We start from the raw sequence: 41,586 nt of genomic DNA, 5'->3' as shown, positions 1-41,586 counted from the left end.
GTGTGGTTACTTCATAAATAACCTAAATTTAAGGGGGTGGCAAGTTTTTTTGTATAAAAACGCATTATATAGGCAATAATAATAGGTTTTACTTAAAAACTTTTGACAATACGTAGTGTAAAGGAGAGGTGGAAATATGAAAGTTTCCTATCATGGCCATTCTGTCGTAAAGATTGAAACGAAAACCCATACGATTCTCATTGATCCATTTATCTCAGGGAATGAATTATGTGATTTGGATGCTTCATCGGTAAAAGCCGACGCTATTTTATTAACCCACGCCCATAATGACCATGTCGGGGATACGGTCGATATTGCCAAACGAAACAATGCCCTTGTCGTGGCACCGAATGAGCTGGCAGAATATTTAGGGAAAAAGGGATTAAATGTACATCCGATGCATATTGGCGGTTCCCGTCAATTTGACTTCGGCCGGGTAAAATTTACCCAAGCCTTTCACGGCTCCTCCTATGAAGAAGAGGACGGTACATTAATTTACGGCGGGATGCCGGGAGGAATTCTTTTCACTGCGGAAGGAAAAACAATTTACCATTTAGGTGATACCGCATTATTTACCGATTTAAAAATGTACGGTGAGATGAACGATATCGATGTAGCTTTTATTCCGATTGGCGACAACTTTACGATGGGTCCGGAAGACGCCCTCGTTGCTGCAGATTGGTTAAAAGCAAACATCGTCGTGCCAATTCATTACAATACATTCCCTGTCATTGCCCAAGATCCGCACGCCTTTGCGGAAAAGGTGAAAACCGGCAGAGGAAAAGTAATGGAAGTGGGAGAAGCCCTCGAATTATAGCAAGAGAGGAACTCCTTGAGCATGCTGCATATGGCGTGCTCAAGGAGTTTGTTTTTTCTATTCCAATTGTGAATAAATTGGGAATTCTACACTGTGAAGGTGGGGGAGATAGACTTATTGCCGTTGACACGAAATTTTTCCATTGTTACTATTAAGAAAGAGTTGCAGAATCGGAATAATTTGTTTGAATTGTACATCGATTGTTGTTACATAGTAGGAGGTAAAGAATTGAATCTGTTAAAATCCTCAAAACAACGGGCAATTTTCATTTTAGTTATTCTAGCAATTGTAGCTGTCAGTGCCGTTATTATTGTCGTTACAGCGATGGAAAATACGAAAAAAGAAGCCCATATCGCCAATGCGCTGCAAATTATTTCCGCTGCCAAGTCAGCTGAAAATTTAGGATGGGAAATTACCGAAGAGGGAATCGATGCCTATGAAAAATTGAATATCGGAGATATGACTGACCCGTGGGAGAATGAGAAATACGTCGTTGCGAGAGTGTATAAAAATGCCGGCGGATACGGAGTTGAACTAAAATCCAAAGGCGGCCAATGTGATTTAGACGATATGGAAAATTTAATTTTAACGTATGATACTAGGATGTGTGACGAAAAACGGAGATAGGAAAATCCCGACACATATTGTGTCGGGATTTTTCGTGCACGAAAATATTCCGAGTCCGAAAAAAATTGATACAATAGATAGAGTATAAACAGAAGGAGCAGTGCATATGGAAGTATTGTTCATTGTCTTTCTTTTTATCTTTGGTTTGATATTTGGTTCTTTTTTTAATGTGGTCGGTTTACGGGTTCCGAAGGAGGAGCCTTTCGCCAATGACAGGTCCCGTTGTCCTGCCTGCAGCAAAGAATTGGCCTGGTATGAACTGATTCCTGTCATCTCGTTTATGCTGCAAGGAGGAAAATGCCGTTCATGCAAAAGTAAAATTTCTTTGCTTTATCCAACGGTAGAACTGTTTACCGGTATTCTATTTGTTCTGTGTTATATGCAGCTTGGCTTTCAGCTGGAACTGCTGACCGCGCTTTTATTTATTTCCATGCTTATGATTATTTTTGTTTCGGATATCCGTTATATGCTTATTCCGAATAAAATATTATTGTTTTTCCTTCCTGCATTTATTATATTGCGAATCATCATCCCTCTTGAACCATGGTGGTCATCTGTTGCCGGTGCACTAGCAGGATCCGGAATTATTTTCGTTATCATTTTGCTGAGCCGGGGCGGAATGGGTGCAGGGGACATGAAACTATTTTTCCTATTAGGAATCGTCCTGGGAACAAAAAAGGTTCTCCTTGCCTTTTTCTTTGCCTGCCTCTTTGGCGCAGTAATCGGAATCATTTTAATGCTATTGAAAATAATTAGGCGGAAACAGCCGGTACCCTTTGGCCCGTACATTGTTGCCGCAGCAGTTATAACTTATTTTTACGGTGAACAAATTATACATTGGTACTTTTTGAAATTTTAATAAAATTTTGTATTCATTTCTCCCATTTCCTATAGTATAATATCGTTAATAAAAAAGATGAATAATATTTCCTAGATAATAAGTCTTGGAAGATATGATTTTGTAAAAAGTTTGTAAAAAAGGTATTGCGGAATTGTGAAAAATTTATCGTATTGTTGTGACTTTTTTAACAGACTGATAGGATAGAATTAGAAATAACTTCATAGAGCAAACGATGAATTGCGATTCGTATTTGGGCATCTGAGTCGTAAGGAGTTACTGATGCAACCGGCCTTTTCGTATTGTCATAGATTTTGTAGATGCAATATTGAAACGGCCCTTTATTTTATTTGATTCTTTTTGTAATCATATAGTTATATATACCTAATTATTTTTATAACACTCGCTTTTGGAACTAAATATTCTTTTAGTTGTAATTAAGGATAAGAAAAAAGGTGGATTCTTTCGATGAAAGGAATTAGTAAAAATATCCTATTCTTGCTTTTGCTGCTTGCAGATGATGTTTGTAGGCAATCTGGATTTCCAAAAGCCTGCAGAACAAGAATTGATTATTAATGAAGAACCGACAGAAATTATTGTTGCAAATGTGAATATCGTCACATTCTTTTATGACCAAGAATTGTGATTCTCCTGTCTTCTGACAATCTCCAGAAGAAAATGAATAAAAAGAGTGATTAAGATGAAAAAAAATCAAGGTTTTACTTTAGTAGAAGTCTTGGCTTCCGTCACGATTTTATTTATTATCGGAACGAGTTTTTTTCAGTTTTTTATTCATGCCCAAAGAGAAACGACAGAAAGTGAAATGAAACTGGAAGCGTTGAACATTGCCCAGACAGTGTTTGAGAGAATAGAGCATGGAGAGTATCCGGAAGTAACAGGAGCTGGAACTTTTAATAAAGGAAATTGTGCAGACGATGAGTGTATAGGGAGATATGATTTCAAATTAAACAAAAAGCGTTACGAGGTGGAGATTAGAGTAACCCCATCGGATCTCGATTTATCGTTCGTTGAAGTATATGTAACGGATAATGACGGGACGGACAAGAGCAGCGTGAAAGGGCTGATGGACCTGTGAAAAAACTGCTTACATCATCAAAGGGCCTTACTCTCGTTGAACTGCTCTCTTCTTTTACCATATTAAGTATTATTACAATCATTATAATGAACTACTTGCTCGGCGGAATGAACAGTTACGAAAAGACGAGCAAAGATGTTTCCTTGCACAACGATGCTAATTATGTAATGTCAGCGTTCGTACGGCACATTTATGAAGGAACAGAAGTAGAAATTGAAGAATCAACGAGCGATTCGATATTAATTAAAGTTACTAATTTATCTGGCGAAGAAACAATTTTAGGATTTAAAAATCATCAAGCGTACATAAAAAGCGGTCCTAATGAATCCAAATCTTTATCCCATTATCAATTCCCCTGTTGCGGCAATGACGCTTCGAATATAACAGTAAAGAATGATACGGTAATTATTAAAATGATGATAGAAGACCAAAAATCAGAAACAAGCCTGGAACTGAAAAATGAAGTTTCTTTCCGTAAGCCTGCGGAAGAAATGGATTGAGGGTGAAACAATGAAAGATGAACGAGGCTCCACGTTAATCTTAGTTTTGGTCGTAATTACGCTATTTTCTGTTCTTGGAATGAGTGTGATGGCACAAGTCACAACGGAGAAAAAGCTAACGGTTAATACGGAAAACAGAATGCAAGCACGGTACTTAGCCCAAAGCGCCCTTACCCATTTTGAAAAGGATTTTGAAAAAGAATTTCAAAAAGAAGACATGAGCATAGAACAGTTTTTGGAAAAGTATGAGATGGAGGATGCCCCGATTTATGTAATCGGCAGTGAAGGGGAACGGGAACAGTCTATCATTGTTAATGTTGAAAAGGAAGGTTCAATCATTTCCGTGGAAAGCAAAGGCGTGGCGAATGGTACGGAAACGACATTGGAAGGAATTTATGAATTGCATTTTGATGTGAATTTTGAAGAAAAAGAGTTTGAACTTGCTGATTTCAATAAAGATGACACAGTTGCCGTGAATTTTGCCAGGAATTCGGTCTTAAGTCTTGGGTTAGGAAAATTATTAAGTGCATCGTTAATCAGTTCAAGCGGAATAGATGATAAATTTTATATCGTTCCAAATGATTCGATTATCGGCTTAAAATTATTAGGAGGGTTATTAGAACTTAATTTAGGTGACGGCGACCGATTCAAATTAATGGAAAACAAACGGGTTATTGCTACGCGGAAGGGTGTTTTGCTCAATCTGAATGTACTCAATGAATCGGCAAGATTAAATGTTCTGGAACTAAATAATCCGAAAGATACCAATGTTTTAATCAATGGCTATTACAGAACATTAAACTTGCTTGGGCTTATAACAGTTGATGGCTATCGCGATATCGATTTTAAAAAGCTGGCCGTACTAGGTAATGCAATGATCAAGAAAGAAAAAGAGGATAAAGCAGCTCGAAGATATTTTTCCTTTAGTGAAGGACTGTTTGTGAACCGGACCATGATTATAGGTGATGAAAAAAACAGAAGAAGAAGCAGTTTAGGTTTAATAGGCGAAGTTGTAGCGGTAGAAGACTTGCTAATTACAGACACAGATATCATAGTTAGCGAAAGAAACAACAGTATTTACTCAGGGGAAAACAATTTGGATATATATGTACATGGAAATGTAAAAATCAGAAATAGTTGTGTTCAATTAAAAAATGAGAATTATAGTTTTCGCATTTTTACAAAGGGGAAAATTACGTTTGAAAACATCACCGGCTGCAAGAACGGCTTTCCAGGCTTTTTCTATGCGGAAGGCGGTGCAGAGTTCATTGAGAATGGAACGCTGATGAACGCGCAGGAAGGCAAAGTGCATGGAGAAGTAAATCTGGATGAGTATAAAATTATAGATGATGCGGTTTCTATCAGCAATTATCGATTAGTTCCTAAAGGCAGATCAATAAAATAATGTTTATTTAATTTGGAATCACAAATAATAAAGTATTACATCTGATCGTTTCACGGAAATTTCTTGATGTAATACTTTTTATTTTATCATTGTATAATACGAACGTATTAATTATACTAAAGGTAATAATAGTTATATATACTATTTTACTAGGTACATTATACTAATAATTTTATTTATTATCAATAGTTTAAAATAGGATTTTTTTTAGTGTATTTTCAGAATTGTTTGCATATATGGTTAAATCTATTAAAGCAATATAGCATTTGCGAAAAAGCCCCAGCGGAACGGAGAGATTTTGGACGTGTTTGAATTCAAAAAAGAAAAGGGTTTAACGCTTATTGAAGTTCTTGTCTCCATCGTTCTTTTATCTCTTATATTAATCATGTTTTTTTCTATGTTTATTCAGACTGCGAAAGTAAACAATAGTTCCGAAACTATTATCGACGCTACTTATATTGCGCAGACAGAAATGGAGAGAATTTATTCTTATAGCAAAAACACGTCTTATAGTAAAAGAGAGGATGCTTTAGCTGATTTAAACTTTAACAAAGTAGCTAATATTGACGACTGGATTATTTTCGAAAAAAATGACAGCAATTCAGACTTTAAAATTGTAGTAAAACTTCAAAAACAACAATTGGAGGAAAATATGAACCGTCTTATTTTAGAAGTTTATAACGGTGACGATAACATTCAGGCTAAAATGGAAAATGCTATATTGTGGAGAACTGATTGAAAGTGAATTGGTTAAGAGAGGAAAAAGGATTAACATTAATTGAATTATTAGCAGGTATGACGTTAACAGCAATCATCATGTTAATGATTTTTAATGTTTTTATCTCGATACAAGATCAATACAGCAATCAATCAGCTGAGGCAAAACAGTTATTTGACGTAACATATGCTGCAAAAATTATTACGAAAAAAATGCGAACGACAGAAGTCGAAGAAGTTTCTGAGAGCCGTTCGGCCATAAAATTTTCAGATGGAAAAGAGTTTGTCTACAATTCGAGCAATCGTTCCATTGTCAATGAGAAAAACACTACAATAGCAACAAATATAGATCGGTTTTACGTTGAGATGAAAAATGATGAAAACGGAAATCGATCGGTGGTTCTTATCATTGAGAGTCCACAGAAGACGGTTGAGACGGAAATAGTGATTAGAGGGGGGGAATAAAGTGAATAAGCGGGGGAGCAGAAAATCATTGTATACAAATAGTTCCGGGTTCACCCTTTTAGGAACTGTATTGGTAATGGTCATCACATCTATAATCGGAATGACACTTCTAAATGTTACATCCAATTCCTTAAACATCTCGTCCATTGAACGGGACAGCCAGTCAGCCTTTTATATTGCTGAAGCAGCGTTAACCGTTGAAATGGCTAACGTCAAAGAAACCATTCACGATGTCTACAGCCGAACCGATAATGAATATAGTTTTTTCTCTACCCTTACCTCTGAACTTACCGGTGAAAGAGCCCCTTATACGAATTTTGAACAAGTTTTTGGAAAAAACCCTAAAGCAATTATCAATGTAGAAGAATTAAATGAAGGGAATCCAAGAGAATATAAAATTATTTCGACAGGAATTATTGAGGAAGAGAGAACAATAGAACAGAAGTTTTATGTGGAATGGGCGTCAAAAAGCGGCGTTCCTGACATGGCTCTATTTGTCAGCAATAATATAAATTTAGCGGGAGGAGGCTATATAAAAGGAGATATAGCCACATTAAGTTCTCAGCCAAATAGCATTACAGCAGGCGGCGGAGCCAGAGTTGACGGAAAAATTTATGTACCGGTTGGTTATGAGAAACTGGCTGTCGATAAACCAAGTTGGATGACAATGGTTCCGGATGCAGAGGGGAAAGATTTTGGAGAAATGCCAAAACTGCCGCCATTTCCGGAAATCCCTTCCTATAGGATACCAGATGATGTAATTATCCAAAAAGACGACTGGAATAAATCAGCGGTAATTAAGAATGGCGATCTTTTAGTAAATGATTGGATTACAAATAATTATACTTTAAATATGAGTGACAATATGCAATTCAATAACATTGAAATAAAACGAAACAATACGTTAAATATAAATATTGGAACTTCAGATAAGGAAATCGTTGTAAAAGATTTAAACATCCAAAATGGCCACATCAATATTATCGGAGGAGGCGGGCTAACCATTTATGTAACCGGTGAAATGAATTTTGGAAGTGCCAGCTCGGTAAACAAAAATGGCAAAGTAAATAAATTAAATATTTTCTTAAAAGGTTCGAATAATCCTAAAAAACACAAAGAAGTTAAGTTAAGCGGCGGCCAAGTCATTAATGGCTCTTTATTTGCGGAAGATGCGGATATTAAATTTACAGGAGGATCGGGATTTATAGGTAATTTATTTACCGGCGGCAAGGAAATAAGTGTGAGCGGGGGGAATTGGACTGAGGCGCCTTTAATATTAGCTCCGAATGCTGATTTCACTCTTTCAGGCGGGGGGAATATCAAAGGATCTGTCATTGCCAGATCATTTGCTATAAGCGGCGGTGGCAGTTTGGAATATGTTGATCCTCAAATAAAGGAAGGGCCGATATCGGGTGAACAACTTGGCAGCGGAGAAGTAATTATTACAAAGGAGCCATTGTTAGAAACAAACTAGTGTTTAGTAAAACTAGTATTTTTGGATCCATAGAATATTCAGTTATCATTCCCTTCTTTCATTCATAAGTTCTTAATGAAAGGAGGATTTTCTTATGCGCCAATACGCCATTCTCCGGCTGTTGCTAGCAGGTTTTTTCCTGTATATCGCTTGGCCGGTTATCCCGATGGCGGCTACGACGATGGAGCGTCTCTTTTGGGCACTTTGGCTTGGCTTTTTCGTCCTTGTTGTAGGGGCGAATTTATCGACGCTTTTACAAATGACTTTGCCGCCAGTTATGGAACAGAAGGAATTAAGGAGAAGCCGTGAAGCAGACAATGTTTGAGTTTTCTCTCCTTCATCTGTATAATAAAAATTAATAAATGATATAGTACAGATGAAGGCGGGGAAAAACAATGACAAAACATGAACGGATTTTACAGCACATTATGTCTTTAGAAGTAGGTCAAAAAATCTCTGTCCGCCAAATCGCTAAAGATTTACGTGTCAGTGACGGCACTGCTTACCGGGCAATTAAAGAAGCGGAAAACCAGGGGTTAGTAAGCACGATTGAGCGGGTTGGAACGATTCGAATTGAAAAAAAGAAGAAGGAAAATTTTGAACGTCTCACCTTTGCGGAGATTGTAAACATCGTGGATGGACAAGTGTTGGGAGGACGGGACGGACTCCATAAGACATTGAGTAAATTTGTCATCGGCGCCATGCAGCTGGATGCGATGATGCGCTACACGGAAGCAGGTTCCTTGCTTATTGTCGGAAACCGGGTGAAAGCCCATGAGCTGGCGATAAAAGCAGGGGCCGCCGTATTGATTACCGGAGGATTTGATACAGAGGAACATATTAAACAATTAGCTGATGAAAAGGAATTGCCGATTATTTCTTCCAGCTATGATACGTTTACCGTCGCCTCCATGATCAACCGGGCTATTTACGACCAACTAATTAAAAAGGAAATCGTCTTCGTCGGAGATATTGCGACCGCCTTTGAAGAAACGTATTATTTGCAAACGAAAGAGACGGTTGCCCGATGGTATGAGCTGAACAAAATTTCTTCCCATACCCGTTTTCCGGTCGTCGATAGTTCGATGCGGGTTGTCGGGATGGTCTCCTCGAAAGACATTGTCGGGAAGGATCCGGACACTCCGATTGACCGGGTAATGAGCAAAAAGCCGCAAGTCGCCCAGTCGAAAACTTCTTTAGCCTCCGTTTCCCACACGATGGTATGGGAAGGAATAGAAGTCATTCCGGTCGTGGATCAAAACTATAAATTACAAGGGGTCGTCTCCCGGCAAGACGTATTAAAAGCAATGCAGCAAATTCAGCGGCAGCCGCAAGTCGGAGAAACGATTGATGACATTGTCAGCCGCAATGTGGAACAGAGTCAGGAAGATGAAGATGTCTTTGAAACAGAAGTTACGCCGCAAATGACGAATCAGTTGGGAACTCTTTCCAACAGTGTCTTTACTGCCTTAATGGCGGAAGCCAGCTCCCGCCTGCTGCAGCGGGTGCGGAAGGCGAATATTTCCATTGAAAATATTACCGTCTATTTTAATAAACCGGTGCAAATTGATAGCAAATTAATTATTAAACCGAAAATCATCGATGCGGGAAGGCTCTTCGCCAAACTGGATGTGGAAGTATTCCATGAGAAAGATTTAGTCGGAAAAGGGATGATTATGGCACAGCTGATTAACCGATAAGCAAAGGGAACCCTCCTTTTCCAGTGAGAAAAGGGGGGTTCCCTTCCATTTGCTTACTTGCTGCTTGGATTTAAACGCCGAAATTCATTCCGGTAGTGTTTCGATTCTTTATAACCCCGGACGATATGGAGTGTACCAAGGGCGATAAAGATAATCCCGATAAATAAGGAAAGCTGGGTTTTGTAAAATACATACTGATTGATGGCAAAAAATAGCAGAAAAGCACCAAGACATAATCTTGCTTTCCCGTTAAAGTATTTTTGTTCGAGGATATCTTTACTCTTTAAAATGGCAACTTTATAATAAACATAGAATACGACAGAAAATATAATAAGTATTGTAAAAATAATCATCTAATCTCTCCTAATTTTTTCTATGTAGCCATACCAATTGTAACTTTTTTTCGTGATATTTGCTAGAATTAAATCAATTTGATGAACAGGAGAATATCGATGCCAATTTCTGAGATCATTCAAGCAATTAAAGAATATGAAAAGATTATTATTCACCGCCACGTACGGCCGGACCCGGATGCCTTAGGTTCCCAAGGGGGACTGAAAGAGATTATTCAAGCTTCTTTCCCCGATAAAAAAGTATATGCGGTCGGAGAGGATGACCCGGACTTATCTTTTCTTATTACGATGGATCATATTGAGGATAATGTCTACAAAGATGCGCTAGTTATCGTATGTGACACGGCGAATCAGCCGCGGATTGATGACGACCGTTATCAACTAGGAAGCAGGCTGATAAAAATTGACCATCATCCGATTGTCGATGCATATGGCGATATCCGCTGGGAAAATCCAAATGCCAGTTCCGTCAGTGAAATGATTTATGAATTGTATTTGGCGGGACGATCGGAAGGGCTCGTCATGAACGAGAGAGCGGCCCGTTTATTGTATGCAGGGATTGTCGGGGATACGGGAAGATTTTTATTTCCGAGCACTACACAAAGAACTTTTCAAATCGCCGCGGAACTGGTGACATACCCTTTTGACCGAACAGGACTTTATCAGTCTTTATATTTGGAAAAGGACCGGATTGCCCGGCTGAAAGGATATATTTTGCAGACGTTTCAGCTAAAACCTTCTGGGGTATGCACCGTCCGGCTAACTAAGGATATTTTGGAGAAATATGAAGTTAGTGCCAATGAAACAGGTCAATTGGTCAATGTATTAGGAGAAATCGAAGGAATGAAAGCATGGGCTTTCTTTATTGAAGAAGACGATTTAATCCGTATTCGGCTTCGCTCAAAAGGTCCTGCCATCCATAAGGTGGCGGAAAAATATAATGGGGGGGGCCATCCGTTAGCTTCTGGTGCGCAAATTAATTCCTGGGTTGAAGCGGAGGAGTTTACGAAAGATTTGGAAGCGGTATGCTTATCCTATTCCGAGGCAAAAAAAAGTGATGATTCTTGACCAATCATCACTTTTTTTCAGCTTGTTTTCCGTTCATCTAACGGTATGAACCAGCATCCGTTATTCGTTTCTTCACAAAGGACGTTTAAATGTTCTTTTTCAATATCCCGTTTAATTAACCGGATGAGCTCCTTTGATTCGGCGTATGCATTTTTCCCTTGTTTCAGCTGTGCTATTTTTCGGTCCCGTAAACTCCGCTGATGGATAATCATCTTCTCTTCCTCCTTTTTGTTATTTTCCTTCTACTTTCAGTATAATAGAAATTAATCCGTTTACTACAGAATCCTCAGATATTTCAATAAATGTTCACATTATGGCCCGTCCAGCTCTGCAAAAACCGATAATTTTACTTTCCTGGCAATCGTCAGCTTTTCCACTTGAAAATAATATGTAAAATCATCGACGGTAAATGCTTTATTTTCTATCGTGGAAATAAGCAGCTCATCCATCTCGCTGATCAGTTCTACGTCCCGGCCGACAATATAGTTTATTTCTTCTTTAATCAGCTCTTCCAGCTGGTGGATAATGAGCCGGTCAAGGCGCAAACTGTCCCAATTTGTAATTTGGACGACTATCGATTCGACTACCCGGGGTTCGTTTGCTTTCTCGTTTAAATCTTCCTTATCTTTTAGCAGCGCCTCATTTTGCCGCTCTAAATCATTTATTTCTGCTTGCTGTTTTACATTTTCTTCAATTAACCCTTCGTACATTTTCCCGTACATCGATAATAGAACGATATAAGCAATAATTCCGCCAATGGCACAGCCTGCCATAAATAGCTGCCAGGACGGCTTTTTATGATATGGTGGAATGTGCATTAAGTGACATCCTCCTGAATGAGCCAGTCGATGATGAGGGTGGCAGTCTTGACGCCGCCCATCGCCGATAATATCAATAATGCCTGTTTTACGAGGTCGATGGTAGAACCGTCAAATAATCCTTTTTGCAAGTTTTCGATGGCATCAAAGGTCCCGCCGATGGCAGCAACAATCGCCCAAATACGAAGGCTGTTAGCTAAGCGGGAGATTGCAGTTAACGGCGCTTCTCCAGTGGCAAAGGAGCCGATGCTTCCGATAATCGATCCTCCGATAATAACTCCAAAAGCAATAAAAAAGCAATGGATAAATGTAGCGAAAAAACGTTCTTCCATCTGTCCGACTCTCCCTTACCATTAAGTTAACTACATTGTATGAGAAAGGAAGACAAGTTATGAAAAGTATCTCCGCCGTATGCATGTTCGCTTTTCCTTGGTATAATGGAATTAATGGGATTTTTCAAAGCGAACGTGAAGATGCTTCGTTACATGGTGAAAGGAGGAAGGTCATTTGGCCTTTACTCATTTATATGTCAAAAGCAGCTACAGTTTAATGAACAGTACGATTTCCATCGAAAAATTAGTAACACGGGCAAAGGAACTCCAATTTGATGCGCTCGCTCTTACCGATGAAAACGTCATGTATGGGGTAATCCCCTTTTATCAAGCATGCAAAAATGCCGGAATCAAACCGATTATCGGATTAGCTGTAAAGGTAATGCTGGATGGGGAAGAAAATGAATGTGTGCTTCTGGCAAAAAATAATCAAGGGTATCGAGCATTGTTAAAAATTAGCACGATGATGATGCTGAAGGACGAAAACTACTTAATGCCAGAAGATTTGAAGAGTTATACCGAGAATCTTTTTGGGATCCTGCCGGTTGCCAATCCGAATGTACAGTTGCGGGTCTTGACGAATACGTTAGAGCAGCTGCATCAATACATCCATCCTATCGAAATTATATTTCCAGATGGGCATTTTTATCTCGGTCTAGACCGGAACCGGGAGCGATTCGTTCAAGTGTTGAAGGCAATGAAAGAAACTTACGGTACGAAGGCAGCCGCCGTCACTGAAGTGAAATATTTAGAAGAAAAAGATGTTTATGCTCTTGACGTGCTGCTGGCGATGAAAAGGGGAACTCCATGGGATATGAAACTGTCAAGCCAGGAACTGACGGGAAAACATCTCCGGAATCCGCTGGAAATGGAACAACTGTTTCAGCAAGTATGGCCGGAAATTCTTGCGGAAACGGAATGGATTAAAGAACAATGCCACGTAGACATACCCTTTCATCAGCAGCTGCTGCCGTCCTTTCCCGTACCAGACGGGACGGATGCCCATTCTTATTTGGAGAAAGTTTGCTGGGAGCACGTTGGGAAACGGTATGACCGAATAACAGATGAAGTAAAAGAGCGGCTTACATACGAACTGAATGTGATTAAATCGATGAAGTTTAGTGATTACTTTTTGATTGTCGCCGATTTCATCCGATTTGCGAAGGAGCAAAACATCCTTGTCGGCCCAGGCCGGGGGTCTTCCGCCAGCTCCATCGTTGCCTACGTGTTGGGCATTACCGATGTGGACCCATTGGACAACGAATTGCTGTTTGAACGGTTTCTGAATCTGGAACGGAAGACAATGCCGGATATAGACGTCGATTTTTCCGATGAACGGAGGGACGAGGTCATTGAATACGTCCGTAATAAATACGGAAAAGACCATGTGGCGCAAATAATTACATTCGGAACATTTGCAGCCCGCTCCCTTATTAGAGAATTAATGAAGACAATGGACGTGGATGGGAATGACCGCACCCTTATTCTAAAGGAAATTCCGCAGCAGACGAAACAATCCATCGGAGAAATTTTGAAGGAATCTAAAACTCTCCAGGAATTGGTGAAAAGTTCTCCGAAGCTAAAGGCGCTGTTTTCCATTGCGGCAAAGCTGGAAGGGATTCCGAGACATGTATCCACCCATGCTGCCGGGGTAGTAATTAGCGAAGCTCCGCTTACCGATTATGTTCCGCTCACAGCTGGCGGCACCGGGGAAACGTATTTAACCCAATTTGCCATGAATGAATTAGAGGCAATTGGCCTTTTAAAGATGGATTTTCTCGGTCTGCGCAATTTAACTTTGCTGGAAAAAATAATGAAGTCGATCCAATATAGGTCGGATGCCGATTTTACGTTTCAACAGATTCCGGAAAATGACGAAAAAACTTTCGCCCTATTGCGTAAGGGACTGACGAACGGAGTATTCCAGCTGGAGTCGGAAGGGATGAAACAAGTTCTAAAGGAGCTGAGACCGACAAATTTTGAGGATATCGTCGCCGTCAATGCCCTATACCGGCCGGGACCGATGAATTTTATTCCTGTCTATATAGACCGGAAGCATAAACGGGCAAAAACGACGTACCCTCATCCCGACTTAGAACCGATTTTAAAATCCACCTATGGTGTTCTCGTTTATCAGGAGCAAATTATGCAAATCGCCCACCGGATGGCCGGTTTTTCCCTTGGGGAGGCGGATATTCTTCGCCGGGCGGTGAGCAAAAAGAACGCAAATCTGATGAAGCAATTGAAGGCATCATTTGTTCAAGGATGTATTCAGAATGGATACGATGTCAGCATTGCCGAAGAACTGTTCAGCTGGATTGTAAAGTTTTCCAATTACGGTTTTCCGAGGAGCCATGCTGTTGCCTATAGTAAAATTTCCTACCAGCTTAGCTATTTGAAAGCCCACTATCCGGAGCATTTTTTTGCTGAATTATTAAGTTCATTACGGAATCAGCAGGAAAAATTGCCAGCATATATAAAGGAAATGAAGGAAATGGGCATCAATTTGCTGCCGCCTTCCATTAATCATAGCTATGGCAAATTTTCCGTCGAAGGGAACAATATCCGCATCGGGCTTTCGAGCATTAAAGGGCTCGGGCACAACGTGGTGAAGGAAATTTTAGAAAAACGGAAAGACGGTCCATTCCGCAATTTATTTGACTTTTGCATACGGGTCAATACCGATATCGTCAACCGGCAGTCAATTGAAAACTTAATCCTTACAGGCTGTTTTGATCAGGTTTATGCCAATCGAGCAAGTCTGCTTGCAACGTTAGACAAAGCGATGGACACAGGCGAGTTGTTTCGGGAATTTCAGGACCAGCCAAGTCTGTTTCAGGATAAAATTGATATCGAAGCGGACTATGTTCCAATGGATGATTTTAGTTTAATCAAAAAATTAGCTGATGAAAAAGAGCTGCTCGGAATATATGTCTCTAGCCATCCGTTGAAGGAAATCCGTCCGCTCCTTCGAAAAAATGGCTACATTACTTTGCAGCAAATGGGAGACCTCGTTGGTAAACGAAAGGTGAAAAGTGTCGGTTCCATTCAAGCGATAAGAACGATTCGGACAAAACGCGGCGACTCGATGGCATTTATCACCCTGAGTGATGAAACGGATGATGCGGATGGAGTTATTTTCCCTGAATTGTACCGCCGTGTCAGTCCGTGGCTGGGAGAAGAAATGATTGTTGCGATAGTGGGAAAAATAGAGGAGCGCAACAATAAGCTGCAATGGGTGCTGGATGATATTTCTTTGTTTAAAGAAGAACATTTATATGAATCGGAAAAAACAAGGTTATTTATCCGGGTTTCTTCGGATGAATATGAAAAAACGTTAACAATTTTAAAAAGAATTGCCTCTAACCATCCGGGCAGCACAGACATCTATATTTATCAGCAGGACAAAAAACAAACATACAAATTATCCTATGAATTTGCAGTCCAGCCAAATTATGAATGCATCCAGGATCTAAAACAATACTTCGGCGAGGACAATGTCGTGCTGCAGAAAGCTAAACAGAACGAGAGCTGACAAGCGCCCGCTAAACATTTATGCTTGTGAGATTCCAAAAGGATAATTTTTCCTTTTCAAAGATACAATACTTTACAGAAGGCCTCCATCTGTTATAATGTGTCATTATAGTGGTCTGACCACTGTAATGACACTTTTTCATATGGGAACACGGGATTGACCTGCATTTTTCATTGCATTTATATCCATGATATTTCTTTATTCGAACATAGTTTGCGTCGCTCCCGTAAATGTTGAATGGTAAAGGAGAGGAATATAGTTCATGTCCAGTTTGAGAGATGAAGCGCTGCACATACATAAAATTCATCAGGGGAAATTGACGGTTCAATCGAAAGTACCGGTACGAAACGCGAAAGATTTAAGCTTGGCTTATTCGCCGGGCGTTGCCGAGCCTTGCAAAGAAATTCATGAAAATGTGCAAACCGTATATGATTATACGATGAAAGGAAATTCGGTCGCTGTCGTCAGTGATGGATCTGCAGTTCTCGGATTAGGGAATATTGGTGCAGAAGCGTCACTTCCGGTGATGGAAGGGAAAGCGGTATTATTCAAAACCTTTGCCGGAGTGGATGCTTTTCCGATTTGCTTAAATACGAATGAGGTTGACAAAATTGTAGAGACCGTAAAATTAATGGAGCCTTCCTTTGGCGGAGTGAACTTGGAAGATATTGCTGCTCCAAACTGTTTTATAATCGAAGAACGGCTACGCAAGGAAACGAATATTCCGATTTTCCACGATGATCAGCATGGGACAGCTATCGTTACCGCAGCAGGACTCATCAATGCATTAAAACTGACAGGAAAGTCTTTTTCTTCCATTAAAGTAGTAGCAAACGGCGCGGGTGCAGCCGGAATAGCCATCATTAAACTGCTAAAGAGCTTAGGAGTTCATAATATGATTATGTGTGACTCCCGTGGTGCAATTTTTGCCGGGAGAAAATATGGGATGAATCCAGTGAAAGACGAAGTCGCAGCTTTTACAAATCTGAACAAAATTGAAGGCAGCCTGGATGAAGTGATTGAAGGTGCCGACGTGTTTATTGGTGTTTCGGTAGGTGGAGCACTAACAAAAGAAATGGTTGCAAAAATGAACGATAATCCGATCATTTTTGCTATGGCCAATCCTACACCTGAAATTATGCCGGAAGACGCCAAAGCTGCCGGGGCAAAGGTAATCGGTACCGGCCGGTCGGATTACCCTAACCAAGTAAATAATGTTCTTGCATTTCCTGGAATTTTCCGCGGTGCATTAGACGTTCGGGCGACAAGAATTAATGAAGCGATGAAAATTGCTGCTGCCGAGGCCATTGCAGGATTAATTCCAGAAGAAGAACTGAATGAAGATTATGTCATTCCAGCACCTTTTGATCCGCGGGTAGCACCTGCAGTTGCGAAAAGTGTTGCGGAAGCAGCGTTGCAAACCGGGGTTGCCCGGCGGGAAATCGATCCGGAAGAAATTGCAATGCGTACGAGAAAATTAGCGTTGTTAAAAGAAGGCAATCAGCTGGAGGAGTGACCCTTGACGTTGATCGTAACGACAAAACCGAAAGTGTACCAAGGGGTTTTGCAGCAAATTCGTTTATATATCGAAAAAAACAGGTTAGGACCTGGAGATAAATTGCCTTCTGAAAGGGAACTTTCCGAAAAATTACAAGCGGGAAGATCTTCTGTCCGGGAAGCGCTGCGGGCGTTAGAGCTTTTAGGAATAATCGAAACAAGGACAGGAGAAGGCACTTTCATTGCCAATTACGAATCTTTTCAAACTTTAGATATATTGGCTTCTTTTGTATTAAGCGATCCTCGTATCCGCCGTAATTTGCTGGAAACGAAACGGATATTAGAAAAGGAAGCAGCGAAACAGGCCTGTTCCCATCTGTCTGAAAAGGATATTTCTGTATTGAAAGATAAAATGGACCGATGGGAAGAGAGGCCGTATGAATGTCATTTATCCTTTTTTTCCTTCCTTTTTGCAAAGACGGAAAATTTACTGATGTTAAGGATATGGCAATTGATGGAGGAATACTCCTCTCCTTTTGAAAAGCAAAATTATACGAAAGAGTTTTATGGAAAACTTCTGCAATATTATAGAGAAAAGACCGTTAATTCCATTGAATCACTGTTTACACGGTACGAAATGACAAAGTAGTGAATCGGAAAACTTTTGTCAGGCACAGAAAAGGAGGAATAATCCCATGCAGTTGAAAGATATTTTTTCTAAAAGAAAAAAATATGCAACGATACCAAGCGAGAACGGGAAACAGGATGTGCCGGAAGGGTTAATGCAAAAATGTCCAGGCTGCCGGAAAATCTTTTACCGGAAAGAAATGAAAAAATCTCTTTATGTATGTCCGAATTGCGGATATCACCTGCCGATGACCGCATGGGAACGAATCAACAGTCTTTTTGACGAAGACAGCTTTCACGAGTGGGATCATAATCTGACTTCAGGAAATCCGTTAAATTTCCCAGGATATGAGGAAAAAATCGCTAAAGATCGGGATAAAACCGGACTGAATGAAGGCGTTGTTACCGGATACGGAACAATAAAAGGGCATAAAACCGCCTTTAGTGTCATGGATTCCACCTTCCGGATGGGAAGCATGGGGTCGGTTGTAGGAGAAAAAATTGCTCGGGCAGTTGAAAATGCGAGGGAGCAGTCCCTTCCTTTTATTATTTTTACTGCCTCTGGCGGGGCACGGATGCAGGAAGGTGTGCTAAGCTTAATGCAGATGGCAAAGACATCTGCAGCAATAAAGCGTTTTAGTGAAGAGGGCGGTCTGATGATTTCCGTTATGACCCACCCGACAACAGGCGGTGTTTCTGCCAGCTTTGCCTCCATCGGAGATTATAATTTTGCCGAGCCAGGTGCGTTAATCGGTTTTGCTGGGAGGAGAATTATCGAACAAACAATTCGTGAGAAACTCCCGGACGATTTCCAGACCGCTGAATTTTTGCTGGAGCACGGACAGCTCGATAAAATTATTCACCGTTCTGAAATGAAAGAAACGCTCTCCAAACTCTTGGAAATGCACGAGAAGGGAGGAGGAACATGGTAAGGCAAGCACTAGAGTTCGAAAAACCGATTGTCCATTTAAAGGAAAAAATTAATGAATTAAAATCCCTTTCCAAAGATAGCGAAATAGATCTAAGCGAGGAAATTCAAACGTTGGAGAATCGACTGCAGCAACTGGAGAATGACATATATTCCAATTTAAAACCGTGGGACCGGGTTCAGATGGCTCGGCATGCAGAACGGCCGACCACCTTAGACTATATCGAATATTTATTTACGGATTTTATCGAATTTCACGGGGACCGGTACTTTGGTGACGATGCGGCTATCGTTGCCGGCATTGCCTATTATAAAGGAAAGCCGGTTACAGTTATAGGACATCAGCGGGGACGGGATACGAAAGAAAATATCCGCAGAAATTTTGGCATGCCTCATCCCGAAGGATACCGGAAAGCGCTCAGACATATGAAACAGGCGGAGAAATTTAACCGCCCGATTATTTGCTTTATTGATACAAAGGGAGCATATCCGGGGAAAGCAGCAGAAGAACGGGGTCAAAGCGAAGCCATTGCAAAAAATCTGATGGAAATGGCAGGACTAAAGGTGCCGATTGTCTGTATCGTCATTGGCGAAGGAGGAAGTGGCGGTGCATTGGCCATTGGTGTCGGCGACCATATTCATATGCTCGAAAACTCTACCTACTCGGTTATTTCTCCGGAAGGCGCTGCTTCTATTTTGTGGAGAGATGCCAATCTTGCGCAAAAAGCCGCCGAATCGCTGAAAATTACCGCTTATGATTTGAAAAAATTGAAGGTAATTGACCAGGTAATTCCGGAGCCAAAAGGGGGCGCCCATCGGGATCCGGAGCAGCAGGCTGCTTACATCGATGCTGTGTTAGAACAGTCCTTTACGCAATTAAGCAAATATAGTACCGAAGAATTATTAGAAAAAAGATGGGAAAAATATAAAAAGATTGGGCAATACGAAATTGTTTAAAAAGGGGGAAGGGGCTGTCCAGAAAGTCGTATTTCGACTTCTGGAAGCCCTCTTTTCATGTTTCAAAATCTTGATATATCAATATTCTTGTTTATCGCCTCTTTGGAAATTTTTACTTTTCGGACACCCTCTTTTCCTTATGTTTATAACAGTAAATCGTTTTCATAAATATTTTTTGTGAAAATGTGCTCAAAAATTGCCATTTCAACGTTTTTCCTATATCTTTTTAATGAAGCAATAAATAGTGTAGAATCGTTAGTACAGAATAAGGATAAGGTCTACTACAGAGAGGTGAAACGGATTTGAAAAGAATTGGAGTACTGACAAGCGGCGGTGATGCCCCAGGAATGAATGCAGCCATTCGGGCCGTCGTTCGGAAAGCGATTTTTCATGATATAGAAGTTGTAGGTATTAAGTATGGCTACGAAGGTTTAATGGAAGGAAATATGGAACTGCTAACCATTGGTTCCGTAGGTGATATTATCCACCGTGGCGGTACTATGTTATTTTCTGCCAGAAGTGAAGAATTTAAAACGGACGAGGGGCAGCAAAAGGCCATTGAGCAAATGAAAAAACATCAAATAGAAGGATTAGTCGTAATCGGAGGGGACGGCAGTTTTCGGGGAGCCCAAAAACTGACGGAAAAAGGATTTCCTTGTATTGGCGTTCCCGGAACAATTGATAACGACATTGCTGGGACGGATTTCACCATCGGATTTGATACAGCATTAAATACGGTCATCGAAGCGATCGACCGGGTGAGGGATACGGCCACCTCTCATGAGCGTACATATATTTTGGAAGTAATGGGCAGGGATGCCGGTGACTTGGCTCTCTGGGCAGGATTGGCAGGCGGTGCGGAAACTATTATTATTCCGGAAAAAGAAGAAGATTTTGACGATATAATTGAACGGCTAAAACGCGGCCGGGACCGGGGCAAAAAGCATAGTATTATTGTGCTTGCCGAAGGGGTTGGCAGCGGTTTTGATTTTGCCGAACGGATTACGGAAACATCCGGGCTGGAAACGAGGGTGACCGTTCTCGGATACATTCAGCGAGGCGGTTCACCGACAGCCCAAGATCGGGTGTTAGCAAGCAGACTAGGTGCCAGAGCGGTTGAACTGTTAATAGAAGGCCACGGCGGAAGAATGGTTGGCATCGAAAATAATCAACTGGTTGATTACGATATCCATGAAGTTTTAGAAAAGCAGCATGAGATAGATTTAGGGATGTACGATTTATCGAAAGAATTGTCCATCTAGCAGGATAAAGGAGGAGCATGAATGCGAAACACAAAAATTGTATGTACGATAGGGCCTGCTTCCGAATCGATTGAAAAACTGGAGCAGCTGATTGATGCCGGGATGAACGTGGCACGGCTTAATTTTTCCCATGGGGATTATGAAGAACACGGGCAGCGGATTAAAAATATTCGGCAGGCAGCAAAAAATAAAGGGAAAACAGTAGCAATATTGCTGGATACGAAGGGTCCAGAAATCCGTACGGGTAATTTTAAAAATGGACAAGACGAGATTGTCGAAGGAAGTACCGTTTATATTTCCATGAAGGAAGTGGAAGGGACGGCGGAACGCTTTTCTGTTACATATGACGGATTAATTCACGATGTGCAGAAAGGATCTAAAATTCTGCTTGATGACGGTTTGATTGAATTAGAAGTGCAGGACATTGATAAGGAAAACATGGAAATTAAAACAATTGCTTTAAACAGCGGCACGATTAAAAATAAAAAAGGCGTAAATGTGCCGAATGTCTCAGTCAATTTACCTGGCATTACGGAAAAGGACAGAGCTGATATTACATTCGGTATCGAACAGGACATCGATTTTATCGCTGCTTCCTTTGTCCGCCGGGCTTCCGATGTGCTTGAAATAAGAGAAGTACTGGAACAGCACGATGCTACCCATATTAAAATCATTCCAAAAATCGAGAACCAGGAAGGAGTAGACAATATAGACAGCATCCTGGAAGTAAGCGACGGGCTAATGGTTGCCAGAGGGGACCTTGGTGTTGAAATTCCTGCTGAAGATGTGCCATTGGTACAAAAAGAATTGATCAAGAAATGTAATAATGCAGGAAAACCGGTTATTACAGCAACCCAAATGTTAGATTCGATGCAGAGAAACCCGCGTCCGACAAGAGCGGAAGCTTCGGACGTAGCCAATGCAATCTTTGATGGGACGGATGCGATTATGCTATCCGGGGAAACCGCTGCGGGACAATATCCGGTAGAATCGGTGCAAACAATGCATAATATTGCGGTAAAAGCCGAATCTGCTTTAGACCATAAAACGATTTTAACTGACCGTTCGAAAAATGTAGAAATGACAATTACCGAAGCGATTAGCCAGTCGGTAACCCATACGGCAATGAATTTAAACATTGATACGATTATTACACCGACGGAAAGCGGCCATACCGCCCGGATGATTTCCAAATACCGTCCAAGAGCAGCTATCCTTGCTGTTACCTTTTCCGAACATGTCAATCGCCAGCTTTCCTTAGTATGGGGAGTACATGCTGTCATGGGCAAAAAGGTGGATTCGACGGATGAAATGCTCGATATCGCGATTGAACGCGGTTTGGAATCTGGTATCTGCAAACCGGGAAGCAGGGTTATTATAACCGCAGGCGTACCGGTTGGCGAGAGCGGAACGACAAACCTTCTAAAAGTGCACATCATCGGCGATGTCATCGCCAAAGGACAAGGAATCGGCAAATTGAGCGCTTACGGCCGGGCTGTTTTTGTCCGTAATGCCAAAGAGGCATTGGAGAAAGTGGAAGACGGAGATATTGTCGTCGCCTATGGCACGGATCGGGATATGATGCCAGCTTTAGAAAAAGCTGCAGGAATTATTACGCAGGAAGGCGGACTTACTTCCCACGCTGCCGTTGTCGGTTTAAACCTCGGCATTCCAGTAATTGTAGGGGTTGACGATGTATTTAACATTCTTCATGACGGAATGGATATTACAATTGACGGGACAAAGGGAGATATATATAAAGGACATGCAAAGGTCCTCTAGTTCATGTTCTATGAAAGAAACTCGCCACAATTTGGCGAGTTTTCTTATTAATTTACTTTTCTTTCCTTTTATAAAAATGGTATGATTAGAAAAGGGGTTTATCTATGCGGTGGCTATTTTTGCTCGTTCTAGTTTTGCCGGCACTGGAAATTGGAATGTTTATCTGGATTGGCGGAAAAATCGGTCCGTGGTATGTAATTTTGTTAATTCTCCTGACCGGGATTATCGGTATATCCATTGCGAGATGGCAAGGATTGCAAACATGGAGAGACGTACAATGGCAATTAAGTCAAGGACAAGTTCCGACGAAACAAATTATCGACGGAGTCTGTATTTTTATTGGAGGAATATTCCTGCTTTCTCCCGGGTTTATTACGGATACGATTGGTCTCATATTTGTCATTCCTCTGACAAGGAGGTTTATTCGCCAAGGGTTATACATTTGGTTAAAGCGTTCTCTGGAGCGGGGAACGATTATCTTTCGAAGATGGTAAAGTCAACCTTTTATATAATTCCAAACCCACCGAAGCACCCCTGCTTGATAGAAGACGAGGAGTAGTAATAAAAGGACTGGAGCAAGCAATACACCCATCACCCCCCATAATTGAATGCCAATAAAGTACCCCGCTAATGCAAGAAGAGGGTGCATCCCCAAGTTGGCAGAAATAATTTTTGGCTCTAGCACTTGGCGAACGATAACGAGTATCATATACAAAATAATTAATGCAATCGTAAAACCGTAATTTCCAGAAAAAAACAAATATAATATCCATGGAATAAAGATGAAGCCCGTTCCGATAAGCGGAATCAGGTCGATTGCCATGGCGAATAACGAAATCGTAAAAGCATGTCGGACTCCGATAATCACTAAGCCGAAATAGGTAAGCAACCCGGTAATGATGACGAGAATCAATTGGGCTTTTGCATAGTGCAACACGGCTGTTTTTAAATGGGACCAGCTTTCATGAACAGATTGAAGAAAGCGGTCCGGAACGAATGGTTTAATATTTGCCTGGAGCCGGTGCCAGTCTAACAGAATAATAAAAGTAGCTAGAAATATAAATATAGTAATTGTAAATGAATTTGGTATAAAAGAAACAAGTTCAGGCAGATAAGAGAGGAAGCTTTCCAGCATGTCGGCACCAGTTTGTGAAATTGATTCCGTAATCCGGGTAAGCTGATTCCGAATGGCCGTTTGCTGATCACTATCCAATGTCAAAAAAAGTTTTAACCCCTTTTCGTAGGCAGGAATAATGCGGCTTTGAAAAATCTCTTCCATTAGCGTAATCAAATTTTGGAAATAGCCAGGAATTTTATCTGCCAAATATACGGTACCATGATAAATTTCAACGATGATAAAAATAAATCCTCCGATTGCCAGTGAAATCAAATGGAAAAAGGTTAAACAGACAGCAAAAATCCTTGGGAATTTCCACTTTTTTTCTAAAAAGTCCACAATAGGCAAAAGCAGGACAGCGAAAAAAAGGGCAGCGAGAAACGGATAGATATATGGAATCGTAATGCGGATGAACCAGTAGATTGCAAACCCAGCGATAACAACGGTGCCCAGCCGAAAGAGCTGCATGAAATGACGTTTGTACATCGCACAATGCCTCCAAAAAGAATGCTTGTACTATGTTACATATGATTTGCCGGGAGAATTTAGAATGTACAACTTCGTCAATGGAAGGAAAAATATCTATTTAATTTACGTTTTTTGTTGAAATTTTAAAAAATTAAACGGTTTCAATTCACATTCCACCCATTATACTTTATAATTAGTGTGGGGTAGACAATATTTATATATTGCAAATTATATAAATAGAATCTTCTAAACTTGCAAAATATAAATATTGTATAAGGTTCATGTGAACTAATTATAGGAAAAGGAGAGGGTTTCTTATGACTACAACTACAAAAGGGCTAGAAGGGGTAGTTGCTTCTCAGTCTTCCATCAGTTCGATTATTGATGACCAATTAACGTATGTTGGTTACACAATTGATGACTTGACAGAGAATGCTAGTTTTGAAGAGGTTGTTTATCTGTTGTGGCATAAAAAACTTCCGAATCAAGCTGAGTTGGACGGATTTAAAAAGGAACTTGCGGAAAATATGGAAGTTCCACAAGGGATTATCGATCATTTGAAATCTTATGACGTTACGAAAGTTCATCCTATGGCTGCCTTGCGTACTGCCGTTTCCATGCTTGCAGTATATGACGATGAAGCCGATGTGATGGACCCGGAAGCAAATAAACGGAAAGCGATTCGTTTGCAGGCAAAGATCGGTACGATTGTTGCCGCATTTGCAAGAATCAGAAAAGGGTTAGAACCGGTTTCCCCTCGAAAAGACTTAAGCTACGCGGAAAATTTCCTCTATATGTTAAACGGTAAAGAACCGAATGAGATTGAAGTAGAAGCAATTGACAAGGCGCTTGTATTGCATGCAGACCATGAACTGAATGCATCCACCTTTACCGCAAGAGTCTGTGTCGCAACACTTTCTGATGTATATTCCGGAATCACTGCTGCAATAGGGGCTTTAAAAGGTCCTCTTCACGGCGGAGCAAATGAAAACGTGATGAAAATGCTGCTTGAAATTGGTGAAGAGGAAAATGCGATTCCGTACGTAGAGAAGAAACTTGCGAATAAAGAAAAAATAATGGGAATGGGACACCGGGTATATCGCAAAGGTGACCCTAGAGCAAAACATTTAAAAGAAATGTCCAGACAGTTAACGAAATTAACCGGCCAAGAGAAATGGTATAATATGTCTGTGAAAATAGAAGAATATATTAAAGAAAAGAAAGGCTTGCCGGCAAACGTAGACTTTTATAGTGCGTCGGTATACCATTGCTTAGGTATTGAGCACGATTTATTTACGCCGATATTTGCTGTTAGCCGTACGTCCGGATGGTTAGCACATATTTTGGAACAATATGCAGATAACCGACTCATCCGCCCGCGGGCAGAGTATGTCGGTCCTGGCAAACGGGAATTCGTGCCGATTGCAAATCGTGATTGATAAAAAAGAGCAGCGACATATAGGAACATAACGCAGACAAGATAGACTCAACCCCTATATGTCGCTATTATTCGGCAAGGTTAGCTTTATTTCTGAAAAAGGAATGCTATAATATACATGGTTAAGGAATAGTTTCATAGTTTTTCTGTTTGCTATTCCTGTCATATAAACAAGGGAGGTATTTGTACATGGTACAAGGAGAAAAAATCATCGTAGAAAATGGAAAAATGCATGTGCCGGACCGGCCGATCATTCCATTTATCGAAGGGGATGGAACAGGTCCGGATATTTGGAGAGCTGCCAGCAGAGTTGTGGAAGCTGCTGTTGAAAAAGCTTACGACGGAAAGAAAAAAATCGAATGGCTGGAAGTGTATGCTGGGGAGAAGGCATACAATAAAACTGGCGAATGGCTTCCGCAAGATACGTTAGATAAAATTAGAGAATATAAAATCGCCATTAAAGGTCCTTTAACGACACCGATTGGCGGAGGAATCCGTTCCTTAAACGTGGCACTTAGACAGGAATTGGACTTATTTACATGCTTGCGTCCAGTCCGCTATTTCGATGGTGTTCCTTCACCAGTAAAACACCCTGAGCATGTGGATATGGTAATTTTCCGGGAAAACACGGAAGATATTTATGCTGGAATCGAATGGCAAAAAGGTTCCGAAGAAGTGAAAAAAGTAATTAAATTCTTGGAAGAAGAAATGGGAGTACACAAAATTCGCTTCCCTGAAACTTCCGGAATCGGAATTAAACCGGTTTCTGAAGAAGGTACGAAACGTCTTGTCCGTGCTGCTATTCAATATGCGATCGACGAAGGACGAAAGAGTGTGACTTTAGTACATAAAGGAAATATTATGAAGTTCACAGAAGGTGCCTTCAAGATCTGGGGCTATGAAGTGGCAGAAGAAGAATTCGGCGATAAAGTATTTACTTGGGCAGAGTATGACCGCATTGCCGAAAAAGAGGGCAAAGATGCGGCAAATAAAGCGCAAGATGAAGCATTGGCTGAAGGCAAGATTCTTATTAAAGATGCAATTGCCGATATTTTCTTGCAGCAAATTTTGACTCGTCCGAAAGAGTTCGATGTCGTTGCAACAATGAACTTAAACGGAGACTATATTTCTGATGCGTTGGCTGCCCAAGTTGGCGGAATTGGTATTGCACCAGGAGCAAACATTAACTACGATACGGGACACGCTATTTTTGAAGCAACCCATGGAACTGCTCCGAAATATGCTGGCCTAGACAAGGTAAACCCATCTTCGGTTATCCTATCTGCCGTCTTAATGCTTGAACACTTAGGATGGAAAGAAGCAGCTCAGCTTATTACCGATTCCATGGATAAGACAATCGCTTCGAAAGTTGTAACGTATGACTTTGCTCGTCTCATGGATGATGCTAAAGAAGTGAAATGCTCCGAGTTTGCGGATGAACTGATTAAAAATATGAATTAAGCATGACGAAGCCTCTATTTACCGGCATTGGTAAATAGAGGCTTTTTTTTGTAAATTTTTTTTTACATTCTATTTATTTATTGTTCTATTTGTAAACAATGATAAGATGAAAGTATAGCATAATTTATGATGGAGGTACCTGCATGAGTCAGAAAATCTTAATAGTGGACGATGAAGAATCAATTGTTACGCTGCTTCAATACAATGTGGAACGGGCAGGTTTTACGACCGAGGCAGCTTATGACGGAATAGAAGCGCTGGAAAAATGCGAAAATAATGAATATGATTTAATTATATTAGATTTAATGCTGCCAGGAATGGACGGCTTAGAAATATGTAAACAATTGCGCAATCAAAAAATAGAAACCCCGATTTTAATGCTGACAGCGAAAGATGATGAACTGGACAAAATATTAGGGCTTGAATTAGGCGCCGACGATTATATGACAAAACCTTTCAGCCCAAAAGAAGTTGTAGCCCGAATTAAAGCGATTTTGCGCAGAACGAAATCGGCAAATTCAGAAGGCTCCTTCCGCACAATTAAAGTTGGCGATCTGACGATTTATCCCGAACGTTACGAGGCGACGATGAAGGGGAAAGTGATTACCTTTACGAGAAAAGAATTTGAACTTTTATATTACCTCGCAGAAAATAAAGGGAAAGTAATTTCCAGGGATCAGTTGCTCAGTGCCGTATGGGATTATGATTTCGTCGGTGATACTAGAATTGTAGACGTCCATATTAGCCATTTGCGAGAAAAAATTGAACCAAAGGACAAAAAATTTTCCTACATTAAAACGGTAAGAGGACTTGGATATAAATTGGAGGAACCAGCCCGATGAAAGAATTATTTCAGGCTCCATTATTAAAATATGTTCTTATTGCTTTAGGGATTGTTGTTTTTACAGGAGTCGGAGTTTTTCCGTTTATCGAAAATAAAGTAATCCTCATTATCATATTACTGACGTATTTTGTTGCCTTTCTTCTATTTTTGCGGTCTTTTTATGCTTTGTATCTATTGCCGTTAAAAAAGGCGACAACGACAATTACGAAAATGGAGCAGGGCAACTACCGGGCGAGAATGCATTTTTCTACAAATAATGAAATCATTGAACAGCTCATGTATAAAATCAATTCCCTTGCCCGGCATTTGAGTGAGCTTTCTATTCAAGAAAAAATGCATTCCGAGCAGTTATTTACATTGATTAACAATTCCAGCAGCGGTTTGATATTAATTGACGAAAAAGGCTATATTCATCTCGTGAACCAGCAATTTTTGGATATGTTTGGCGGAAGGGAAAAAGAATACAAGGGCCAAATATACCACAATGTATTAAGAGAAGAAAAATTCCATCGGATTGTCCAGCAAGTTTTTTTATATGAAAAAAACATAAAGGACGAATTCCTTTATTACAGCGGGATTCATAAACGGTACTATGAAGTTGTCGGCACCCCTATTTTCAACAAGAAAAACCGGGTAAAAGGAGCAGTATTGGCTACGTACGATATTACGGAATTAAAACGTTTAGAGGTCATGCGCAAAGATTTTGTAGCCAATGTTTCCCATGAACTTAGGACGCCGATTACTTCGATAACCGGTTTTGCGGAAACATTGTTAGATGGCGGGATAGAGGATCCGGATGCAGCAAAGGAGTTTTTGTCCATCATCCATAAGGAAAGCAAGCGGATGCAGCTATTAATCGAAGACCTCTTAACATTATCCAAGCTGGAAGATGAAAACTTCCAGCTCGTTCTTAACAAAATAACATTATCAGACTTGTTACAAGAAGTAATCCCGCCGCTTAAAATAAGGGCAGAGAAAAAAGGTCTGGCGTTAACCGTTCAGGCAGAAGAAGATTTGAATTTTAAAGCAGATCAGGAAAGGATCAAACAAATTTTTATTAATTTAATTGATAATGCTATCCATTATACGCCAGATGGCGGGAAAATTGACGTAGAAGTTTTTTCGACGAGTAAATATGTGCATTTAAAGGTATCAGATACAGGTATCGGCATTACCGAAAAAGAATTGCCTCGAATTTTTGAACGCTTCTACCGGGTAGACCGGGCAAGGAGCAGAAATACAGGAGGTACGGGTTTAGGACTGGCAATTGTAAAGCATATTGTCGAAGTACATAAAGGCAATATCGATATCGAAAGCGAAGTCGGCAAAGGCACAACCGTTCATGTTTATTTGCCGAAATAACAAATCAGCCGGGAGACTTTCGGCTGATTTTTTGCATTTTGTTGTGCAATCGACCGAGACAGAGCTTCTCACGGCTGATTTTCGTGCGAATTTCGCTGCAATCGACCGAGACAAGGCTTCTCTCAACGATACTTCCCCAATTTTGCCATGCAACCTAGTATATGCTTTTCTCTAGAATTCAGGCACTGCCGGTTTTCAATGACCGTATTACTTGTAACGCCGCTTCCCTTTATTTTCCTTACCGAAATGTTTACAATAAAATTAAGTGCTAATAGAAGTGGAGGATATTTTTAGAATGTCGGATAAATTCGTATTAATCGATGGAAATAGTATATTGTATCGTGCTTTCTTTGCCCTGCCATTGCTGAATAACGACAAAGGGGTCTATACAAATGCGGTGTATGGCTTTACTACGATGTTATTAAAAATTTTGGAGGAAGAAAAGCCGTCTCATTTGTTAGTTGCCTTTGATGCGGGGAAAACGACGTTCCGGCACGAAACGTATAAAGAGTATAAAGGTGGAAGGCAGAAAACCCCCCCGGAATTGTCGGAACAGTTTCCGGTTGTAAAAGAGCTGCTCAACGCCTTTCAAATTAAGCATTATGAATTAGACCAGTATGAAGCGGACGATATAATCGGTACCCTCTCCGAACAGGCGAAAGAGCAAGGACTGGATGTGGTCGTAGTCTCTGGAGATAAGGACATGCTCCAGCTTGTATCTGATAAAGTAACGGTTCATGTGACGAAAAAAGGAATAAGCGATGTGGATGCTTATACTCCTTCTTTTGTCGAGGAAAAAATGGGAGTCCGCCCAGAGCAGATTATCGATTTAAAAGCCCTTATGGGTGACAGTTCAGATAATATTCCCGGCGTACCGGGAGTCGGGCAAAAAACGGCAGCAAAATTGTTAAAACAATTTGGCAGCCTGGAACAATTATTTGAAAACCTGGACGATGTAAGCGGCAAAAAGTTAAAGGAAAATTTGACCAATCATAAAGATGATGCCTTTATGAGCCGGGAACTGGCAACAATCAACCGGAATTCACCAATTGAAATAACGGTAAACGATGTACTATATAACGGCTATGAAGAAAGAAAGGTATTGCAAATATTTAAGGAGCTGGGCTTCCAGTCCCTGTTGGACAGAATTTCCGGACAAAAGGATGACAGCGAAGGAAAGGATGAACTGGAAGAGATCAATTTTACGGTTGCTGCTGAAGTGACGGAAGAAATGTTTACCGGTGAAGATGCCATCGTTATTGAAATATTCGGCGAAAATTATCATCAGGAGAAGATTCTCGGCATCGGTCTCGTAAATGACAAAGGCGCCTATTATCTGGAACCGGAAACGGCTCTTTCATCTTCTCTTTTTCAGCAATGGGCCGAGGATCCGGCGATGAAAAAATACGTATTCGATGCAAAGCAATCCGTCGTTTCTTTGCTCCGTGAAGGGGTAGCGATGAAAGGGATAACCTTTGATTTATTGCTCGCTTCCTACCTGTTAAACCCGTCGGATAATAATCACGATATTCCTGCCATCAGCAACCGGATGGAAAAAAATGTTGTCCTATTCGATGAAGAAGTGTACGGAAAAGGGGCAAAACGGTCCGTTCCTGAAAAGGACGTATTGGCAGAACATATTGTCCGAAAAGCAAAAGCTCTGTACGAATTGCGGGATGAAATGACAGAACGGCTGAAGGAAAATGAGCAATATGAATTGTTTAAAGAACTGGAAATGCCGCTGGCGCTGATTTTAGGGAAAATGGAACATCAAGGTGTGCTCGTCGATAAAAACCGCCTGAAGGAAATGGGCGAAGACTTGCGGGCCCGAATCGGCCAGCTGGAGCAAGATATTTACAACTTGGCAGGGCAGGAATTTAATATTAATTCGCCAAAACAACTAGGTCCGATTTTATTTGAAAAACTGGGACTTCCGGTTATTAAAAAGACGAAAACAGGCTATTCCACTGCGGCAGATGTCCTCGAGCAGCTGAAAAATGAACATGATATTATTCCGAAATTATTGTTGTACCGCCAATTGCAAAAACTGCAATCCACGTATATCGAAGGGCTGCTTAAAGTGATTCATCAAGATACGAACAAGGTACATACCCGGTTTAATCAGGCATTGACCCAGACAGGGCGGTTAAGCTCAGTTGATCCGAACTTGCAAAACATTCCGATCCGTCTGGAAGAAGGAAGAAAAATCCGCCGTGCCTTTGTCCCTTCGGAAGAAAATTGGTTTATTTTCGCTGCCGATTATTCACAAATTGAGCTGCGGGTATTAGCCCATATATCTGGCGACGAAAAACTCATCGAAGCTTTCAAAAACAATATGGATATTCATACGAAAACGGCGATGGATGTTTTTCACGTGTCTGAAGATGAAGTAACGCCGAACATGCGCCGGCAGGCTAAGGCGGTCAACTTTGGCATCGTGTACGGCATCAGCGATTACGGATTGTCGCAAAACTTAGGAATTACCCGGAAAGAAGCAAAACAATTTATCGATAAATACTTTGAAATTTATACCGGCGTGAAAGAATATATGGAGGAAATCGTCCGGGAAGCAAAACTGAACGGCTATGTTTCGACGATTATGAACCGGAGAAGGTATTTGCCGGATATTACGAGCAGAAACTTTAATGTTCGCAGTTTTGCGGAAAGAACAGCGATGAATTCGCCGATTCAAGGAAGTGCCGCTGACATTATTAAAAAGGCAATGATCGATTTGGACGGAAAACTGAAAGAGGAAAACCTCCAAGCGCGAATGTTATTGCAAGTTCATGATGAACTGATCCTCGAAGCTCCGAAAGAAGAATTAGACAAATTAAAAGAAATCGTACCAGCAGTGATGGAAAATACGGTTCAGCTGGAGGTGCCGCTAAAAGTAGATTATGCCTATGGAGACAGCTGGTTCGATGCAAAATAGGGGAGAAACAGTGTAATGCCAGAATTGCCAGAAGTGGAAACGATACGGAAAACATTATCCACGTTAGTTATCGGAAAAAGGATTGAAGACGTAACTGTACGCTGGCCAAACATCATTAAATTTCCGGAAGATACGGAAGAATTTAAACTGAACTTAATTGGCCAAACGATTCATTCTCTAGGGAGAAGGGGAAAATTCATTCAATTTCACCTGGATGACTACGTGTTAATTTCCCATTTACGGATGGAAGGGAAATATTTTGTCGTAAAAAAAGAGACGGAATTGGACAAACATACCCATGTAATTTTTTCTTTTACGGACGGGGAAGAATTGCGCTATTTGGACGTCAGAAAATTTGGCACGATGCACCTATATCCAAAGAGCATTCAGTACGAGGAGCGTGCCCCATTAAATAAATTAGGTCCGGAACCGTTTGATGAAGCTTTTACTGCAGAGTATTTCTATGAAAAATTACAAAAAACCCACCGGCCGATTAAAGCAGTTCTTCTTGACCAGCAAGTAGTGACCGGCCTGGGCAATATTTATGTTGATGAAACTTTATTTAAAGCCAGGGTGAATCCGGAAAAAACGGCAAGCATGCTGACGAAGGAAGAAGCGGAACGAATCCGGCAATCTGCTATTTTGACGCTGGAGGAAGCGGTACAACTTGGAGGAACGACGATTCGTTCCTACGTAAACAGCCAAGGAGAAATGGGGATGTTCCAGCAGGAATTGTCCGTTTACGGAAGGGCCGGGGAACCTTGCCTTGAGTGCGGCAGTGAAATTCGCAAATTAAAAGTAGCCGGCAGGGGGACCCATATTTGTCCCGAATGCCAAAAGCAATAGAGGAGGGAAACAAATTGACATTAGTAATCGGTTTAACCGGCAGTATCGCCAGCGGCAAAAGCACGGTATCATTAATGTTTGATGATTTTCAAATCCCCGTCATCGATGCGGATAAGCTGGCCCGGGAAGTCGTAGAACCTGGTGAAAAGGCTTATTTTGACATTATAAACACCTTTGGCGAGGATATTTTGCGGGACGATAAGACGTTGGACCGGAAAAAATTAGGTTCCATCGTTTTTCAGGATAAAGAAAAATTGCAGCAATTAAATAATATTGTTCACCCGGCAGTACGGGAAAGGATGATCCAACAAAGGGATGCGTATATTGAACAAGGGGTACCCGCAGTCGTTCTTGATATTCCCCTCCTCTTTGAAAGCAAATTGACTCATTATGTAGATAAAACGTTAGTCGTTTACGTTGATGAAGATGTTCAGCTAAAGCGGCTTATGGAAAGGGACGGATTTACAGAGGAAGAGGCTAAAAACCGCATAAACGCACAAATTCCGGTAAAAGAAAAAGCAAACATGGCCGATGCGGTGATAGACAATAACGGTACAAAGTTTGCCTCGTTTCAGCAGCTGGAACAGATTTTAAGAAGGTGGCAAGTTATATAATGGATAGCTTGAGCGGATTGCTCAAGCTATTTTTTTTGGAAGGATCCGATAAATTTTTTCTATAGAATGACGAAGCAATAATTGTGACAAACCTACGACGGGATATCCGATTTTTTTCAAAAAAGTATATCACATTTAAAACCAATTGTGTTATACTAATTATTAGATTAAGGATTATAGAGTATAGCATAAATGGGAGGAACATGTTCAATGGGGAAAACACGAATTGCAATTAATGGGTTTGGAAGAATCGGAAGAATGGTCTTCCGTCAGGCAATAGTGAATGACGCGTTTGACGTTGTGGCAATTAACGCCCGCTATCCTTCTGAAACCCTTGCTCATTTAATAAAATACGACAGTGTTCACGGTATTTTCCAAGGGGAAGTAAATCCTTTGGAAAACGCTGTACAAGTTGGTGGCAAAATTGTCCAAATCGTAAATTCCCGTAATCCAGAACAATTGCCATGGAGAGAACTGGAAATTGATGTTGTTATTGAAGCAACTGGAAAATTCAAAACGAAGGAAACTGCAGGCTTGCATTTAAAGGCAGGGGCAAAAAAAGTAGTCATTACTGCACCTGGCAAAGAAGTGGATAACACGATTGTCATCGGCGTAAATGATGAAACGTATAACCCGGATTCCGACGACGTTATTTCCAATGCATCCTGTACAACAAACTGCCTTGCACCAGTTGTAAAAGTGCTGGATCAAAACTTTAAAGTTATTAACGGATTAATGACAACCGTTCATGCCTTTACAAACGACCAGAAAAACTTGGATAATCCGCATAAAGATTTACGCCGTGCGAGAGGATGCACCCAATCGATTATTCCGACGACAACGGGAGCAGCGAAGGCATTAGGAGAAGTATTGCCGCATTTGAAAGGAAAACTCCACGGAATGGCATTGCGCGTTCCTACTCCTAACGTATCATTAGTTGATCTTGTCGTCGATGTTGCGAAAGAAGTGACTGCCGAGGAAGTAAACGAAGCATTCCAAAGAGCAGCAAACCACGATTTAAACGGAATCATACATTATAGTGAAGAACCGCTTGTGTCCATTGACTATACAACAACGGAATATTCAGCAATTATTGATGGTTTATCCACAATGGTCATGGACGGAAATAAAATTAAAGTATTAGCTTGGTATGACAATGAATGGGGTTATTCCAGAAGAGTTCTTGATTTAACGAAGCTTGTCGGGAGCAGTTTAAAAGAAAAAGTGGAAATCTCTTAAACTATTCGCCTAACTGAAAAATAATTTTCAGTTAGGCTTTTTTTGGAAGTCATTTTTAATCATTATAGAGGAATTGGTCGAAACATGGTACAATATAAGATATTATTTGTGCGCTTCCGACGGATATTTCTTTGAGAATGGGGTTGAACATATGAAATGTCCCAACTGTCATTATAAAAATACAAAAGTATTTGATTCGCGTCCGACAGAAGAAGGAAAATCAATCAGACGGAGGCGGGAATGTGAACGTTGCGGCTATCGTTTTACTACCTTTGAAAGAATGGAACAGTCACCGCTAATGGTGATCAAGAAGGATGGTACCAGACAGGAATTTTCACGGGAAAAACTTGTCCGCGGCTTAATTAAAGCTTGTGAGAAACGGCCCGTACCGCTGGAAAAAATTGAAGAGATTGCCCTCAATGTAGAAAAAGAATTGCGGAACTCCGGGAAGTCCGAAGTGCGGAGCAATGACATTGGCGAAAAGGTAATGGATCTGCTGGTGGATGTAGATGAAGTTGCATACGTACGGTTTGCATCCGTATATCGGCAATTTAAAGATGTCAGTGTTTTTCTGAACGAATTAAAAGAATTAATCAAAACAGACAAAAATCAAGTACAAGAATAAGGGTGAGTTGACTTGCGATTTATTGGCCAAATATTGCCTGTGGACGGGTATGTTGTTCGTTTTAGAGGTTCATTGAATTATCATTATGCCATATCACTCACTCATTTGTACCAGCCGCTCATCGGGACCATTCCCGTCATGCTATATCAAACGCTTTTGCATGAACTGGAACTGGAAACGGATCATTCCCCGAAAACCCACCATACGTTAATGAGCTATTTAAATTTGCCGTTGGACGAAATTTATAAAGCAAGGCGAAAATTGGAAGCAATCGGACTATTGTCTGCATTTAAGAAAGAAAAAGATGGCACAACGATTTTTACTTACGAACTGCAAAGTCCATTTTCGCCGCGGGGGTTTTTTCAAGATGCGATGCTCTCCCAATTGTTGTTTCATCAAATTGGCGACCAAAAGTTTCATCAATTAAAGCAGCACTTTTTTGCAGAAAAAGATGAACAGCCCGGGGAAGAGGTTACCGCATCTTTTCATGATGTGTTTGAGACGTTTACCCCTGAGCTGGAAGTGGTTGAACAAATGGAACCGGAGCCAAAGGCAATTGAAGGAAATACGGATTTTTCCTGGCTGGAGCATACATTGAAGCAGCGGATGATTCCCGTAAGAAAAGTGCTGACACCGGAAAACCGAAGACTGTTATCCCAAATGCAATTATTGTACGGTTTGGATACGTATGAAGTGGAAAAGGCGTTACTATGGGCGCTGACGGAAACAAATGAACTCAATGCGGAAGAATTTAAAGCTGCTTGTCACGACATATTTAAAACGAAAAACCATTCCCAGTCAGTGAAACTGACGGAAAAAAAGACACCTGTCCAGCCGGCTGGGGAAGAATTAAACGAGCCGCAGACGAAAGAGGAGAAATTGATCCGCCAGTTAGAGACGATGTCGCCGAAAGAGCTGCTGGAGGATCTGTCCAGTGGACATGAGGCATCTGAACAGGATCTGAAATTAATCCGGGACGTAATGACTTCCCAAGGTTTGTCTGCACCCGTCATGAACGTGCTTATCCATTATGTTTTGCTGCAATCAAATATGAAACTATCAAAAGCTTACGTAGAAAAAATTGCCAGCCATTGGTCGCGGGCAAAATTAAAGACGGCAAGAGAAGCGATGGAGTTTGCCAAGAAGGAAAGAGAAAAATACGTAAAGAAAGCAAAATCGCGGCCGATTTCCCCACGGAACCAGAAAAGGGAAGTCATTCCGGACTGGTTTAAAGAAAGCAAACAAAAAACGAGCGAGGCTGCGAAAACAGACCAGCCAGTCATTGATTTGGATAAGGAAATTCGGGAGCTGGAGGCAATCCTAAGCCAGCGGAATAGAAAAAATAATCACTATCAAGGATGATTAATATGGAACCAATACAATCGGCATTAAGCAAATGGATGCGAGAGAATAAAAACTTTAAAGAACATTACCAAAAAATTAAAAATGAATTATTAAGTGATCCGGAAATCGTTTCGTTTTTAGATCAGCATCCCGAATTATCGGAAAGAGAAATTCAAAAAGGATTAACGAAGCTGTATGAATATAAAACCCAGTCGAAACAGTGCAGTAACTGCACTTCCTTTGCTGCTTGCCAAAACTTGCTCCAAGGCTACACACCTAATTTAAGCGTGGTCCACGGAGAAATCCATCTTACGTATGAAAAATGCCACCGGCGTCTCGTATACGAAAAGGAACAGGAACAGCAAAAATTAGTGCAAAGCCTTCACGTGCCAAAAGAAATTTTGTCTGCATCGATGAAAGATTTGTATGAAGATCCGAATCGCAACAAAGCGGTAATGGAAATTATTAAATTTCTTAAAGAAGCCTCGAAAGAATTGCCGTCGAAAGGATTGTATTTATACGGTCCTTTCGGCGTGGGGAAAACCTATTTATTAGGTGTTTTAGCTAATGAGCTAAAAAAAATAAATGTTTCCTCGCTGATTATTTATATGCCGGAATTTGTCCGGGAAATTAAATCTTCCTTCCGGGATGACACGACGAACGAAAAAATCGAGACCTTTAAAAAAGCGGATGTTTTAATGCTCGATGATATTGGAGCGGAAATGCAGTCGGCATGGTTTCGGGATGAAGTGTTAGGATCAGTGCTCCAATATCGAATGATGGAGCAGCTGCCGGTATTTTTCACCTCCAATTACAGTGTGGATCAATTGGAAGAAATGCTTGCCCAAACGAAGGACGGTATCGAAACGGTGAAGGCACGCCGCATTACCGAAAGAATCCGTCAAGTGAGCAAGGAAATTTCCATTTATACTGACAATAAACGGAAGTAAAGATGATTTAATCTAGCAATAATGGAATTTACAAGAGCTGCGATTCAAGCAGCTCTTTTTTGCTTGGCACCCGCATCACCTTGTCCTAGCATGCAAATATCCTCGTGCTAGATTTTGGGAATTAATCATTTTTCCTCCCCTTTGTCCATATAATGTAACAGTTTGGTTGTGGTGAGGGTGATGGTTATTGCTTGATGCATATTTTGAATCAGACAAAGAAGTGCTGCTTTTTTGCGAACATTTATTTCGCCGGAATAAACAAATGGAATTGCATTGGAAAATCCATGAAGAATGGGGGAATCATATTCAAGTTGAGGAGAATTTGCCTTACAATGAACTGATTTCAAATGTTGCCTGGGCAATGGCCGAAGTGTATATTGCCCACCGTTTAGGGAGTACGATAAATCATATCATTGAAAAATATTATTATTTTTCCAATGCGGAAGAAATTGAGCGCATCCACGATATTGCCATCTGGATTTTTGCCGGAGAGGATGAAGACAGTTTATCGGTGAGGAAGAAAAAATCAGACGATCCAAAACAGCTGCTCCATTCCTTATTTATCGCCAATATAAAACAAACCCATCCGGTTCATTATGATTCCATCGTTAAATTTGGCCTCAAAGTGTTTCGGGACCATCTCATCCATTTAGTCGGACTTGCCATCGATGAATTTAAGCGGGAAGAAGAACATCAGGAATTCGTCAATTCGCTCCGGGAATATATTGCCAAAAAGAGGCCCGGCCTGCCTATTATCCATATTTTACAGGGAGAAACCTTTTCCTTTTTCAAAGATAACGGAAAAAGATTAACGAATATCGAATTGCGAAGGCTCATGAAAAAGGAGCCGCTATACATCGTTGGCCTGGATGAGGATGAGTTAAATTTGGGCCCGCTAATTGCCATGGTGCCAAAAAATGTGAAGATTTACGGAGAGGACCCGTCTGACCCAAAGACGCTGACAGTCATCAACGTTTTCCAAGAAAAAGCCCAGTTTGAATCCATCAAGCATTTTCCTTTTTCCCATTATTTAAAGAACGAATCGAAATAGGCTTGCTTTTCCGGAAAGGTATCGCTATAATACGAATTATATTATTATCGTTCATAAAATGTAGGATAAAAGTGATGAGAAGGACATGATTATTTGGTGCTGTGTTGTAAAGAGAGGGAAGTCGCCGGCTGAAAGCTTCCTCAATACACCCAAATAATTACCACCTTTGAACTCTGCTGCTGAAATGATAGTAGGCGGCAGCGTAATTCTGCGTTAAAGAATCGAGCCGAATTTTTCGGGAATGAGGGTGGAACCACGGTCGCTTTATGAGCGCTCGTCCCTTTGCAGCTGCTGCAGAGGGATGGGCGCTTTTTGCATTGCTTTTATCCTAAAAATTGCGAAAGGAGATTTCAACATGGCTGTAGAAAACATTACCATTACTTTTCCGGATGGAGCGGAAAAAGCATTTCCAAAAGGAACGACAGGAGAAGAAATCGCTGCATCGATTTCTCCGGGGCTGAAAAAGCAGGCATTGGCCATCAAATTAGACGGAAAACCGTTTGATTTGCGCAGACCATTAGAGCAGGACGGAGCGATAGAAATTTTAACGTATAAACAGCAGGAAGCGATCGACATTATGCGCCATTCAGCTGCGCACTTGATGGCTCAGGCAATCAAGCGGCTGTATAAAGATGCAAAATTTGGCGTCGGACCAGTCATCGACGAAGGATTTTACTACGACATTGATATGGAGCATAAATTAACGCCGGACGATTTTCCGAAAATCGAAAAAGAAATGAAAAAAATCATTGACGAAAATCTGGAAATTAAACGGGTCGAAGTAAGCCGGGAAGAAGCGAAACGCCGCTTCCGGGAAATTGGCGATGATTTGAAGCTGGAGCTCATCGATGATATTCCCGAAGGAGAAGAAATTACGATTTATGAACAAGGGGAATATTTTGATCTTTGCCGCGGAGTTCACGTTCCGTCGACAAGCAAAATTAAAGCATTTAAGCTGCTGAGCATTTCCGGTGCTTACTGGCGGGGAGACAGCAAAAACAAACAATTGCAGCGTATTTACGGAACAGCTTTTGAAAAGCAAAGCCAACTGGAAGAACATTTGCGTATTTTAGAAGAGCGGAAAGAACGGGATCACCGTAAATTAGGTAAAGAACTGGATATTTTTACGATTTCACAAAAAGTCGGACAAGGCTTGCCGCTATGGCTGCCAAAAGGGGCGACAATTCGCCGGATCATCGAACGATATATTGTTGATTTGGAAGAACGATTAGGGTATCAGCATGTGTACACCCCGGTATTGGGAAGTGTCGAGCTCTATAAGACGAGCGGACATTGGGACCATTACCAGGACGATATGTTCCCGCCGATGGCGATGGATAACGAAGATTTAGTCTTGCGCCCGATGAATTGCCCGCATCATATGATGGTTTACAAAAACCAATTATGGAGCTACCGCCAATTGCCGGTCCGAATTGCCGAATTAGGAACGATGCACCGTTATGAAATGAGCGGAGCGTTGGCAGGGCTGCAGCGGGTTCGAGGAATGACATTAAACGATGCCCACATCTTTGCCCGTCCTGATCAGCTGAAAGAAGAATTTATCCGGGTTGTCGAATTGATCAAGCAAGTATATCAAGATTTCGGCATTGAAGATTATTATTTCCGTCTGTCTTATCGGGATCCGGAAGATAAGGAAAAATATATCGATAACGACGAAATGTGGGAGAAAACCCAGTCCATCTTGAAAGAAACGATGGAAGATATGCAGTTAGACTATGTGGAAGCAGAAGGAGAAGCAGCTTTCTATGGTCCGAAACTGGACGTCCAGGTGAAAACGGCGCTAGGTAAAGACGAAACATTATCCACGGTGCAAATCGACGTACTTCTGCCGGAACGGTTCGATCTAAAATATATTGGCGAAGACGGAAAAGAACATCGTCCAGTCGTCATCCACCGCGGCGTCGTATCGACGATGGAACGTTTTGTTGCATTTCTGCTGGAAGAGTATAAAGGGGCATTTCCGACATGGCTGGCGCCGGTACAGGCACGGGTCATTCCTGTTTCCCCAGATGCTCACCTTGACTACGCAAGAAAAGTAGCGGACCAATTAAGAAATCAAGGCGTTCGTGTGGAAGTGGATGAACGGGATGAAAAAATCGGCTATAAAATCCGGGAAGCGCAAACGCAAAAAATTCCATTCGCCCTTGTCGTCGGCGAAAAAGAGATACAGGAAAATGCGGTCAATGTACGCCGTTATGGGGAACAGAAGACGGAAACCGTTTCTTATGAAGACTTTGAACAACAAATTCTTCAGGAAATTCGGGAGAAAATGCTGCGCAAATAAATTAAGCAAGAAGGCCAGGAATTATTGCTTGGCCTTCTTTTTCTTGTTTGTCCGGACATCGGATATTTGGTATGGAAAAGTATGTGTAAAATAGTTCTCGGTGATATTTCTACAAAATCCTAGCCAAAAAGGAAGAGGCACTCTATCATAAATGTATGCTTACTAGGGCAAATACACTTAGAAAGAGGCCTC

At 41.0% G+C, this 41,586-nt stretch carries 39 protein-coding genes, 1 riboswitch and 1 other annotated feature; of the genes, 34 read left to right on the top strand and 5 right to left on the bottom strand.

Annotation, left to right across the window (positions count from 1 at the left end; translation table 11 throughout):
• The first annotated feature begins 136 nt into the window (after window positions 1-136).
• From IEV18_RS07985 to IEV18_RS07935, 12 genes are all read left to right on the top strand, one after another.
• Window positions 137-817 carry a metal-dependent hydrolase gene (locus tag IEV18_RS07985; RefSeq protein WP_188391866.1) on the top strand — a complete coding sequence of 227 codons (681 nt, stop codon included), beginning with the start codon at window positions 137-139 and terminating at the stop codon, window positions 815-817.
• Between the two features lie 228 nt (window positions 818-1,045).
• Window positions 1,046-1,444 carry a hypothetical protein gene (locus tag IEV18_RS07980; RefSeq protein WP_188391865.1) on the top strand — a complete coding sequence of 133 codons (399 nt, stop codon included), beginning with the start codon at window positions 1,046-1,048 and terminating at the stop codon, window positions 1,442-1,444.
• 106 nt (window positions 1,445-1,550) lie between these two features.
• Complete coding sequence (locus IEV18_RS07975) at window positions 1,551-2,303, top strand: prepilin peptidase (RefSeq protein WP_188391864.1); 753 nt, start codon at window positions 1,551-1,553, stop codon at window positions 2,301-2,303.
• A gap of 198 nt (window positions 2,304-2,501) precedes the next feature.
• Window positions 2,502-2,585, top strand: a riboswitch (cyclic di-GMP riboswitch).
• Window positions 2,586-2,799: 214 nt separating this feature from the next.
• Window positions 2,800-2,928 carry a hypothetical protein gene (locus tag IEV18_RS17440; RefSeq protein WP_268235417.1) on the top strand — a complete coding sequence of 43 codons (129 nt, stop codon included), beginning with the start codon at window positions 2,800-2,802 and terminating at the stop codon, window positions 2,926-2,928.
• A gap of 54 nt (window positions 2,929-2,982) precedes the next feature.
• Complete coding sequence (locus IEV18_RS07970; protein ID WP_188391863.1) at window positions 2,983-3,378, top strand: PulJ/GspJ family protein; 396 nt, start codon at window positions 2,983-2,985, stop codon at window positions 3,376-3,378.
• Window positions 3,375-3,878, top strand: a complete 504-nt coding sequence (locus IEV18_RS07965) for a hypothetical protein (protein ID WP_188391862.1) — start codon at window positions 3,375-3,377, stop codon at window positions 3,876-3,878. Before IEV18_RS07970 ends, IEV18_RS07965 begins: the two co-directional genes overlap by 4 nt.
• Before the next feature lie 10 nt (window positions 3,879-3,888).
• Window positions 3,889-5,283: a pilus assembly PilX N-terminal domain-containing protein gene (locus tag IEV18_RS07960; RefSeq protein WP_188391861.1), complete on the top strand. Its 1,395-nt coding sequence runs from the start codon at window positions 3,889-3,891 to the stop codon at window positions 5,281-5,283.
• 304 nt (window positions 5,284-5,587) lie between these two features.
• The gene (locus tag IEV18_RS07955; RefSeq protein ID WP_188391860.1) at window positions 5,588-6,022 is read left to right on the top strand and encodes a type IV pilus modification PilV family protein; all 435 of its coding nucleotides are present in this window, start codon (window positions 5,588-5,590) and stop codon (window positions 6,020-6,022) included.
• A 2-nt stretch (window positions 6,023-6,024) separates the two neighbouring features.
• Window positions 6,025-6,465 carry a PilW family protein gene (locus IEV18_RS07950; protein WP_373281898.1) on the top strand — a complete coding sequence of 147 codons (441 nt, stop codon included), beginning with the start codon at window positions 6,025-6,027 and terminating at the stop codon, window positions 6,463-6,465.
• 1 nt (window position 6,466) lies between these two features.
• On the top strand, window positions 6,467-7,939 hold the full coding sequence (locus IEV18_RS07945; protein ID WP_188391858.1) for a pilus assembly PilX N-terminal domain-containing protein: 1,473 nt from the start codon (window positions 6,467-6,469) through the stop codon (window positions 7,937-7,939).
• A 94-nt stretch (window positions 7,940-8,033) separates the two neighbouring features.
• Window positions 8,034-8,264 (top strand): hypothetical protein, encoded by a 231-nt coding sequence (locus IEV18_RS07940; RefSeq protein WP_188391857.1) that lies wholly within the window; start codon window positions 8,034-8,036, stop codon window positions 8,262-8,264.
• Window positions 8,265-8,334: 70 nt separating this feature from the next.
• Window positions 8,335-9,639, top strand: a complete 1,305-nt coding sequence (locus IEV18_RS07935) for a DRTGG domain-containing protein (RefSeq protein ID WP_188391856.1) — start codon at window positions 8,335-8,337, stop codon at window positions 9,637-9,639.
• Window positions 9,640-9,692: 53 nt separating this feature from the next.
• Here the strand turns inward: IEV18_RS07935 and IEV18_RS07930 are convergent, their stop codons facing one another.
• On the bottom strand, window positions 9,693-9,992 hold the full coding sequence (locus IEV18_RS07930) for a YtpI family protein (protein ID WP_188391855.1): 300 nt from the start codon (window positions 9,990-9,992) through the stop codon (window positions 9,693-9,695).
• Window positions 9,993-10,091: 99 nt separating this feature from the next.
• Between IEV18_RS07930 and IEV18_RS07925 the strand changes: the two genes are divergently transcribed.
• Entirely contained in the window at window positions 10,092-11,060 is a 969-nt protein-coding gene (locus IEV18_RS07925) for a DHH family phosphoesterase (protein ID WP_229733593.1), read from the top strand.
• A gap of 17 nt (window positions 11,061-11,077) precedes the next feature.
• Here the strand turns inward: IEV18_RS07925 and IEV18_RS07920 are convergent, their stop codons facing one another.
• From IEV18_RS07920 to ytrH, 3 genes are all read right to left on the bottom strand, one after another.
• On the bottom strand, window positions 11,078-11,272 hold the full coding sequence (locus IEV18_RS07920; protein ID WP_188391854.1) for a YtzJ family protein: 195 nt from the start codon (window positions 11,270-11,272) through the stop codon (window positions 11,078-11,080).
• Between the two features lie 99 nt (window positions 11,273-11,371).
• A complete protein-coding gene (gene ytrI, locus IEV18_RS07915; RefSeq protein WP_188391853.1) occupies window positions 11,372-11,878 on the bottom strand; it encodes a sporulation membrane protein YtrI in 507 nt (168 codons plus the stop codon).
• Window positions 11,878-12,210 (bottom strand): sporulation membrane protein YtrH, encoded by a 333-nt coding sequence (gene ytrH, locus IEV18_RS07910; RefSeq protein ID WP_188391852.1) that lies wholly within the window; start codon window positions 12,208-12,210, stop codon window positions 11,878-11,880. The genes ytrI and ytrH overlap by 1 nt, the downstream gene beginning before the upstream one ends.
• A 175-nt stretch (window positions 12,211-12,385) precedes the next feature.
• On the opposite strand from ytrH, the gene dnaE reads away from it, so the two are divergent.
• The 8 genes from dnaE (at window position 12,386) to IEV18_RS07870 (ending at window position 23,292) form a co-directional block, all read left to right on the top strand.
• Entirely contained in the window at window positions 12,386-15,745 is a 3,360-nt protein-coding gene (dnaE, locus tag IEV18_RS07905) for a DNA polymerase III subunit alpha (RefSeq protein ID WP_188391851.1), read from the top strand.
• 262 nt (window positions 15,746-16,007) lie between these two features.
• Window positions 16,008-17,261 (top strand): NADP-dependent malic enzyme, encoded by a 1,254-nt coding sequence (gene ystJ / locus IEV18_RS07900; RefSeq protein ID WP_188391850.1) that lies wholly within the window; start codon window positions 16,008-16,010, stop codon window positions 17,259-17,261.
• Between the two features lie 3 nt (window positions 17,262-17,264).
• Window positions 17,265-17,891 carry a FadR/GntR family transcriptional regulator gene (locus IEV18_RS07895; protein ID WP_229733592.1) on the top strand — a complete coding sequence of 209 codons (627 nt, stop codon included), beginning with the start codon at window positions 17,265-17,267 and terminating at the stop codon, window positions 17,889-17,891.
• A 46-nt stretch (window positions 17,892-17,937) separates the two neighbouring features.
• Window positions 17,938-18,801 (top strand): acetyl-CoA carboxylase, carboxyltransferase subunit beta, encoded by an 864-nt coding sequence (gene accD, locus IEV18_RS07890; protein ID WP_188391849.1) that lies wholly within the window; start codon window positions 17,938-17,940, stop codon window positions 18,799-18,801.
• Entirely contained in the window at window positions 18,795-19,754 is a 960-nt protein-coding gene (gene accA / locus IEV18_RS07885; protein ID WP_188391848.1) for an acetyl-CoA carboxylase carboxyl transferase subunit alpha, read from the top strand. The genes accD and accA overlap by 7 nt, the downstream gene beginning before the upstream one ends.
• 302 nt (window positions 19,755-20,056) lie before the next feature.
• Entirely contained in the window at window positions 20,057-21,016 is a 960-nt protein-coding gene (gene pfkA, locus IEV18_RS07880; protein ID WP_188391847.1) for a 6-phosphofructokinase, read from the top strand.
• Window positions 21,017-21,037: 21 nt separating this feature from the next.
• Entirely contained in the window at window positions 21,038-22,798 is a 1,761-nt protein-coding gene (pyk, locus tag IEV18_RS07875) for a pyruvate kinase (RefSeq protein WP_188391846.1), read from the top strand.
• A 104-nt stretch (window positions 22,799-22,902) separates the two neighbouring features.
• On the top strand, window positions 22,903-23,292 hold the full coding sequence (locus tag IEV18_RS07870; protein WP_188391845.1) for an FxsA family protein: 390 nt from the start codon (window positions 22,903-22,905) through the stop codon (window positions 23,290-23,292).
• Between the two features lie 2 nt (window positions 23,293-23,294).
• Here the strand turns inward: IEV18_RS07870 and ytvI are convergent, their stop codons facing one another.
• Complete coding sequence (ytvI, locus tag IEV18_RS07865; protein ID WP_188391844.1) at window positions 23,295-24,401, bottom strand: sporulation integral membrane protein YtvI; 1,107 nt, start codon at window positions 24,399-24,401, stop codon at window positions 23,295-23,297.
• A gap of 299 nt (window positions 24,402-24,700) precedes the next feature.
• Between ytvI and citZ the strand changes: the two genes are divergently transcribed.
• From citZ to thrS, 13 genes are all read left to right on the top strand, one after another.
• A complete protein-coding gene (gene citZ, locus IEV18_RS07860; RefSeq protein ID WP_188391843.1) occupies window positions 24,701-25,822 on the top strand; it encodes a citrate synthase in 1,122 nt (373 codons plus the stop codon).
• Between the two features lie 188 nt (window positions 25,823-26,010).
• Window positions 26,011-27,282 (top strand): NADP-dependent isocitrate dehydrogenase, encoded by a 1,272-nt coding sequence (gene icd, locus IEV18_RS07855; protein WP_188391842.1) that lies wholly within the window; start codon window positions 26,011-26,013, stop codon window positions 27,280-27,282.
• Window positions 27,283-27,425: 143 nt separating this feature from the next.
• Window positions 27,426-28,124, top strand: a complete 699-nt coding sequence (locus tag IEV18_RS07850; RefSeq protein WP_188391841.1) for a response regulator transcription factor — start codon at window positions 27,426-27,428, stop codon at window positions 28,122-28,124.
• A complete protein-coding gene (gene pnpS / locus IEV18_RS07845; protein WP_188391840.1) occupies window positions 28,121-29,488 on the top strand; it encodes a two-component system histidine kinase PnpS in 1,368 nt (455 codons plus the stop codon). The genes IEV18_RS07850 and pnpS overlap by 4 nt, the downstream gene beginning before the upstream one ends.
• A gap of 295 nt (window positions 29,489-29,783) precedes the next feature.
• Window positions 29,784-32,420, top strand: a complete 2,637-nt coding sequence (gene polA / locus IEV18_RS07840; RefSeq protein WP_188391839.1) for a DNA polymerase I — start codon at window positions 29,784-29,786, stop codon at window positions 32,418-32,420.
• 15 nt (window positions 32,421-32,435) lie between these two features.
• Window positions 32,436-33,266, top strand: a complete 831-nt coding sequence (mutM, locus tag IEV18_RS07835) for a DNA-formamidopyrimidine glycosylase (protein WP_188391838.1) — start codon at window positions 32,436-32,438, stop codon at window positions 33,264-33,266.
• A gap of 14 nt (window positions 33,267-33,280) precedes the next feature.
• Window positions 33,281-33,880, top strand: a complete 600-nt coding sequence (gene coaE, locus IEV18_RS07830) for a dephospho-CoA kinase (protein WP_188391837.1) — start codon at window positions 33,281-33,283, stop codon at window positions 33,878-33,880.
• A 210-nt stretch (window positions 33,881-34,090) separates the two neighbouring features.
• Window positions 34,091-35,119, top strand: coding sequence for a glyceraldehyde-3-phosphate dehydrogenase (locus tag IEV18_RS07825; protein WP_188391836.1), 1,029 nt, complete (start codon window positions 34,091-34,093; stop codon window positions 35,117-35,119).
• Window positions 35,120-35,270: 151 nt separating this feature from the next.
• Complete coding sequence (gene nrdR / locus IEV18_RS07820; RefSeq protein WP_188391835.1) at window positions 35,271-35,744, top strand: transcriptional regulator NrdR; 474 nt, start codon at window positions 35,271-35,273, stop codon at window positions 35,742-35,744.
• 12 nt (window positions 35,745-35,756) lie between these two features.
• Window positions 35,757-37,106, top strand: a complete 1,350-nt coding sequence (locus IEV18_RS07815) for a replication initiation and membrane attachment family protein (protein WP_188391834.1) — start codon at window positions 35,757-35,759, stop codon at window positions 37,104-37,106.
• 5 nt (window positions 37,107-37,111) lie between these two features.
• Entirely contained in the window at window positions 37,112-38,038 is a 927-nt protein-coding gene (dnaI, locus tag IEV18_RS07810; RefSeq protein WP_188391833.1) for a primosomal protein DnaI, read from the top strand.
• A 187-nt stretch (window positions 38,039-38,225) separates the two neighbouring features.
• Window positions 38,226-39,089, top strand: a complete 864-nt coding sequence (ytxC, locus tag IEV18_RS07805; protein WP_188391832.1) for a sporulation protein YtxC — start codon at window positions 38,226-38,228, stop codon at window positions 39,087-39,089.
• Window positions 39,090-39,154: 65 nt separating this feature from the next.
• Window positions 39,155-39,374 (top strand) — a binding site (T-box leader).
• A gap of 70 nt (window positions 39,375-39,444) precedes the next feature.
• Window positions 39,445-41,394 carry a threonine--tRNA ligase gene (gene thrS, locus IEV18_RS07800; protein WP_188391831.1) on the top strand — a complete coding sequence of 650 codons (1,950 nt, stop codon included), beginning with the start codon at window positions 39,445-39,447 and terminating at the stop codon, window positions 41,392-41,394.
• Window positions 41,395-41,586: the final 192 nt, after the last annotated feature.

It is taken from the genome of Compostibacillus humi, from assembly GCF_014637175.1.
In the GTDB taxonomy this organism is placed as follows: Bacteria; Bacillota; Bacilli; order Bacillales; family Amphibacillaceae; genus Oceanobacillus; species Oceanobacillus humi.
Note: the sequence above shows the minus strand (reverse complement) of the source record. Positions and strands in the feature narration are given on the sequence as shown.

What these genes read in the sequence shown, in the direction of transcription:
- IEV18_RS07985 (WP_188391866.1), top strand. Translation starts at nt 137, where the DNA reads ATGAAAGTTTCCTATCATGGCCATTCTGTCGTAAAGATTGAAACGAAA.
- IEV18_RS07975 (WP_188391864.1), top strand. Translation starts at nt 1,551, where the DNA reads ATGGAAGTATTGTTCATTGTCTTTCTTTTTATCTTTGGTTTGATATTT.
- IEV18_RS17440 (WP_268235417.1), top strand. Translation starts at nt 2,800, where the DNA reads ATGATGTTTGTAGGCAATCTGGATTTCCAAAAGCCTGCAGAACAAGAA.
- IEV18_RS07970 (WP_188391863.1), top strand. Translation starts at nt 2,983, where the DNA reads ATGAAAAAAAATCAAGGTTTTACTTTAGTAGAAGTCTTGGCTTCCGTC.
- IEV18_RS07960 (WP_188391861.1), top strand. Translation starts at nt 3,889, where the DNA reads ATGAAAGATGAACGAGGCTCCACGTTAATCTTAGTTTTGGTCGTAATT.
- IEV18_RS07940 (WP_188391857.1), top strand. Translation starts at nt 8,034, where the DNA reads ATGCGCCAATACGCCATTCTCCGGCTGTTGCTAGCAGGTTTTTTCCTG.
- IEV18_RS07935 (WP_188391856.1), top strand. Translation starts at nt 8,335, where the DNA reads ATGACAAAACATGAACGGATTTTACAGCACATTATGTCTTTAGAAGTA.
- IEV18_RS07930 (WP_188391855.1), bottom strand. Translation starts at nt 9,992, where the DNA reads ATGATTATTTTTACAATACTTATTATATTTTCTGTCGTATTCTATGTT.
- IEV18_RS07925 (WP_229733593.1), top strand. Translation starts at nt 10,092, where the DNA reads ATGCCAATTTCTGAGATCATTCAAGCAATTAAAGAATATGAAAAGATT.
- IEV18_RS07920 (WP_188391854.1), bottom strand. Translation starts at nt 11,272, where the DNA reads ATGATTATCCATCAGCGGAGTTTACGGGACCGAAAAATAGCACAGCTG.
- ytrI (WP_188391853.1), bottom strand. Translation starts at nt 11,878, where the DNA reads ATGCACATTCCACCATATCATAAAAAGCCGTCCTGGCAGCTATTTATG.
- ytrH (WP_188391852.1), bottom strand. Translation starts at nt 12,210, where the DNA reads ATGGAAGAACGTTTTTTCGCTACATTTATCCATTGCTTTTTTATTGCT.
- ystJ (WP_188391850.1), top strand. Translation starts at nt 16,008, where the DNA reads ATGTCCAGTTTGAGAGATGAAGCGCTGCACATACATAAAATTCATCAG.
- accD (WP_188391849.1), top strand. Translation starts at nt 17,938, where the DNA reads ATGCAGTTGAAAGATATTTTTTCTAAAAGAAAAAAATATGCAACGATA.
- accA (WP_188391848.1), top strand. Translation starts at nt 18,795, where the DNA reads ATGGTAAGGCAAGCACTAGAGTTCGAAAAACCGATTGTCCATTTAAAG.
- pyk (WP_188391846.1), top strand. Translation starts at nt 21,038, where the DNA reads ATGCGAAACACAAAAATTGTATGTACGATAGGGCCTGCTTCCGAATCG.
- IEV18_RS07870 (WP_188391845.1), top strand. Translation starts at nt 22,903, where the DNA reads ATGCGGTGGCTATTTTTGCTCGTTCTAGTTTTGCCGGCACTGGAAATT.
- ytvI (WP_188391844.1), bottom strand. Translation starts at nt 24,401, where the DNA reads ATGTACAAACGTCATTTCATGCAGCTCTTTCGGCTGGGCACCGTTGTT.
- citZ (WP_188391843.1), top strand. Translation starts at nt 24,701, where the DNA reads ATGACTACAACTACAAAAGGGCTAGAAGGGGTAGTTGCTTCTCAGTCT.
- icd (WP_188391842.1), top strand. Translation starts at nt 26,011, where the DNA reads ATGGTACAAGGAGAAAAAATCATCGTAGAAAATGGAAAAATGCATGTG.
- IEV18_RS07850 (WP_188391841.1), top strand. Translation starts at nt 27,426, where the DNA reads ATGAGTCAGAAAATCTTAATAGTGGACGATGAAGAATCAATTGTTACG.
- pnpS (WP_188391840.1), top strand. Translation starts at nt 28,121, where the DNA reads ATGAAAGAATTATTTCAGGCTCCATTATTAAAATATGTTCTTATTGCT.
- polA (WP_188391839.1), top strand. Translation starts at nt 29,784, where the DNA reads ATGTCGGATAAATTCGTATTAATCGATGGAAATAGTATATTGTATCGT.
- mutM (WP_188391838.1), top strand. Translation starts at nt 32,436, where the DNA reads ATGCCAGAATTGCCAGAAGTGGAAACGATACGGAAAACATTATCCACG.
- IEV18_RS07825 (WP_188391836.1), top strand. Translation starts at nt 34,091, where the DNA reads ATGGGGAAAACACGAATTGCAATTAATGGGTTTGGAAGAATCGGAAGA.
- nrdR (WP_188391835.1), top strand. Translation starts at nt 35,271, where the DNA reads ATGAAATGTCCCAACTGTCATTATAAAAATACAAAAGTATTTGATTCG.
- dnaI (WP_188391833.1), top strand. Translation starts at nt 37,112, where the DNA reads ATGGAACCAATACAATCGGCATTAAGCAAATGGATGCGAGAGAATAAA.
- thrS (WP_188391831.1), top strand. Translation starts at nt 39,445, where the DNA reads ATGGCTGTAGAAAACATTACCATTACTTTTCCGGATGGAGCGGAAAAA.